A 57,671-nucleotide genomic window follows, 5' to 3' on the forward strand; every position below is an offset into this window, starting at 1 on the left:
TCTATCGCGGGGTCACGGCGACGTGCAGGGTTGGTTTACATCACATTCGGCAGGTCGGGTGCAGTGAGGCGATCTGCTGAGGTGCACAATTGAGTTCAGGTGAACGACGGGTAACCTACCCCCGGCGATTCACTGCGAGTCGCATCAACACTGCCAAGCGCCCGCGCCAAGCGAACTCACCCGCCGGTGGTTAGCTGAGAAGGACAAGGAAGTCGATCTACCCGTGCCGAACGCTGCGAAGATTGAAAAGACCGATGTAGTTCTCATCGGCGCAGGCATCATGAGTGCCACGCTGGGCGCGCTGCTGCGGCAGCTGCAGCCGGACTGGACGGTTTCGGTGTTCGAACGGCTCGACGCCGCCGCCGCCGAGAGCAGCGACCCGTGGAACAACGCGGGTACCGGTCACTCGGCGCTGTGCGAGCTCAACTACAGCCCGCAGAACGCCGACGGCTCGGTCGACGTCAGCAAGGCGATCGACATCAACGAACGCTTCCAGGTCTCGCGCCAGTTCTGGGCCTCCGCGGTCGACGCGGGCGTGCTGGGTGACCCGTCGCGCTTCATCAACCCCATCCCGCACGTCAGCTTCGTGCACGGTGCCGACAACGTCGAGTACCTGCGTAAGCGCTACGAGGCGCTGGCGCCGCACCCGCTGTTCCGCGGCATGGAGTTCATCGACAGCCCCGACGAGTTCGCCGCGCGCCTGCCGCTGATGGCCAAGGGCCGTGACTTCTCCGACCCCATCGCACTGAACTGGACCGACGGCGGCACCGATATCGACTTCGGCGCGCTCACCAAGCAGCTGCTGGCCTATGTCGGCTACTCCGGCGGCGAGATCGCCTTCGGCACCGAGGTCCGCGACCTCGACAAGCAGTCCGACGGCTCCTGGAACGTCACCGTACGTAACCTGCGCACCTACCGGTCGCGCACGATCAACGCGAAGTTCGTGTTCGTCGGCGCCGGTGGTGGCGCGCTGCCGCTGCTGCAGAAGTCGGGCATCAAGGAGGCCAAGGGCTTCGGTGGGTTCCCGATCAGCGGCCAGTTCCTGCGCTCGACCAACCCCGACCTGATCGCCGCGCACGAGGCCAAGGTGTACGGCAAGGCCGCCGTCGGCGCGCCGCCGATGTCGGTGCCGCACTTGGACACTCGCGTCATCAACGGCAAGAAGGGCCTGCTGTTCGGCCCCTACGCCGGCTGGACCCCCAAGTTCCTCAAGGACGGCTCCAACGCCGACCTGTTCAAGTCGATCAAGCCGAACAACATCGGTTCGCTCGTCGGCGTGGGTCTCACCGAGATGGGTCTCACCAAGTACCTGATCAGCGAGCTGCTGAAGTCGCAGAACGGCAAGGTGGGTGTGCTCGAGGAGTTCCTGCCGAGGGCCGACGGCCGCGACTGGGAGCTCATCACCGCCGGTCAGCGCGTGCAGGTGATCCGGCGCAAGGGTGCCGGTGGCGTGCTCGAGTTCGGCACCGCCGTCATCTCCGCCCAGGACGGCAGCATCGCCGGTCTGCTCGGTGCCTCGCCCGGCGCGTCGACCTGTGTCACCGCGATGCTCGATGTGATGCAGCGTTGCTTCCCGCGTGAGTACGCCGACTGGACCCCGCAGCTGCAGCAGATGATCCCCTCGCTCGGGCAGAAGCTGTCGGAGAACCAGGCCCTGTTCCAGGAAGTGTGGGACTGGACCAACAAGTCGCTCAAGCTCGACGAGGTCAGCGCCACCACCCAGGAAGACGCGCTCGGCTTCGCCCAGGTGCGCTGACCCGCCGTGCCGGTCGTGCTGAAACGGTCGTGGGCGGCGGACCTCGACTCCGCCGCCCTGTACCGGCTGCTGAAGTTGCGCGTCGACGTGTTCGTCGTGGAGCAGGAATGCGCCTACCCCGAACTGGACGGGCGTGACCTGCTTCCCGGCACGCGGCACCTGTGGATAGACGAGGACGGCGAGATCGTGGCGACTCTGCGCCTGCTCGAAGAGCCGGACGGATTCCGCATCGGCCGGGTGTGCGTGGCGGCGGATGCCCGCAAACGTGGCTACACCACTCGTCTGATGCAGGCCGCGCTGGCCGAAACCGGTTCGGCAACAGTGCGATTGGACGCTCAGTCCCACCTGGCCGACATGTATGCCAAGTTCGGCTTCGCCGTCGACGGGCCGGAATACGATGACGACGGCATCATGCACGTCCCGATGCGTCGCGGCTGATCCCCGGTATCCATCTCCGACCGCCTGCGTCTGCCATGCCGTCCGGTCCGTCGAGAGACGCGCGCGCCACTATGGCGGGACGCCGCTGGAGGCGATCGTCGCGGGCGGCGGACCGGGTGCCGCTCGTCGGGCAGTGATGCCCGGGGATCAGAGGTGATCGGGCCGCGCATACAGTGGGGGCGTGCCTGGTTTTGCTGATGTTGCCGCTGGTCCGCACACCGCTGCGCGGGGAGTGGGTGAAGCGGGGTTCCCGTTCTCGGCTGTGGTGGGGCAGGAGCGGTTGCAGCTGGCGTTGATCTTGTCGGCGGTGCACCCCGGGATCGGCGGGGTGCTGGTGCGCGGAGAGAAGGGCACCGCGAAGTCGACCGTGGTGCGCGCGCTCGCGCAGTTGCTGCCGCCGGTGGTCGACGAGACGGGCGCGCGACCGGCCCGGCTGGTCGAGTTGCCGGTCGGCGCCACCGAGGACCGGGTGGTCGGTTCGCTGGATCTCGAGCGGGTGCTGCGCGACGGGGAGCAGGCTTTCCGTCCCGGCCTGCTGGCCGCGGCCCATCACGGCGTGCTCTACGTCGACGAAGTGAATCTGCTGCACGACCACCTGGTCGACGTGCTGCTCGATGCCGCCGCCATGGGCCGCGTGCACGTGGAGCGCGACGGGGTGTCGCATTCGCATCCGGCGCGGTTCGTGCTCGTCGGCACCATGAATCCCGAAGAGGGAGAGCTGCGTCCGCAATTGCTCGACCGGTTCGGTCTCACCGTGGACGTGGCGGCCTCGCGTGACGTGTCGACCCGGATGGCCGTCGTGCGCCGCCGCCTCGACTACGAAGCCGACCCCGCCGCCTTCGCCGCCCGCTACGCCGGCGCGGATCGGGTTGTCGCCGAACGTATTCTGACCGCGCGCGACCGGCTGCCCGATGTCGTGCTCGACAATGCCGAGCTGCGCCGGATCGCGGCGCTGTGTGCGGCGTTCGATGTCGACGGGATGCGCGCGGATCTGGTCGTCGCCCGAACCGCGACCGCCCACGCGGCCTGGCGGGGCCGCGACCAGGTCACCGAGGATGATGTGCGGATCGCAGCCGAGCTGGCCCTGCCGCATCGGCGGCGCCGCGATCCGTTCGACGAGCCCGGGATCAGTGAGGAACAGCTCGACGAGGCGATGCGGGCGGCGGCCGAGGAAGTCGAAAATGCTTCCGAAGACGACGAATTCGATGATCCGTACGGGTCGGCCGATGACCGGGCGCTCGAGGGGGAGAATGCGGACGGTCGCAGCGGCGAGCAGGCCGACGGTGGTCGCGCGAGTGACGAGTCGATAGGTACCGATCAGGACGGGGACGGCTCCGGGGATCGGCTCGGGGGCAACAACTCGCGTGACCCGCGCGAGGGCGGTCCTGGCGACAGCGACGGGCCGGATGACGACGGCCCGGACGGTGGGCCCAGTGGCCCGAACGACAGCGGTCCGGACGGTGGGCCCGGTGGTGGCCCGAATGGCAACCGCGCGAACGATACCGGTTCGAACAGCAGTGGCTCCGACGACAAGGGCTCTCGGCCGACCGCCGAAAGGCTTTCCGGCACACCCGGTTCCACTTCCAAGCCCGCCCCCCGCTGGGAAGTCCCCGGCATCGGTGAAGGTGCCCCCGGCCGCCGCTCCCGCGCCCAGACCCGCACCGGTCGCATGGTCCGCCCCCACACCGACACCTCCACCGGTCTGCACCTGCTCGGCACCGTCTTCGCCGCCGCACCGAAACAGGTCGAGCGCGGCCGGTTCGCCGGCCCGCTCGCCTTGGCGATCGAAGACCTGCGTGGCGCGTATCGCGAAGGGCGCGAAGGCAATCTGGTGGTCTTCGCCGTCGACACCTCCGGTTCGATGGCCGCCCGCGACCGGCTCACCGCCGTCACCGGCGCCGTCGTCACCCTGCTGCGTGACGCCTACCAGCGCCGCGACAAGGTGGCGGTGATCAGCGTGCGCGGCAGCGAGGCCGAGCTGGTGCTGCCGCCGACCTCCTCGGTCGACATCGCCGTGCGCCGCCTGGCCGGTCTGCGCACCGGCGGGAAGACACCTCTCGCTGCCGGTTTGCTGAAGGCCCGCGAGGTGATCGCCCGCGAACACGTGCGCGACCCGCGTCGCCGCCCGATGCTCGTCCTGCTCACCGACGGCCGTGCCACCGGCGGCACCGACCCCCTCCCGCGCGCCCGCACCGCCGCGCGCCTCCTCGCGGGCGAAGGTCACACCACCATGGTCATCGACTGCGAGCGCGGCATGATCCGCCTCGGCCTGGCCGCCGAACTGGCCCGCGACCTGCGCGCCCGCTACCTGCGCCTCGACGAACTCACCGGCGAATCCGTCGCCGATGTGGTGCGCGCGTCCGGCTACCCGACGAACCGCGCGGCCTGAGCCTCAGCCGAGCGTGAAGAGAAGGAGATTGCTGTGCCCAAGGGTGTTCCCGAGGTCGTCCCCGCGGACGGGCTGACCACGCGGCAGCGGCGTAATCAACCCGTGCTTGCCGTGCACACCGGGCCCGGCAAGGGGAAGTCGACGGCGGCGTTCGGGATGGCGCTGCGGGCCTGGAATCAGGGATTCGACGTGGCCGTGTTCCAGTTCGTGAAGAGCGCGAAGTGGAAGGTCGGCGAGGAAGCGGCGTTTCGGACCCTCGGCACCCTGCACGAGGAAACCGGCGCGGGCGGCGCGGTGGAGTGGCACAAGATGGGGGAGGGATGGTCCTGGACCCGCAAGCACGGGACCGAGGAAGACCACGCCGCCGCCGCACTCGCGGGCTGGCAGGAGATTTCCCGGCGTCTCGCCGCCGAGCAGCACCGCTTCTACGTGCTCGACGAGTTCACCTACCCGTTGAAGTGGGGCTGGGTCGATATCGACGAGGTCGTCGAAACCCTCACCAACCGACCAGGTAACCAGCACGTTGTCATCACCGGCCGCGACGCACCACAGGCGCTCATCGACGCTGCCGACCTGGTCACCGAGATGACCAAGGTGAAGCACCCGATGGACGCGGGCCGCAAGGGTCAGCGCGGTATCGAATGGTGACTCGCTCGGCAGCCGTTATGGAACGAACGGGGAGTGGAACGGCGGTCGTGTGGGAGCGGCGACCGTGAGCGCCCCGGCGATCGTTATCGCGGCCCCGGCGTCGGGTAGCGGCAAGACGACGCTGGCCACCGGGCTCATCGGCGCGTTGCGGCGGGCTGGCCACCAGGTGGCGCCGTTCAAGGTCGGCCCGGACTACATAGACCCCGGGTATCACGGGCTCGCCGCCGGCCGCCCCGGCCGGAACCTCGATCCTGTTCTGGTAGGCGAGGATCGGGTGGTCCCGCTGTACCGGCACGGTGCGCGCGGGTGCGATATCGCGGTGGTCGAGGGCGTGATGGGCCTGTTCGACGGTCGCATCGACGAGCACCGGACGGAGGCGGTAGCTGAGGGTTCCACCGCGCAGGTGGCGAGCCTGCTCGGCGCACCCGTCGTGCTGGTCGTCGACGCGCGCGGGCATTCGCAGAGCCTGGCCGCCCTGCTCCACGGGTTCGCCACCTTCGACTCCTCGGTCCGTCTCGGTGGAGTGATCCTCAACCGCGTCGGCAGCGAACGCCACGAACAGGTCCTGCGCTCGGCATGCGACCGCGTGGGCATCCCCGTCCTCGGCGTGCTACCCCGCATGACCGAATTGGAAGTCCCCTCACGCCATCTCGGCCTCATCCCCGCCGTCGAACACGGGACCGCCGCCACCCGCGCGGTCGACGCGATGACCACCCTGGTCGCCGCCCACGTCGACCTCTCGGCGATCGTCGCCTTGGCCGGTGGATCGGTGCAGGGACCCGCCTGGGATCCGCTGACCGAACTGGCCGCAGCCGCCGATCGAGCCGTGACCGATCGAGAGCAGCCGTCCGGCGAGCTCGGCGGGTCGCCCTCTACCGCGCGAACTCCACACGACGCCGCCCCGGCGATATTGTCCGAGCGATCCCCACTGCCGACCGATCCGAACACGCAGGCCGCAGCCACTTTGTCCGGCCGAACGCTGCCCTCGTCGACCGAACCCGGAGTTACAGCAGGAATGGCCGAGTTCGCGCACGCCGCGAATCGGCCGGTCGAACCTGCGCGAACCGGGCGGACCACCACGATCACGGACGCGACTGCCGGCGACCGCCGCACCCGGATCGGGGGGCCGGTGATCGCGATGGCCGGCGGCGCTGCCTTCACCTTCGGCTACGCCGAGCACCGAGAGCTGCTCATGGCAGCGGGTGCGCAGGTCGTTGTCTTCGATCCACTGACCGACGAATTGCCCGAGAACACAGCGGGTCTGGTGCTGCCGGGTGGTTTCCCCGAGGAACACGCCGCGCAGCTCTCGGCGAATGTGCGCCTGCGCAGCGCGATCGCCGACGGCGCCACCCACGGCCTCCCGATCCACGCGGAATGCGCCGGACTGCTCTACCTCACCCGTTCCCTCGATGGGCACCCCATGGCGGGAGTGATCGATGCCGACGCCGAATTCGGCCCCCGCCTCACCCTCGGCTACCGCGACGCCGTCGCCCTGCACGATTCGGTGCTGTGGCAGGCGGGCGCCCGAGTACGCGGCCACGAATTCCACCGCACCCGCCTGATCCAGGCAGGCACGGCGGATACCGCATGGGGCTGGCGCACAACAGTATCCGTCTCCGAAGGCGCTGTGGTGGGCCAGGTCCATGCCTCCTACCTACACACCCACCCCGCGGGTAACCCTGACGCCATCCGCCGATTCGTAGACGCCGCAGGGAGATTCGACCTGACAGCCGACCGTGGGCGCCGATGATCGAGTGCGCGAGACGTCGCCGCGAACTCCCTGCCCGCGCTGAGAGACGACCCCGGTGCCTTGTCTGATTCGCTGGTGTGGGAAAGGGGTTCAGCCCCCGAGGCGCCCTCCTGCCGCTGCTGAGCGAGATGGCCGATTTCGTATGGTGGCAGGATTCGGTCGCCGCCGCCACGGGATTCAAACCTCGGTGGCGGATTGTTCATGACTGACGGTATGGGGCCGCAAGCGACTGGAGAGTTCGAGAGCGAGTCGCTGGACCGAGTCGCTGTCGGCATCGGTCTGCGCCCAGGCACCACATCGGACCGCATCGTGCGAGCCGTCGAAGAGGTTGTCGGGCAGTACCGCATCGCCTGCCTGGCGACGCTCGACACCCGAGCCGCCGAGCCGGAAGTGCGGGCGGCCGCCGCGATGCTAGGAGTCGCGCTGCTCGGATTCACCGCCGAGGAATTGTCCGCGGTAGAGGTTGCACACAGCTCGCTTCGCACCGAGGCAGCGGTCGGGACCCCCAGCGTCGCGGAGGCCGCCGCACTACTTGCGGGGAATGGCGAATCAGTATGCGGACGAACAATTGTCGATGGAATCGTCGTGGCAGTGGCGTATGCCGACCCGATTTAATTCGCTGGGCAAGACCGGCCGCGCACAGTAACGTCTGGTCCAGCAGTCGTACGGCGGGCCGGCACTGATCGGTTACCTCTGGACCAAGCGGACGCAGGTTCGAATCCTGCCCGCCACCGCGCGGTGGCGGTAGCTCAGTCTGGTAGAGCACTCGGCGCGTCCGGTCGGGACACACACGCCCGCCGTGCGATTGCGACGGAATAGGGCGGGCCGGATTCGGTCGGTTATCTGGTGACCTCGTAAGTCGAGCGGGTTCGATCCCCGCGTCGGAAAGCAATTTCCGGCTCCGGTCGAAAACACCACGCCTGCCCCATTCCGAATACATGCCCCGCCGGGTCCGGGGCCGAACAGCAACGCCCACGGGCGTATCGGAGGGGAACAATGAATATTCTGTCGCGGTTCAACCGTCGCAACACACCGCAGACCGCACCGGCCGACAATCGTCAGGTCGTGAACAATGCCGGTGGTTACGTTTTCGACATCACGCCGCAGGCACGAGTGCGTCGCTTCCTCACGCTCGGCACCGAATCGGGAACGTACTACGTGAGCCCCGCCGCGCTGACCGCCGACAACGCGGAGTTCATCGTCGAGTACGCGGCCGAGCACACCGCCGACCTGGTGCGCGAGATCGTGAAGATCTCCACCGCAGGTCGCGCGCCCCGGCAGAATCCCGCCCTGTTCGCACTCGCCGCCGCCGCGTCGGTCGGTGATGTCGACGGCCGTCGCGCCGCCTTGGCCGCGTTGCCGCAGGTCGCGCGCACCGGCACGCACCTGTTCCTGTTCGCCGGCTACATCGAGCAGTTCCGCGGCTGGGGTCGTGGGCTGCGCCGGGCGGTGGCGAACTGGTACCTGGACAAGCCGGTCGACGCGCTCGCCTTCCAGGCGGTCAAGTACCGGCAGCGTGAAGGCTGGACGCACCGCGACCTGCTTCGCCTGTCGCACCCGGCGGCCACCGACGACGAACGGCGCAGGCTGTTCGACTGGATCTGCGGCCGCGCAACGGAACTCGACGGCTTGGCCGTGATCGAGGGCTTCCAGCGTGCGCAGGCCGCCCCGGCCGATCAGGTGCCCGCACTTGTTCGCGAATACCGGCTCGGCTGGGAGATGCTGCCCGATGCCGCGTTGAACACACCCGAGGTGTGGGAGGCGCTGCTGGACAACGGAATTCCGCAGACAGCACTGCTGCGTCAGCTCCCGCGCCTCACCCGCCTCGGGATGCTGGACCCGCTCGGATCGCGGACGGCCGCGATCTGTGCCCAGCTCACCGATCCGGCGCGACTGCGCGCGGCTCGGGTGCACCCTGTCTCGGTGCTGATCGCTCTGCGTACCTACGCTTCCGGGCGTTCGGCACGCGGTTCGGGCACCTGGACGCCGTCGGCTCCGGTCGTCGACGCGCTCGATTCCGCGTTCTACGCGGCGTTCGAGCTGATCCAGCCGACCGGTCTGCGGCACCTGCTCGCGCTCGACGTGTCCGGGTCGATGACCGCGCCGATCAGCGGCCTGCCGCTGTCGGCACGCGAGGCATCGGCCGCGCTCGCCCTGGTCACCGCCCGCACCGAACCCCGGCACCGGATCGTCGGGTTCACCAGCGGCGGTAAGGGCTGGTCACAGTCGGACCGGTTGTCGGAGCTGGCGATCTCGCCGCGCCAGCGCTTGGACGATGCGGTGCGCACGGTATCGGGACTGCCGTTCGGCGGAACCGACTGCGCGCTGCCGATCCTGCACGCGCTGGACAAGGGCATCGAGGTGGACGTGTTCTCGGTTTACACCGACAACGAGACCTGGGCAGGTTCCATGCACCCGCATCAGGCGCTGGCCCGCTACCGCCGCGAGATGAACCCGCGAGCCAAGCTCGTGGTGGTCGGGATGACCGCGACGAACTTCAGCATCGCCGATCCCGACGACGCGGGCATGCTCGATGTCGCCGGTTTCGACGCCGCCGTGCCGTCGCTGCTGGCCGACTTCGCCACGGCCGCATAGAAGTTCACACAGCACAGAAAACGGAGCCGCCGCGACCTCGTTGTCGCGGCGGCACCTTTCCTCTCGCGCGGAAGTTCCTCACCCTCAGGGGGCGACCGAGGACCAATCGGCGAAACCGGTGGGGTCGTGGCGGCCCATGGAGGCGTGTTCGAACAGGCCCCAGCCCTCGGCGTCGCCGCAGCGGGCGTGGCCGATGTGGTCGATCACGCCGTAGGGGACGCGGGCTCGGATGCCGGGGTCGGTGAGGTCGTAGGTGCTCGACAGCGACCAGTTCTCGCCCATCCAGCGGCCGTGGGTCCAGTCGGGGTCGGCGCCGTATCCGCAGCCCACGTGCAGGGCGATGCCGGGGCGCGACTCGATCTCGACCTCGAGGGGCTTGCCGTCGGGGGTGGTCATGTCGAGGCGGACCGAGCGGGGGTGGCGGGTGCCCGGCTCGTAGACCCATGTCATGCGCGGCCAGCCGAGTTGTTCCTTGCGGCCGTCGTTCCAGATGCGCACCGCGTTGTTGAGAGTGCGGGTGCCGTCGGGTTCCTCCTGCACGATCACCACGATGGCGAAATCACGGAACCGCAGCGGCGCGTACAACCACCAGAAACCACCCATGCCCGTCGGCCGGCCCGCCGGGTCCGCTTCGCCGGAGGGACGGATGCCCCAGGAGCGGTCGCGGCTGCCCGTCCACACCGCCGGGTCGACGGAGTAGTCGCGCCCGTGGACCGCGAGAGTGCCCTCCCACGAACCCAATTGGGCGAAACGAGAGGCCTCGATGATCGGCCGCGTGCCGGACAGGATCAGGTGCGGTTGCTCCTGCACGGCCGGCTGCGCCCCGGTCCAGGTGAGGTCGAAACCGAGATCGTCGTGCTCGCACACCACGCGCAACTTCTGTAGCGGCTCGATCACCTCGATGCGGTAGCCACCGACGCCGGTGTCGAGATCACGAGAGGTGAGCGCGTCGGAGAACCGCACACTGTGCTGGGTGTCGCCCTGGCGTGCGCATGCGAACGCGTCGACCACACCCAGGTTCGGGTATACGCCGAACCCGGTGATGAGCATGGTGTCACCGGCGGGGTCGAAGGCGTTGAAGTAGTAGCGGTCGTAGAAGTTCCGGTCGCTGGTCGCCACCCGGGCCAGCGACAGCGGCGTCTGATGGACCGGGTATTCGTCCAGGGGGACGGGCATGATCGCGTTCATCGTCAGTCCCATTCGTAGGTGCCGTCGAGCAGCGCTTCGAGTCCGCGCCGGTGCATGATGTAGTCGTCGCGCTCGTCGGGCACGGTGTCCTCGCCGAAATGGATCATCCGCCGCTTGATCCGCGCCATCACGATGGCGTGGCGCAGCGCCGCGTACACGATGTAGAAGTCCAGGTCGGTGACGGTGTGGCCGGTGAGCTTCTCGTACTCGGCGACCACGTCGTCGCGGCGCAGGAAGTCGGCGAGGCCCGGCTGGTCGAAGTGGGTGGCGATGTCCTGGAAGAACCGGTGGATGAAGATCAGCCAGCCCAGGTCGAGCTCGCGGGGGCCGAGGGTGGCCATCTCCCAGTCCAGCACGGCGGCCGGGGTGAAGCCGTCGAACAGGATGTTGCCGGGGCGCGCGTCACCCCAGTTGAGCACCTCGGCGCCGGTCTCGGCGGGCCAGTTGGCCTCCAGCCAGTCGAAGGCACGCTCGATCAGCGGGATCTCGACACCGTCGTCGGCCAGCGCCCACCGGTACCAGGCGCGCTGAGCCTCGAAGTGCCTGCGCAGCGCGGACCCTTCGCCGCCGAGCGCCGGAAAGCGCTGTGCCGCTTCGTCGATCGCGTGCACCTGGGCGATCACCTTGACGGTCTCGGCGGTGATGCCCGCGCGCTCGGTGGGGGTGGCGTCGAACACCCAGCCGAAGAACACGTACGGCGGATTGTCGGCGACTACCTGACCATCGATTTTGTCCATGACGAAAAACGGTGTGCCGAACAGTGATTCGTCGGTCTCGAGCCAGCGCAGGGCGGGCACGGGAACCTCCGACGCCGCCGCGACACCCGACATCACCTGGTACTGCAACGGCAGGTCATAGGACTGGAACACCGGAAACGACGAGTCCTCGGGCGCCATCCGGGCGACGAACGAACCGCTCTCGGCGACCCCGTTCACCGACCATTCGGCATCGAACAGAACCGTGGTGCTCGACATACCGCCGGTGGCGGGCTTGCTGAGGTTGCCGATCGCCGGCGGTGCGTCGGCGCCGACCTTGTCCGACAGCCACCCCGAGAGCCGCTCGCCGAATGCGTCGAGATCGAGCTCGGTGACGGTCAGCGACTGCTGCGCGGTGTGGTCCGTGTCGTCGGACATACGTGGGGTCCCCTGTCGGCGTGGTGAAACGTGTTCCGTACCGGCGTACCGGAAGACCGGCCGGAATGTAAGGCGGGCGTCGGTGAGCGGGATTCAGGGTTGACACCACCAAGATCGGGGTTTCCCCCGATGCGCGTGCGAGCCGTTCTCGGTAAAGCTTGCCGGACAGCCGTTTTCGATAGGGAGGTACGTAGTGACCGCAGTCGTCGCGGAGCACGCAGTCGAGGAGCCGGTGCGTGCACCGGAGCCCAGGTGGCACCCGCTCAGCCTGATCGCGTTCCGGTTCTGCGTCGCGTACTTCGGCCTGTTCTGCCTGTGGATGGCTCAGATCACCTTCGTCTTCCTCGGCGTGATCGCGTTGAAGATGCCCGAGGACGCCGTCGCCTGGCAGCTGCTCACGCTGGCCCCGGTGAGCAGCTGGATCGGGGAGCACGTGTTCGGCGTGTACGCCGAGCTGGAGATGAACGGCAGCGGCGACCAGGCCGCCATCTGGATCCAGTGCGGCTTGGTGCTGATGGTCGCGATCCTGGTCACCGCGGTGTGGTCGATTCTCGACCGCCGCCGCCGCGCCTATCCCCGGGTGGCGAGCTGGTTCCTCACCGGCCTGCGCCTGGCTGTCGGCGGGCAGATGCTGTTCTACGGTTTCACGAAACTGGTCCCCACCCAGATGCCCGAACCGGCGCTGACCACCTTGCTCACCCGGGTAGGCGACCTGAGTCCGATGGCGATGCTGTGGACGCAGGTCGGTTCGGCACCGGCCTATGAGGTGGCGCTCGGTGCCGCCGAGGTGCTCGCGGGGCTGCTGCTGTTCTGGCCGCGCACCGCGACGCTCGGTGCCATGCTCAGCGTGATCAGCATGGCCCAGGTGTTCCTGCTGAACCTCACCTTCGACGTGCCGGTGAAGATGCTGTCCGGCCACCTGCTGCTGATGAGCCTGGTGCTGCTCGCCCCGCAGGCCCGGCGGCTACTGGATGTGCTTGTGCTGGAACGTGCATCGGGTCCGATGGTGCAGCCCGCGCTGTTCCGGTCCGCGCGGGCGAACCGGTGGGCCACCGTGGCGCAGGTCGCGGCGGCGGTGTGGATTGTGGCCGGAATGATCGTGGTGATCACGGACTCCTGGCGCGAATACGGCGGGGGCGCACCGGAACCGGAGCTGTACGGCATCTGGGAGGTGTCGGAGTTCTCGATCGAGCAGCTGCCGGTGGCGCCGCTGACCACCGATCCCGTCCGCTGGCAGCGCCTCGTCGTGGACAAGGGCACGGCGGGCTATCAGCGCATGGACGACACCATCGTTCCGGTCCAGGCCACCGTCGACCCGGCGACCTCGACGCTCACGCTCCTGGCCGCGCCGACAGCACCCGATCAGGCGCCCGCGCCGTACGCCACTCTCGCCGTGGACCGTGCGGCAGACGACCGGCTCACCCTACGCGGCGACATCGCGGGCAAGCAGGCGGTGGTCGTCCTCACTCGCGTCGATCTCGACAGTTTCCCCTTGCGGGGCACCGGCTTCCGGTGGGTACAGAACAATCCCTACCTGGGCTGAGCCGTGCACGGTGCGGCGAGGCGCGCGCGGACCGGCGTCCATCGACCCGACCGGCACCGGGCAGCGGTCTGACACCGCAACGGCCGGGTGGGTGCGGGGATCGGCAGGTCACGAACTAGGCTCGGACATTGTGCCGAACACGTCTGACACCGCATCGACCCAGCCCGCCGGGGACCCGAACTACCTGGTCGGGCTCGATCTGCGTGGACGCAGAGTCGTTGTCGTCGGCGGCGGCACTGTCGCCCAGCGCAGGCTCGGGCTGCTCGTGGCCGCGGGTGCGCAGGTGCACGTGGTCAGCCGCGCCGTGACCCCGGCCGTGGAGGGCATGGCAACAGCGGGGCAACTCACCGTGGAACTGCGCGACTACCGCGACGGCGACCTCGACGAGGCCTGGTACGCGATGGCCTGCACCGACGAACCCGAGACCAATGCCGCCGTGGTCGCCGAGGCCACCGCCAAACGGATCTTCTGCGTGCGCGCCGACATCGCCCGCGACGGCACCGCCGTCACCCCCGCGACCGCTCGCTACGACGGCCTGACTCTCGGCGTCCTCGCGGGTGGCGCGCACCGCCGCTCGGCCGCCGTCCGCAACGGGCTGCTCGAAGCACTGCAATCCGGTGTGGTGACCGATGATTCGGAACCCGTGACGCCCGGCGTCGCGCTCGTGGGTGGTGGGCCAGGCGACCCGGACCTCATCACCGTGCGCGGCCGCCGCCTGCTCGCCCGCGCCGACCTGGTCGTCGCCGACCGGCTCGCACCGCCGGAACTGCTCGCCGAACTCGGCCCGCACGTCGAGGTCATCGACGCGGCGAAGATCCCCTACGGCCGGTCCATGGCGCAGGAGGCGATCAACCTCGCCCTCGTCGAGGGCGTGAAGGCGGGCAAGTTCGTCGTCCGGCTCAAGGGCGGCGACCCGTACGTATTCGGGCGCGGGTACGAGGAGCTCGAGGCGTGCGCCGAGGCGGGCATCCCGGTGACGGTGGTACCCGGCATCACCAGTCCCATCTCGGTACCCGGTGCGGCGGGCATCCCGGTGACCCATCGCGGGGTGACCCACGAATTCGTGGTCGTGAGCGGACACGTCGCCCCGGATCACCCGGACTCGCTGGTCGACTGGTCGGCGCTGGCCAAGCTGCGCGGCACCCTCGTGCTGATGATGGCCGTGGAACGCATCGACAAGTTCGCCGCCGCCCTGCTCGACGGCGGCAAGCCCGCCGACACCCCGGCCACCGTCATCCAGGAGGGCACCCTGCGCACCCAGCGGGTGGTGCGCGCCGACCTGGCAACCGTCGCCGAGCGGGTCAAGCAGGAGGGCATCCGGCCGCCCGCGATCATCGTCATCGGGCCGACAGCGGCCTTCGGTGCCGACCCCGCCTGAGTCACGATCCCGGCAGGGGCGCCGGCCGCGTCGTTTACAGTGGTCGACTGTGCTCGAAAACCCCGCTGCCTCGAAGCAGTCCCCGGTGAAGCAGTCGGCCTTCGGGCTCGCGATCATCGTTCTCAGCGGCCTGCAGTTCATGGTCGTGCTCGACGGCACCGTCGTGATCTTCGCGCTGCCCCGCTTGCAGGACGAACTCGGTCTGTCCAGTTCGGGCGGTGCGTGGACGGTCACCGCCTACGGCCTCACCTTCGCGGGCATGATGCTGCTGGGCGGTCGCCTCGGTGACGTCTTCGGCCGCAAACGCATGCTTATCACCGGTGTCGGCCTGTTCACCGCCGCCTCGCTGGCCTGCGGCCTCGCCCAGGGCGAGCTGGCGCTGCTGATCGCGCGCGCCTTCCAGGGTGCGGGCGCGGCGATCGCGGCACCGACCGCGTTCGCGCTGGTCGCCACTACTTTCGCGCCGGGTAAGGCACGCAACCAGGCGGTGGCCGTCGTCGGATCGATGGCGGGCATCGGGTCGGTGAGCGGCCTGGTGATCGGTGGTCTGCTCACCGAGATGTCGTGGCGGATGATCTTCCTCATCAATGTGCCGATCGGTGCGCTGATCGTGGTCGGCGCGATGTACACACTCTCCGACACCGCCCACCACCGGGCGCCTCTCGATGTGAAGGGCGCGGTGCTCGGTACGCTCGCCTGCGCGCTGGTCGTGTTCGGCGCCACCGAGGGGCCGTCGTGGGGATGGGGCAGCCCGGTCATCCTGGCCTCGCTGATCGTCGGTGTCGTGCTGCTCGTGGCGTTCGTGCTCATCGAGCGCAACGAGGCCGACCCGCTGCTGCCGTGGTCGCTGTTCGACAGCCGCGACCGCAACTCGACCTTCCTGCTGATCTTCCTCGCGGGCGCGGTACTCGGCGCGATGACGTTCTTCGTCGCCCAGATGCTGCAGAACTCGCTCGGCTACAGCCCGCTGCACGCCGGTATCGCCTGCATCCCGTTCACCATCGGCATCGGCGTCGGTGGCGCGCTGGCCTCGAAGGCGGCGTTGCGGGTGCCGCCGCGCTGGCTGCTGACCGGCGCCGCGCTCGTGCTGTCGGGGGCGCTGCTGTTCGGGTCGACCCTGGACCGCCACATCGGTTACTTCACCACCCTGCTGCCGCTGCTCGTCGTGATCGGATTCGGGGTGGGTGTGGCGATGGTGCTCGCCCCGCTGTGCGTGCTGGTCGACGTGCCGCCGTCCGATATCGGTCCGCTCTCGGCAGTTGGGCAGATGTTCATGAACTTGGCGACGCCGATCGCGATCGGACTGCTCAGCCCGATCGCGGCCTCGCGCACCCTGTCGCTCGGCGGCAGCCCCGACACCAAGGTGTCGGCCATGACCGGACCCCAACTCGACGCGCTCACCAGCGGCTACACCACGGTCCTGCTCGTCTGTTCGGGTCTGGCGCTGCTGGCCGCCGTCGTGGCGCTGACACTGCGTTTCACGCCGGGTCAGCTGGCCCAGGCCCAGCACGCCCAGGAGGAAGCCCAGCAGTCCTGAGCCTCAGAGGCGGCCGGTGACCTTATACGGCGTGATCCGTACCGTCACTCGTTCGGCGTCGTCGATCGAAGCCGGGTTGAACTGGGCGTAGGGCAGACCTGTGTATTTCAGGGACAACTCGTCGGGCAGCAGACGATCGGGATCCGGGACGAGGGTGGCGGTGCCGCGGATGGCGGCGTAGACGAACGGGCGCTCGGGCGGGTTGACCATCACGGTGACGCGGGGGTCGCGGGCCAGGTTCTTGGCCTGCTGGCGGGCGACCGTGGTGGAGAAGAGCAGGTCGTCGCCGTCGCGTTTGATCCAGACGACGGTCAGATGCGGATGCCCGTCGGGGCCGAGGGTGGCGACGGTGGCATACGCCTTCTCGTTGTCGATATAGGTGGACAACTCTTCGGACAGCGCGATGGTTCGGGTCATACCGGTACGAACGCGGCGGTCATACCCGGCATTCCGGCCCGTTGTGGCAGAACGGTATTCGGGTTCTCGTGGTGAAGACGGGGTTGCCCGACAGTTGACGCGGCATGAGACTGGAGGGATGTCTGTGCTCGCGGAGAACCTGCTCGACCGGTGGATCGCCTTGGCCGGGACCGACTCCGAAGCCATCGGGATCGGCATCATCGGCCGCTACGCCGAACCACACCGTCGCTACCACACGCTCACCCACCTGGCGGTGATGCTCGCCGCCATCGACGAATTGGCCGATGCCGCAACCGATATCGATGCCGTGCGCTACGCGGCCTTCTTCCACGACGCGATCTACGCCGTCGACCGCGCCGACAACGAGGAACGCAGCGCCGACCTGGCTCGCGACGTGCTCGAATCACTCGGCGCCACACCAGAGCTGGTGAACGAGGTGGTGCGCCTGGTGATCCTCACCCGTGGTCACAACCCGGAAGCCGGCGACGCCAACGGCGCGGTGCTCTGCGACGCCGACCTGGTCGTGCTCGGTGGGACAGCGCAGGAGTACGCCACCTACGCGGCCGCGATCCGCGAGGAATACCGCCACGTCCCCGACGACCTGTTCCGTGCGGGCCGTGCCTCGGTGCTGCGCAACCTCGCCGAGCAACCGCGCCTGTTCCGCACGCCGCGGGCCTATCAGCGTTACGAGGGGCCCGCTCGTGCCAACCTCGCGGCCGAACTCATCGGCTTGTCCGGCTAGTCCTTGCGCCCGGTCAGCGCGAGCGACGCGCCGAGGCCGATCATGACCAACCCGCCGGTCCCGCCGACGGCGGCCAGGCGTCGCGGCGACCGGGCGAACCAGGTTCTGGCCGAGCCGGCCGCCAGCGCCCACAGTGAATCGAAGACGAGGCCGAAAATGGGGATGCACAGGCCGAGGATCAGCATCTGCTGCGGTACGCCGCCACGTGCGGGGTCGACGAACTGGGGGAGCAGCGCCGCGAAGAAGACGATGGTCTTCGGGTTCGCCAGGCCGACGATGAACCCGTCGCGCAATGCCGCGACCGCGTTGTCGTCGCGACCGTCGGGCCCGATCTGCATGGCATCGTGCAGTTGCGTGCGGTGCCGGAAGGCCTGAATGCCCAGGTACACAAGGTAACCCGCGCCGACGAGCTTGATCGCGGTGAACACCGTCGCCGACGCCATCACCACCGCCCCCACGCCACACGCGACGGCGACGACCTGGAGGTAGACCCCGACAGCGTTGCCGACCACGTTCAGCAACGCGGTCCGCCGACCGGCGGTGAGCGCCCGCCCGATGGTGAACAACACGCTCGGACCCGGCACGAGAACGATCAGCAACGCCAGTCCGGCGAACGACGCCAGCGCACCCCAGGAGACCATGACCGCCACGGTATCCGGGCCGCGCTCAGCGCGCGAGCGCGTTGTTCGATTCGATCGCGGTCACGATGAGGTCGGCTACGCCGCGCTGACCGGCGAGGGTCGGGTGATAGGGCAGCAGGGTGCGGTCGGCCAGGATCGGGTCGAACCAGCGCACGGACGGATCCGCGCACATCCCGAATTCGCGGGAGGCGGCGACAGTATCGACAAAGATCGCACCGTGCGCGGCGGCTTCGCCCGCGACCACCGCGTTGAGTCGTTCGAACTTGGACTGGATATTGGCGGCGTCGGTGTCGCGCAGTCCGGCCATCGCCGGGCAGCTGTGGTCGGTGAGGTAGGTCGGCCAGCCGTCGACGACGATGACGGCGTTCGGGGCGCGCCGGGTGATGTCGTCGAGTGCGGCCGCGTAGCTCGGGGCGATCGCGTCGATCTTCTCGTCCCAGCCGTGGTCCGTCCCGCAGCCGCCCAGGTGGCACCGGCCGAGGATGTACTGCGTCATATCGGCGTCGTTGGCGCCGATGTGCAGCGTGACCAGCTGTGTCGCAGGCCCGAGCGCGTCCAGCTGCGGGGCGACACCCGGTCCCTGCTGCTGGGTCAGGTGCGGGATCTTCGCCGAACTGCAGGTGCGGTCGTCCAGGGTGAGTCCGAGCCGTTGCGCCACCAGCTTCGGCGCGTTGGCCGTCGAGCGAGCACACTGCAGCGGAGCGGTGAGGTCGAGGTTCGCGGCGCCGGTGGTCGCGGCACCGGAATCGCCGAGGGCCACATAGGCAGCCCCGCTGACCGGGTCGGCGTGCGCTCCGGCCGAGAGCAGCGCGGACGCCGAAACGGTCAGCGCCGCAACGAGAGCGCGCATGCGGTTGGTCATCGAACATCCTGGGGATCGAGCGGTCGTCGGCGTCGGGTCGGTCGGCCGAGTTCAGGCTAGGCGGCGGTGCACCCCGTTGTCTTTGTGCTGCGTCACGGTATCTGTTGGACGATGCGATTGACAGGCAAGTCGCTGCTTGCCTATGGTGGTTTCGGAAGAGACAAGGAGTGCTCGCCGTGAGCGATATCTTCACCGCCTTGGCGGATTCGACACGACGCGTGCTGCTCGACGAACTGGCCGATCGGGACGGTCAGACCCTGTTCGAACTGTGCGGCAGGCTCGTGACAAAGCACGGCATCAGTTCCTCGCGGCAGGCGATCACCCAGCATCTGGGTGTGCTCGAGGCGGCGGGCCTGGTCCGCACGAGCCGTGTCGGCCGCTACAAATTCCACTACCGCGACTTCACCCCGCTGCGCGAGCTGACGGCGCGGTGGCCCATTCCTCAGGAGGACACATGATCCGCATCGGCGTCACCAGCGTCTTCGTCGACGACCAGGACAAGGCCGAGAAGTTCTACACCGAGGTGCTCGGTTTCCAGGTGAAACACAAAGTGCCCCTTGGTGAATACTCGTGGCTCACCGTCGTGTCGCCCGCCGACCCCGACGGCATCGAACTGCTCCTCGAACCCGATCAGCACCCCGCCGCCAAGGCCTACAAGACGGCACTGAGCGCCGACGGTATTCCGATGATGATCTTCACCGTCGACGACATCGACGCCGAGTACCGCCGCCTGATCGACCTGGGTGTCTTCTTCACCCAACCGCCCCAGCCCATGGGCCAGGTGACCTCCGCCGTCTTCGACGACACCTGCGGCAATCTCATCTCCCTGAACTCACCTGTCGGCGAATAGCGCACCGGGCGCCGCCGAGATCACCGGGAACAATCGTGGCACCCCATCGGTTGACCCGGCACATGACGACACTCGGATTGATCGGTAGCGGATTCATCGGCTCCACCCTGGCCCGGCTCGCGGTCGACGCGGGTCACGACGTGGTCCTCAGCAATTCGCGTGGCCCGGAAACCCTGGCGGACCTGGTGGCCGAACTCGGCCCACGCGCTCGCGCGGCCACCCCCGCCGAAGCGGCCGAGGCGGGTGACTATGTGGTGGTCACCGTCCCGTTGAAGGCCTACCGCGAGATCCCCGTCGCGCCGCTGGCGGGCAAGGTGGTGTTCGACACCAACAACTACTACCCCGAGCGCGACGGCGCGTTCCCCGAACTCGACGCCGACGAGACCACCACCAGCGAACTCCTGCAGCGCCACCTCCCCGAGTCGAAGGTGGTCAAGGCGTTCAACAACATCGCCTACGCCAACCTGGCCGAACTCGCCCGCCCCGCGGGCGCTGCCGACCGTTCCGCGCTGCCGATCTTCGGTGACGACGCCGACGCCAAGAAGCTGGCCGCCGAGTTCATCGACAGTCTCGGCTACGACGTGGTCGACGGCGGCTCACTCGCCGAAAGCCGCCGCTCGCAGCGGGATACGCCGGTCTACGTGCGCCCGTACGCCGCCGACAGCAACTGGCCGCCCGCGTCGAAGCCCGCGAGTGCCGACGAAGTGCGCGCGGCCCTCGCGGCGGCGCAGATCTAACCCGTTCCCCACCTCCCCGCGGCCCGCAACCTGGCCAGCGTCGCCTGATCGGGGTGATGCTCGACCAGGAAGCGCGGCGGGAACAGGCCGGGCACGGCCCGCAGGCCGACTTCGCGATCCAGCACCTCCCAGGGAACACCGAACAGGGACGCGGTCGTCGGGTCGACCATGCTGACGACATGCGCGCGCGGAAGCAGCGTGGGCACGGTGTCGGTCCACGCGGCCACCGTTTCCTCGATGCCGTTCTCGGCCCGTACGTGCAGCAGTTCTGCGACGAACAGATCCAGGCGGCCGGCTTCGGTATCGGCTTGCATGCCCTGATACTGGGCGGCATGGACCGGTGCGGCGAGCGCGGCCTCGGCGGAACGGATCGCGGCCCACGCGGGGTGGTCGATGGGCACCGTGAACGGCACGAGCCGACCCTGTTCGTCGACCGTGTAGGGAGCCGGTGAGACGGGTCGCACGGCATTGTCGAACATTTCCCGGGCGGCGGCGACCAGTTCGCAGACCCGCTCCGGTGAACTGGCCACCCCGGCCAGGACGCCGAAACTACCCGGCACGAAGAACAGGGGCTGTGCGCCTGCTTTGTTGCCGAGCCCGGCCAGCCAGCCGTCGACCAGCGGCAGCGACCCCGCGTAGAGATCACCGTCGTCGTCCGGGAGGAACAGCACACCGTCCTCGGTGTCGAACAGCGACACAGTCTCCACCGCGAAGTCGATCATGTTGGCGCGGGCGGTGGCGAAGACGGTATCGGCATCCACACCCCACTCGACCAGATCGTCCGGGGACACCGTGCGCATCGAGGTCGGCAGGTCGATCACCACGCGCTCGGTGAGGCAGGGCAGCAGCGGCCGCCACAGCATGTGGTCGCCGATCCGCTTCCCCTGGAACTCGAGGGTGAGGTCACCGGCCGGTCGCAGCACCGAGCGCAACGTCGGCGCCGCCGACATCCAGCCCGCTACAGGTTCGGTCATCACCGTTCGCGACGTCACCGCACGGCGCAAGTACTCGGCGAGCAGCTGCACCGCTTCCTCGCCGTCGAGGCCCACGGCCAGCCGGTACGGCGTCTGCAGGCCGTACTGCTGAATCGCGCCGTCGGCGTAGACGACATCGACGTGGAACTCGGACGCATCGAACTCCGCCGAGACGACCTCGGGAAACGCCCGCAGGATGTCGACCGCCCACTTGCCGAAAATCGCGTCACGCGAAGCAGATTCGCGACGCCGGAACAAACCCCTACCGAAACCCATTGAGCACTCTCTCGATCACGCATGCCCGGCCGGACGCGACCGAACCGCGGAACGTTACCGGTAACCGACCCGGCGCGCACCTCGAGTTCAGGTGATGATGAGAAGTTCTGTGGGCGAGGCGATTTCGGTGCGCAGACCGGCTTTGGTCGCGACTCGGGCCACACCGCGAATGTCGGTGGGATCGGCGCGGGTGAGGACGAGGGCGCGGGCGAGCAGCCCCTTGTGGTGTTTGTTGAAATGGCTCACCACGGTGCGGGAACCGTCGGGGTGCTCGGTGAGGACGTTGGCGGTGATCGCGTCGGGGACGCGGCCGAGCTGCTGGTAGGTGCCAGAACGCAGGTCGATGACGAGCTCGCCCGCGGCCTCGGCGTAGAGGGCGTCGGGCAGGACGTCGCGCCACAGGGCCGACAGAGTGGGCAGGCCGGGGAGCTTCGTGCCGCCGGAAAGGCGGTAGGCGGGGATCGGGTCGCCGGCGCGGACGGCACCGAACAGGGCCGAACCGATGCCGAGCCGGGCGTAGGCCTTGGCCCGCTGCACTTTGGTGAACGATTTCGCGTCCAGCGCGTCGTAGAGCACGCCGGTGTAGCGCTCGAGTGCGGGCCGGGTGGGGGAGGTGCGCAGGGTCGCGTTGCGGGCGATCTCGGTGTCGGCGCCCTTGCCGAGCCCGAGCACGGCTGCCGAGGTTGCTGGGTCGGCCGCCAACTGGACCACCTCGGTGATCAACTTGTCGCGCACCGCGCTCAGCTGCGGCATCGCCAGATCGTCGAGGTTCAGGGGCGCGCCCGAACCGCCGTCGGACTTGGTCTCGGAGGGAGGCAGCAGCACCAGCACGAGCGTCAACGGTAATCGCCGCGTTGATCGCCGCAGCGTCCCACCCCGCCGCTCCCGGCAAAGCCGCGTCTTCGTGCTCGCCGACTACGGAATCCCCAGTCCCGGGGTGCTCAGCGCACCGCTTCCAAGAACTTGCGCGTCCGCTCGTTGGTCGGCGCTTCGAAGATCTGTTCCGGCGGACCCTGCTCGATGATGCGCCCGGCATCGAACATCAGCACCCGATCCGACACCTCGCGGGCGAAACGCATCTCGTGGGTGACGATCAGCATGGTGATGTCGGTGGTCTCGGCGATGGTGCGCAGCACGTCGAGCACGTCACCGACCAGTTCCGGGTCGAGCGCGGAGGTCACCTCGTCGAGCAGCATCACCTTCGGGTCCATCGCGCAGCACCGCGCGATCGCCACCCGCTGCTGCTGACCACCCGAGAGCTGGGAGGGGTGCGCGTTCTCCTTGTCGGCCAGGCCGACCACATCCAGCAGGTGCCGTGCCCGCTCGCGCGCGTCGTCTTTCGACTTGCCGAGCACGTGGATCGGTGCCTCGGTGATGTTCTCGAGCACCGTCATGTTCGGGAACAGATTGAACTGCTGGAACACCATGCCGATCTTGGTGCGCACCGCCCGCAGGTGCTTCTCCTTGGCGGGTACCAGTTTTCCGTTGCGTGCGGTGTGGGTGAGGGGTTCGCCGTCGACCCAGATGACGCCCTCGCTCACGGTTTCCAGCGTCATCAACAGGCGGAGGATCGTGGTCTTGCCCGACCCCGACGGGCCGATCAACGTGACCTTCTCCCCACGCCCGACCGTGAAATCGAGGTGGTCGAGCACGGTGAGGGCGCCGAAGCGTTTGACCACCTGATCGAATCGAATCATCTCGTCAGTAGTAGGCAAGTCGCTTCTCCAGTCTTCTGATCAGCACGGAGGTCGGGTAGCTGGCGACGAGAAAGAACACGCCCGCCAGGGTGATCGCCTCCAGGTAGGCGAAGTTGCGTGCCCCGAATTGCTGTGCGGCGGTAACCAGTTCGACCACCGAGATGGCGAACAGGAACGGGGTGTCCTTGAACATCGACACCGCGTTGGTGCCGAGTGCGGGCAACGACGCCCGGATAGCCTGTGGCAGCACCACCGCCCGCCAGGTGCGTGTCGGCGGCAGCGACAACGCGCGCGCCGCCTCCCACTGCCCCTTCGGTACCGCCTCGATCCCGGCCCGGTACACCTCGGCGAGATAACTCGAGTAATGAATACCGAGCACGGTGATGCCGATCTGCAAAGCCGAGAACTGGGTGAGCAGGGTGTAGGCGAACAGCAACTGCACGACCAGCGGGGTGAGCCGCACGAACTCGCTCACCGCGTGGACGGGTGCGGCGATCCAGCGCGGCATCGACTGGCGGATGATCGCGATCACCAGCCCGAGCACGGCGGCGAGCGCGAAGCCGAGCACGGTGGCGAGCAGGGTGATCTGGAAGCCGTCCCACAGCACCGGCAGGGCGTCGCGGGCGCGCTCCCAGCTCCATTGGGCGTTCATGCGGTCACCTTCGCGTCGTCAGGGGCGAGCCGCAGCACTTCCTTCAGCGACGCACCTCGGCCGAGCTTGGTCTTGGCGCGGGTTTCCAGGAGGTTCATGCCGAGGGTCAGTAGATAGGCGAGGACGAAATAGATCACCAGGCCCACCCCGAACGAGAACAGGGTGTCGCTGGTGGTCTTGCGCAGCTGGCCGATCTCGTAGGTCAGATCGTGCAGGGTGATGTACGAGGCCAGCGCGGTGCCCTTGAGCAGGTGCACGAGCAGATTGGTCAGCGAGGGCAGCATGAGCGCCCATGCCTGCGGGAACAGCACCCGCCGCATTCGTTGCCATGGACTGAAGTTCAGCGCGACCGCCGCCTCGAACTGGGCGCGCGGCACCGCGTTCAGCGCGCCGCGGACCACCTCGGCCCCGTAGGCGCCGTAGTTGAGGCCGAGCGCGAGGATGCCGCAGAACACCGGGTCGAGCTTGTAGCCGAGCAGCGGCAGCACATAGAACAGCCAGAAGATCTGCACCAACAGCGAAGTACCACGGAAGAATTCGATCAGAACCCGCGCACTGCCACGCACCGCGAGCGAGCGGAAGCGCGCGGCCGTACCGAGCGCCAGGGCGAGGACGAAGGCGAGCAGCGCGCCGCCGATGGTCAGTTCCAGCGTGACGACGATGCCGTCCCACAGCGCGGGGAGGGCATCGCGTACCGCGTCGAGCTTGCTCACGAGCCGGTCAGATCTCACCCTTGCAGAGTTTGGCCGTCGTGTACTTCGGGTCGGGCAGTTCGCGTTCGGTGAAGCCGAACTTGCCGACGATGGACAAGTACTTGTCCTTGTCGCCGGTGATCTTGGCGAGTTCGGCGTTGTAGGCGGCGAGCAGGTCCGGATCGGTGGTGCGGAAGACCGTGCCGCCCGCACCGACCTGCGGCTTGCCGTCGATGACCGCCACGAACGACGGCGTCACATCGACCGGCGCGTCGGGAGTGTGGCTCTTCAGCCAGTTCAGCGAGATCGCGGTGAGCGCGAACACGTCGGCGCGGCCCGAAGTGACCGCGTCCATGCCGTCCTGCGGGGTGGCCACCTGGGCGGCGTCGATGCCGAGCGACGCGGCGTAATCGGATTCGATGGCACCTGTCATCGCGGCCATCTTCGCCCCGCTGGATTTGATCGACTGCATATCGCTGAGGTTCATCGGATTTCCCTTTTTCACCATCAGCGCGGTGGTGTACATGAATTCCGGTTCGCTGAATGCGGCCTGTTCGCACCGTTTGGGCAAGATCGACATTCCGGCGCTCACCGCGTCGAATCGGTTGGCCTGCAGGCCTGGGATGAGGGCGCCGAACTCGGTCTGCACACCGTCGACGGTCTTGATGCCGAGGTTGGCGAAGATCTCCTTGTGCAGGGCCACGGTCGCGCCGGTGAGCTGGCCGCCCTCCTCGAACGAATACGGCGCCTCACCCGCGAAACCCACGGTGATGGTGCCCTTGTCCTTCAGCGACTGCAGGAGTTGGCCGCTCTCGGTGGTCTCGGTCTTCGTGCACCCGGCGAGCACCGCCGCCGCGAGCGCGGCACCGGCGAACACTGCTGTACAGCGCTTAGGCAGGGAAATCGTGTCCGGCATGGTCGGCCTCTCGCAGGGGTAGCGCCGCAGAATGTGCAGGTTACCGAATCTTCTTTTGTCGTCGGGAAATTCGTGTCTGTGAAAAATCTAATGCTTCGATATTTGCCGAACCCGGTTCCGTTATCGCTTTGTTATCTGCTGGTTGGCGGGCCACTTCGATGGGTAACCTGATACGCGATTTCCGCGGCGGACCGGCGAGGGGCCGCCCGCGCGGGTCCAGGTGGTAATCGGCTGTCGGCCCCGCCGGACCAGGGACTACCCTGTGCATCCGTGATCACCCGCCTCTCCCGCCTGTTCCTGCGCACCCTGCGAGACGATCCCGCCGACGCCGAGGTGCCGAGCCACAAACTGCTGGTGCGTGCCGGCTACGTCCGCCGCGTCGCCCCGGGCGTGTACTCGTGGTTGCCGCTGGGTCTGCGCACGCTGCGCAAGATCGAGGACGTCGTGCGCCAGGAGATGGACGCCACCGGCGCCCAGGAGATCTCCCTGCCCGCGCTGCTGCCGCGCGAGCCCTACGAGACCACCAAACGGTGGACCGAATACGGTGACGCCCTGTTCCGCCTGCAGGACCGCAAGGGCGGTGACTACCTGCTCGGCCCCACCCACGAAGAGCTGTTCGCGCTCACCGTGAAGGGTGAGTACAACTCCTACAAGGACCTGCCGGTCACGCTGTACCAGATCCAGGCCAAGTACCGCGACGAGGAACGTCCCCGCGCGGGCATTCTGCGTGGCCGCGAGTTCATCATGAAGGACTCCTACTCCTTCGACCTCGACGACGACGGTCTGGCCGCCAGCTACGCCACCCACCGCGCCGCCTACCAGCGCATCTTCGACCGCCTCGGCGTGAAGTACGTGATCGTGGCCGCCACCTCCGGTGCCATGGGCGGTAGCGCGTCGGAGGAATTCCTCGCCGAGAGCCCCGTGGGCGAGGACACCTACGTGCGCTGCGTGGAATCCGGATACGCCGCCAACGTGGAAGCCGTGGTCACCCCCGCGCCCGCGCCGCTGCCGATCGACGGCCTGCCCGCCGCCGTCGAACACGAGACCCCGAACACGCCGACCATCGCGACCCTGGTCGACTGGGCCAACGAGGCGAAGGTGCTCGACCGAGTCGTCACCGCCGCCGACACGTTGAAGAACGTGATGGTGAAACTGCGCCACCCCGACGGCAAGACCGAGATCGTCGGCATCGGCATCCCCGGCGACCGCGAGGTCGACGACAAGCGTCTCGAGGCCGCTGTCGAACCCGCGACGGTGGAACTGCTCACCGAGGCGGACTTCACCGCCAACCCGTTCCTGGTGAAGGGCTACATCGGCCCGAAGGGTCTGCAGGCCAACGGTGTTCGCTACCTCGTCGACCCCCGCGTAGTCGACGGCACCTCCTGGATCACCGGCGCCGACCAGCAGGGCAAGCACGTCGTCGGCCTGGTCGCCGGACGTGACTTCACCCCCGACGGCACCATCGAGGCCGCCGAGGTCCGCGACGGCGACCCTTCGCCCGACGGCGCAGGTCCGCTGGTGTCGGCCCGTGGCATCGAGATCGGCCACATCTTCCAGCTCGGCCGCAAGTACACCGACGCCTTCGATGTGGACGTGCTCGGCGAGAACGGCAAGCCCGTGCGCCTCACCATGGGTTCCTACGGCATCGGCATCTCCCGCATGGTCGCGGTAATCGCCGAACAGCAGCACGACGAGAAGGGCCTGCGCTGGCCCGCCGAAGTCGCCCCCTTCGACGTGCACGTGGTGATCGCAAACAAGGACGCCGCCGCCCGCGACGGCGCCGAACACGTGGTCGCCGGGTTGAACGCCGAAGGCCTCGAGGTCCTCTTCGACGACCGCACCGCCTCTCCCGGCGTGAAGTTCAAGGACGCCGAACTCCTCGGCATGCCCTGGATCCTGGTCATCGGCCGGGGCTGGGCCGAAGGCAAGGTCGAACTCCGCAACCGGCTGACCGGCGAAGCGGAGGAGATCCCGGCCGAAGACGCCGTCAGCGCGGTCACCGCGCGCGTGCGCGGCTGATCGGTTCGCCTCGATCGCGCTGTCCCGCCGACCGGTGGGGCAGCGCGATCGTCGTATCCGCCGAACTTACGCTTACGTAGGGGAAACCTGCAGGTAGACGGCGTAGTCGGGGGTGGGGCGCTGATAAGTTGACGGGTATGACGAGTTCGCCCAGCCTGTTGTTCAACCCCGCCACCTACGACCCGCAGCACTTCGATGCGGAGACGCGGCGGCTGCTGAAAGCCACCATCGAGTGGTTCGAGTCCAAGGGCAAGGCGCAGTTGCTGGCCGACGACCGGGACGCGCTGTGGGTGCAGGACTTCCTGGACTTCGTGGCGAAGGAGAAGCTGTTCGCCACCTTCCTGACCCCGGCCGCCTACGCCGACGGTGACCCGAACAAGCGCTGGGACGCCGCGCGCAATGCGGCGCTGTCGGAGATCTTCGGCTTCTACGGGCTGGCCTACTGGTACGCCGAGCAGGTGACGATTCTCGGCCTCGGCCCGATCTGGCAGAGCGACAACGAGATCGCCAAGCGCAAGGCTGCCGCCGACCTCGCCGACGGTCAGGTCATGGCATTCGCGCTATCGGAGCGTGACCACGGCGCCGACATCTACAACACCGACCTCGTCCTGACCCCCACCGAGCCGGGCAGCGCCGATGCCGAAGCGGGAATCCTGTTCCGCGCCAACGGCGAGAAGTACTACATCGGCAACGGCAACGTCGCCTCGATGGTCTCGGTGTTCTCCCGCCGCGCCGACATCGAGGGCGCCGACGGCTACGTCTGGTTCGCCGCCGACTCACGCCACGAGAACTACCACCTGATCGAGAGCGTCATCCACGGTCAGATGTATGTGAGCCACTTCCGGCTGGAGAACTACCCGGTGACCGCCGCCGATGTGCTGCACGAAGGCCCCGAAGGGTTCTCGGCCGCGCTCAACACCGTCAACGTCGGCAAGTTCAACCTGTGCCACGGCAGCATCGGCATGGTGGAGCACTCGTTCTTCGAGGCCATCACCCACTCCAACAACCGCATCCTCTACGGCAAGCCGGTCACCGACTTCGCCCACGTGCGCGGCAATTTCGTCGACGCCTACGCCCGCCTGATCGCGATGAAGCTGTTCAGCGACCGGGCCGTCGACTACTTCCGCAGCGCCTCCCTCGAGGACCGCCGCTACCTGTTGTTCAACCCGATGACCAAGTCCAAGGTCACCTCCGAGGGCGAGGTCGCCATGACCCTGCTGCTCGATGTGCTGGCGGCCAAGGGTTTCGAGAAGAACACCTACTTCCACGAGGCCTCGCGCTACATCAACCACCTGCCCCGGCTCGAGGGCACGGTGCACGTGAACGTGGGCCAGATCCTCAAGTTCATGCCGAACTACCTGCTCAACCCGGCCGAATACCCGGCCGTCCCCACCCGGCTCGAGGCGGGCGACGAGGAGTTCTTCTGGAAGCAGGGCCCGGCGCGCGGCGCGGGCAAGGTGCGCTTCGCCGACTGGACCCCGGCCTACGAGGCGGCCGCCGACGTGCCGAACGTGGGCCGCTTCTACGAGCAGGCCAAAGCGCTGCGTGAGCTGCTGCTCACCGCCGCACCGGACGAGGCGCAGCAGAAGGACCTGGACTTCATGCTCACCATCGGCCATCTGTTCTCCACGGTGGTCTACGGTCAGCTGATCCTCGAGCAGGCCGAACTCACCGGCCTCGACCGCGACGTACTCGACCAGATCTTCGACTTCCAGATCCGCGACTTCAACACCCAGGCCACCGCGCTGCTCGGCAAGCCGTCGGTCACCGACGCACAGCGGAACTGGGCCATCGCCGCCCTGCGCACGCCGATCGCCGACGCCGAACGGTTCGACCGGGTGTGGCAGCAGGTGGAGTCCTACGACGGCGCGTACGCGATGCGTCCGTAGTCGACAGCGACGGTCCGGCCTGTTCAGCGGGCCGGACCGTCGCTGTGTCACACGGGGCGGCCATCGATGCTCCCTCGATGGCTCGTCGCCCGGCAGCACTGCCAACGGGAGGGCATGGCGTTGCCGGGCGGGCGGAACCGCTTCCGTCCGCGACGGGCTGATGTGCGCGGGCGGTATTCCAGTACGGAAGCCCGCGTGACCCGGTGGGCCTTCGGGCTATGTCCGTCCCGGGAAGCTGACGGTGACCGGGTTCGTGCCGAGGATCGCCTGCCATCGGGCTCGGCGCACCGCTGCTTCGGTGAGCGCTTCGACGGCGCTCGCACGGACGGCGGGATCGGTCGCCTGTTCGACCACGGCGTACCACGCTGCGGCGCAGTCGGATTCGACCGCTACGGCGAGGTGCGCGGCCGGGATCGGGTCGTCGACGGGGAACGGCGGGTTGTAGGCGGCGTCGGATGCCTCGGGTGCGGAGCCACCGGCTTCGAGCAGCTCGATCGTCGCGTCCCGGCGGGCGCGGTGCGCGGCGCTGAACTCCGCGACCAGGCGCGACCGATCGCTGTTGGCGTAGGCGGCGATCAGGCCGTAGGAGTACACCGCCGCGTACTCGGTGTCGAGGGCGCGTTGCAGCGCTTCACGTTGACCGGTCATGACAGCAGGACTCCCGCCTCGGTGGCACAGGCCGCGCTGATCGAGGCCAGCAGCCCTGCGCGGTAACCGGATTCGGTGCGGGCCAGGTTCGCTGCGGCCTGTTGGGAATGCTGCAAGCGGGCACGCAACTGTTCGACGCTGATCGGCTGCTGCGCCGCCGAGACCAGATCCGCGGCGGGCACCGGTGCGCCGTCGGAACCCGGCACAGTGACGACGCCGGTGCGGTGCACAGGAGTGGTTCCGTCGCCGTAGACCCCGATCACCCGGTCGATCTCGGCGCGTAAGGCATCGGCGTGGGCGGTGCGTTCGGTGGCGACGGTCGTCAGCGCGGCCTGCGCCTGCGGTGCCAGCGCGATCGCGGCCGTCGCGGCGGCGGCATCGGTGCGAGCCAGAACCTCGTGTGCGGCAAGGGGGTCCGGTGCGTGCACAGAATCGTCCTCGGCGCACGACGTCAGGACGGCGACTGCGGGCACCGCGACAGCGCCTGCGCCCGCCAGCCGCAATATCGTCCGCCGCCGCCAGGCGCGCACGACGGTCGGTACGGGCGAGGACTCCGTCGATTCCAGCCGCCCGGCCGCCGATACAGCAGCGCACTCCGGCGACTTCGGGTGCGGCACGGCGATGTTGGTGGCCGGCGACTGCAGGTGCTGGGCAGCGTGCTGTGCCGACTTCGCGTGCGGCACGACGTCGGTGGTCGGCGATGGGAGATGCCGGGGAGTCCGAACGGCGGCGGGGGTGCTCAGCGCGACGGCGGATTCGGCAGTCGTCGCGAAGGCCGACCGCACGACTTCACGCGCGAAGCCGCTGGTCGGCGGGTGGGAATCGCGGTGGTCGGGGCGCATGCCGGAAGGTCGCCCGGCACTCGGCGGGACGGTATGGCGGTGATGCACGTGGACCATCGTGCCAGATCCCGCGGCGACGGTTCCCCACGCGGCGATCGCGCCGGGCACGCCGACACGGACCGGTGCGCACCGCCCGGTGGCTGGTCCTTTACACTCTCGTGGCGCGTTACGCTAGACCTTCGGCGTAGAAATTTCCGATCGCGTCACAACTGAACCAGGAGCCGCCCATATGCCGATGCCCACCGAGGAAAGGGTGAGCCAGCTCGTCGCTGAGCTCGTCGCACGCCGGGGTTTCGACCTCGAGGGCGTCGCGATCGCGGCCGCGGGCAAGGACGAACTGGCTCCGGTTCGGGTGAAGGTCACCGTGGACAGCGACGGTCCCGCCGACCTCGACGCCATCGCCGAGCTGAGCCGCGAGATGTCCGAGTCGCTCGACGCGGCAGGTGATTTCGGCGAATCCGCCTACCTGCTCGAAGTGACGACCCCCGGCGTCGACCGGCCGTTGACCACCGACCGGCACTGGCGCCGCGCCCAGGGCCGCAAGGTGAAGATCGCCCTTGTCGCCGGCGCCGAACCCGTCGAGGGCAAGAAGACTTTCGAGGCCCGCGTCGGTCAGCTCGCCGACGACGGCACCATCGCGCTCGTGCTCGGCGGCAGGAACAAGCCGCACCGGGTGCATGTGCCCCTCGCCGACATCGCCACCGCGGTCGTCCAGGTCGAATTCAACGCACCCGGCGCCGCCGAACTCGAACTCGCCGGTGGAATCGCCGCGGGCCGCCCCGTCCCGGGCGACGAACCCGCCGACCTCGCCGCAGCAGGCCAACACAGTGACACTCCCACCGAAGGGGTTGCGGAATGAACATCGAAATCGAAGCCTTGCGCGCGATCGTCGCCGACAAGGGCATCCCGATCGAGACCGTGATCTCGGCGATCGAGTCGGCGCTGCTCACCGCCTACCGGCACACCGAGGGGCACCAGCCCAACGCCTACATCGACATCAACCAGAAGACCGGCGTGGTCCGGGTGATGGCGCGCGAACTCGACGCCGACGGCAACCTCGTCTCCGAATGGGACGACACCCCTGAGGGGTTCGGCCGCATCGCCGCGACCACCGCCCGCCAGGTGGTGCTGCAGCGGCTGCGTGACGCCGAGAATGAGAAGTCCTTCGGCGAGTTCTCCACCCACGAGGGCGACATCGTCGGCGGCGTCGTCCAGCGCGACGCCAGGGCCAACGCACGCGGCATCGTCGTGGTGCGCATCGGCAGCGAGGCCAACGGCGCCGAGGGCCTGATCCCGCCCGCCGAGCAGGTGCCCGGTGAGACCTACGAGCACGGCGACCGCATCAAGTGCTACGTCTACGGTGTGTCGCGCGGAGCGCGTGGTCCGCAGATCCAGCTCTCGCGCACCCACCCCAACCTGGTGCGGCGGCTGTTCTCGCTGGAGGTGCCCGAGATCGCCGACGGTTCCGTCGAGATCGTCGCGGTGGCCCGTGAGTCGGGACACCGCTCCAAGATCGCGGTTCGTTCGACCGTGCCCGGCGTGAACGCCAAGGGCGCCTGTATCGGCCCGATGGGGCAGCGCGTGCGCAACGTGATGAGCGAGCTGGCGGGCGAGAAGATCGACATCATCGATTACGCCGAGGATCCGGCGACCTTCGTCGGTAATGCGCTGTCGCCGTCGAAAGTGGTTTCGGTCACTGTCGTCGATCCCGAGGCGCGCGCCGCGCGGGTGATCGTGCCCGATTTCCAGCTCTCCCTCGCCATCGGCAAGGAGGGGCAGAATGCCCGCCTGGCTGCCCGCCTGACGGGCTGGCGCATCGATATCCGCAGCGACGCCGCGCCGGAGACCGACGACTCGGCACGGCCGCAGGCGCACCGTAGTTGACGCGGACACGTCGGAATATCGGCCATCGGATGACAGGTTTATAACTTCGGAAGGGGAGGGGTTCGTCGTTATGACCGGGTCACCGGTAGAGTGGGTGAAGGACCGGCCCGCGCAATCCGTTCGAACCTGTATCGGATGCCGTCAGCGCGAGCCGTCTGCCGACCTGTTGCGGATCGTGACGCAGCCAAGGGAGGCGGGCAGTGCTACTGCCGCCGCCCCCGTGGTCATCGTTCCCGACCCGCGGCGCAGACTTCCCGGACGGGGTGCCTGGTTGCACCCCGTCTCAGCTTGTCTGCGTTCCGCAGAGCGGCGCCGAGCATTCGGCAGAGCCCTACGAGTGTCCGGAAATCTGGATATCTCAGCCCTGGAGCAGTACCTCGAGAACAGGCACGAGCACTCATGAGCACACCGTGAAGCACCAACGATGAACGTCCATCGGAGATAACCCGAGGTCGTGCGGGCCCGCCTTACCTAGGCGGCGTCACTGCTCGACCTCTCAGTGAGGAGAGCAGTGGCAGGCAAGGCCCGCGTGCACGAGTTGGCTAAGGAACTCGGTGTCACAAGCAAGGAACTACTCGCGAAGCTCAAGGAGCAAGGCGAGTTCGTGAAGTCGGCGTCCTCGACGGTGGAAGCACCCGTCGCACGTCGTCTGCGCGAATCACTCGCGTCGAAGTCCGCTCCGGCGGCCGACGCGAAGCCGGCGGCCCGTCCGGGTCCGTCGTCGGCGGCCCGTCCGGCCGCCAAGCCCACCCCCGGTGGTCCCCGTCCGGGCCCGCGTCCGGCTCCGGCGCCCGCCGCCGCCGCGACTCCCGCACCCGCTCCGGCTCCGGCGCCCGAGGTGAAGCCGGCTCCGGCCGCCAAGCCGACGCCCGCCGCCGCGCAGAGCGCACCGGCCAAGCCGGCCAACGCACCGGCACCCGGCCCGCGTCCGACCCCCGGCGCCCCGCGTCCGGCTCAGGCCGGTCAGGCGCCGCAGCAGCCGCGTCCCGGTACCCCCGCACCGGGTGCTCAGGCCCCGCGTCCGGCCGGTCCCGGCCCGAAGCCCGGCCCGAAGACCCCGCGGGTCGGCAACAACCCGTTCAGCTCCGCTCCCGATCGTGAGCGTCCGGCGCCGCGTCCCGCCCCGCAGGGCGGTCCTCGCCCGACGCCGGGTCAGGGCGGTCCCCGTCCGGCTCCCGGTCAGGGTGGCCCGCGTCCGGCTCCCGGTCAGGGCGGTCCCCGCCCCGGTCAGGGCCAGGGTGGTCCGCGTCCGGCCGCCGCGCAGGGCGGTGCCCCGCGTCCCGGTGGTCCGCGCCCCAACCCGGGCTCGATGCCGCCGCGTCCGAACCCCGGCGCCATGCCCGCTCGTTCGGCACGTCCCGGCCCCGCGGCCGGTGGCCGTCCGGGTCGTCCCGGCGGCGCCCCCGGTGGCGGCGCAGGCCGTCCCGGTGGTGGCGGCGGTGGCGGCTACCGCGGTGGCGGTGGCGGTGCCCCCGGCGCTCCCGGTGCCGGTGCACCTGCGGCCGGTGGTTTCCGCGGTCGCCCCGGTGGCGGCGGCGGTCGTCCCGGTGGTCCCGGTGGCCGTGGTGGTGCGGCAGGTGCCTTCGGTCGTCCCGGTGGCGCGGTTCGCCGTGGCCGTAAGTCGAAGCGGGCGAAGCGCGCCGAGTACGAGAACATGCAGGCTCCCGCCGTCGGCGGCGTGCGTCTGCCCCGTGGCAACGGCGAGATCATCCGTCTCGCCCGTGGCGCCTCGCTGTCGGACTTCGCCGAGAAGATCGACGCGAACCCGGCCGCTCTCGTGCAGGCCCTGTTCAACCTCGGCGAGATGGTCACCGCTACCCAGTCGGTGAACGACGAGACCCTCGAGCTGCTCGGCAGCGAGATGAACTACGTCGTCCACGTGGTCAGCCCCGAGGACGAGGACCGCGAGCTCCTCTCCTCGTTCGACCTCACCTACGGCGAGGACGCAGGCACCGAGGAAGACCTCGAGCAGCGTCCGCCGGTGGTGACCGTGATGGGTCACGTCGACCACGGTAAGACCCGACTGCTGGACACGATCCGTAAGGCCAACGTCCGTGAGGGCGAGGCCGGTGGCATCACCCAGCACATCGGTGCCTACCAGGTGCTGACGAACCTGAACGAAGAAGAGCGCCTGATCACCTTCATCGACACCCCGGGTCACGAGGCGTTCACCGCCATGCGTGCCCGTGGTGCGAAGGCCACCGACATCGCGATCCTGGTGGTCGCGGCCGACGACGGCGTCATGCCGCAGACGGTGGAAGCGATCAATCACGCCCAGGCGGCCGACGTGCCGATCGTCGTGGCGGTCAACAAGATCGACAAGGAAGGCGCGAACCCGGACAAGATCCGGCAGCAGCTGACCGAATACGGCCTGGTGACCGAGGAATACGGTGGCGACACCATGTTCGTCGACATCTCGGCCAAGCAGGGCACCAACATCGACGCACTGCTCGAAGCGGTGCTGCTGACCGCGGATGCCTCGCTCGACCTGCGGGCCAACCCGGACATGGACGCCCAGGGTGTCGCCATCGAGGCGCACCTCGACCGCGGCCGTGGCCCGGTGGCCACCGTGCTCATCCAGCGCGGCACCCTGCGTGTCGGCGACTCGATCGTGGCGGGCGACGCCTACGGTCGCGTGCGCCGCATGGTCGACGAGCACGGCGAGGACGTCCACGCGGCGCTCCCGTCGCGCCCGGTGCAGGTCATCGGTTTCACCTCGGTGCCCGGCGCCGGTGACAACCTGATCGTGGTCGAGGAAGACCGCATCGCCCGCCAGATCGCCGACCGCCGCAACGCACGCAAGCGCAACGCGCTCGCCGCACGCAGCCGCAAGCGGATCAGCCTGGAAGATCTGGATGCCGCACTGAAGGAGACTTCGGAGCTCAACCTGATCCTCAAGGGCGACAACTCCGGTACCGTCGAGGCCCTCGAAGAGGCCCTGCTCGGTATCGAGATCGACGACGAGGTGCGTCTGCGCGTCATCGACCGCGGTGTCGGTGGCGTCACCGAGACCAACGTCAACCTGGCGTCGGCCTCGAACGCGATCATCATCGGCTTCAACGTCCGTGCGGAGGGCAAGGCCACCGAGCTGGCCAACCGCGAGGGCGTCGACATCCGGTACTACTCGGTGATCTACCAGGCGATCGACGAGATCGAGAAGGCCCTCAAGGGCATGCTCAAGCCGATCTACGAAGAGGTCGAGCTCGGCCGGGCGGAGATCCGCGCGATCTTCCGTTCGTCCAAGATCGGCAACATCGCCGGTTGCATGGTCACCAGTGGTTCGGTCAAGCGCAACGCCAAGGCGCGCCTGATCCGCGACGGCCGGGTGATCGCCGAGACGATGACCATCTCCTCGCTCAAGCGGGAGAAGGACGACGCCACCGAGGTGCGCGAAGGTTTCGAGTGCGGTATGACCGTGACCTACAGCGACATCAAGGACGGCGACATCATCGAGGCGTACGAGCTGCGCGAGAAGCCGCGCGACTGATAACGCACACCGTTCCACACGCCGCATCCGAGCTTTCGGGTGCGGCGTGTGGTCATGCGCGCGAACCATCTACCAGGAGGTGAGCACCGCTGTACATCGGTGCGCTCGAATTCGATCTACTGCTCGGTGACGTGCATTCGCTCAAGGAGAAGCGGTCGGTGATCCGGCCGATCCTCGCCGAGCTGCAAAAACGCTTCGGCGTGAATGCCGCCGAGGCCGGTGATCAGGACCTGCACCGCCGTGCGCTGCTCGGGGTGGCCATGGTCAGTGCGGAAACGGGACATCTCAACGAGGTGCTCGACAAATGTGAGCGGCACGTTGCCGCGCGTCCGGAGATAGAGTTGCTGGCAGTACGCCGCCGGATCTTCGGACCCGAAGACTGACAGGCGCGGCCCGGGTGTCACAGCCCGGTGCCTGCCTATGAGAGGAGTGTCCCCATGGTGGATCAAGCCAGGGCTCGCCGACTCGCCAAGCGGATTTCCGCGATCGTGGCCACCGCGATCGAGTACGAGATCAAGGATCCGCGGCTGCGGTTCGTCACCGTCACCGACGCCAAGGTGACCGGCGACCTGCGCGAGGCGACGATTTACTACACGGTGATGGGCGAGACGCTCGACGCCGAACCCGACTACGCCGCGGCCGCGGCCGGTCTCGACGCGGCCAAGGGTGTACTGCGGTCCAAGGTCGGCGCGGGCACGGGCGTGAAGTTCACCCCGATCCTGTCGTTCAGCCTGGACAAGGTGCCCGACGCGGCGCGTGAGATGGAAGAGCTGCTGGCCAGGGCTCGCGCCATCGACGACGAGGTGGCCAAGGTGGCCGCCAACGCCAAGCACGCCGGTGACGCCGATCCGTACAAGTCCGAACGCGACGACGAGGACGAGTAGGACACCCGCGTGACCAGTGTCCGGGACGGGACCGAACTGGGTGCCGCCGTCGCGTTGCTGGCGGCTGCCCGTTCGGTGACCGTCCTGTGCCATGTGCAGCCCGATGCCGACACGGTCGGTAGCGGGCTGGCCTTGGCGCTGGCTCTCGACCGCCGCGGCGTACCCGTGTGCGTGTCGTTCGCCGAACCGGCCGAACTGCCCGCCTCGCTGCGTACCCTGCCTGGCGGGCAGCATCTCGTCTCGCCCGCGCAGGTTCCGCAGGAGGTGGACCTGCTGGTGGTCGTCGACTGCGGCGCCCGCAGCAGACTCGGCGCACTCGCCGACCGATTATCCGGTGCGGCAACGACTCTGGTGATCGACCATCACCGCGCCAACGACGGTTTCGGCACGGTGGATCTGATCGACGAGACCGCGGCCTCGACCACCGAGTTGGTCACCCGCCTGCTCGACGCGTGGGGTGTGCCGATCGATGCCGCCATCGCGCACTGTCTGTTCGCGGGGCTGGTCACCGATACCGGCTCGTTCCGCTGGGCTCGGCCCGGCAGTCACGCCCTGGCCGAGCGGCTGCTCGCCACGGGCATCGACGGTTCCGAAATCACCCGTTCGCTGCTCGATACGCACCCCTTTACGTGGTTGCCGATGCTGTCGAAGGTGCTGTCCTCGGCGGTGGTCGTGCCCGGTGCGGCGGGCGTCGGCCTGGTGTACGCACTGGTCCGGGCCGCCGACACCCATGAAGTGGGGCCGGAGGAGGTCGAAAGCGTCATCGACGTCATCCGCACCACCGCCGAGGCGGGTATCGCGGCGGTTTTCAAGGAGGCCCGCGGGCAGAACGACCGCTGGACGGTGTCGTTGCGTTCGCGCGACTCGGCTCCCGGGGTGTCCGATGGCGTCGACGTGGCGGCGATCGCGAGCCGTTTCGGTGGCGGCGGGCATCGGTTCGCGGCCGGGTACACGACCTATGGGAGCGCCGAGTCGGTGGTGCGCGCGCTGGTGGACGAGCTCTCCTGACGCACTGGTGTCGTGATCGATGCGCTCGACTTTGTGATGTGGATCAGACGGCCACGTGCGCTGAGATACGGCTATATGCGCTGGCGAGTGGCTACTCGCGCTGACCTCGGCCATGCGCGCCGATGGGCGGTCCGGTGCGCAGATGGGCGGTACGGCACTGCCTGCGCGTCGAGGGCTGTACCTCATCGGATTCGGTGATCTCGCCGATCAGCTGCGCGGCGATCTTGTCGGTGCCTTGTGCCAGTATCTGCGGAACAGTTGCGGGTGGTGGGAGGTTGGTGTGGGGTCGACGGTGTCCAACGACGACGCGATGATCGAAGACGCCGGGCCCCGGCGGATTCTCGGTATCGCGGTGCCGACGCTCGGTGTGCTCGTGGCCGAGCCGCTGTATCTGCTGTTCGATATCGCCGTAGTCGGGCGGCTCGGGGCGCTGGCCTTGGCCGGGCTCGCCGTCGGCGGGGTGATTCTGGGGACGATGAGCACGCAGCTGACGTTCCTGTCCTACGGGACGACGGCGCGGGCGGCTCGGCGCAACGGTGCGGGCGACCGCGCGGGCGCGGTCGAGGAGGGTGTGCAGGCCAGTTGGGTCGGCCTCGGGATCGGCATCGTGATCCTCGCGGTGATCCAACTGTTCGCGGGCCCACTGTGTTCGGTGCTCGCCGGTGGTGGGGAGATCGCCGACGAAGCGCTCGCCTGGGTGCGGATCGCGCTCTTCGGAGTGCCGTTGATCCTGCTGTCCATGGCGGGCAACGGGTGGATGCGTGGGGTGCAGGACGTTCGTCGTCCACTGCTGTATGTCGTTGCCGGGCTGGCTCTTTCGGCGGTGCTGTGCCCGGTGCTGGTGTACGGGTTACTCGGCGCGCCACGGATGGAGCTGGCCGGATCGGCGGTGGCCAACCTCGTCGGCCAAACGGTGTCGGGGGTGCTGTTCGGCTACGCCCTGCTGCGGGAGCGGGTTTCGTTGCGACCACGCCCGTCGGTGATGCGCGCTCAACTGGTCCTCGGGCGCGACCTCATCGTGCGCAGTCTGTCGTTCCAGGTGTGTTTCGTCTCGGCCGCCGCCGTCGCGGCCCGCTTCGGCGCAGCCTCGGTCGCCGCCCATCAACTGGTGCTGCAACTGTGGAATTTCCTCGCACTCACGCTGGATTCGCTGGCCATCGCCGCCCAGACCCTGGTCGGTGCGGCGCTCGGCGCGGGCAACGCACGGGGAGCGAAGGGCATCGCCCGGCGCGTCACCACCTGGTCGGGGATATTCGGACTGGTCCTCGCCGGAATCTTCGCCGCCGGTGCCGGCGTGCTGCCACTGTTGTTCACCGACGACGCGGCAGTGCTCGATCGCACCCATGTGATCTGGTGGTTCTTCGTCGCCATGATCCCGGTCGCGGGCGTCGTCTTCGGCCTCGATGGTGTACTCCTCGGTGCCGGCGACGCGGCCTTCCTGCGCACCGCCACCCTGGCGGCGGCACTCGGCGGATTCCTGCCCCTGATCTGGTTGTCGCTGGTCTTCGACTGGGGCATCGCAGGAATCTGGACCGGCTTGGTCGTCTTCATGCTTGCCCGCCTCCTCGCAGTGGTGGCCCGTGCCCGGTCCGGACGCTGGGCCAAGGTCGGCGCCGAACTCCCACGCGAAGCCGCCTAGCCGTCCGATCAGTCGAGCTGGGCCGCGACGTTTCGAGCCGAATCCGGTTCGTCGGCGGAAATGCGGGTAGTGCCGGTTCGTCGCCGATGGCCTACCGTCGGGTGGACGACTTCGAGCAGACATGGGAGGCGAAACCGGAGTGCACGAGTGGATTTCGAAGGCCGGGCGGGTGATCCTCGCTGGGGTCTTCGTACTGGTCGCGGTGGTCGTCGGGCTGCCCGCGACGGCACAGGCGGCACCCGAGACACCGGGTCGGCTGGTGGCGCACACCGCTCAGCCCGCCGGGTGGGGCGGATGGTCGCGGGCCTCGATCGTCGAATACAGCACCGAGGCGGTCACCGGCGGCACCACGAATTCGGCAGGGCTGCTGTTGCTTCCGGACACACCTGCCCCGGAAGGCGGATATCCGGTCGTCGCCTGGGATCACGGCACCAGTGGCCTCGCGCCGCACTGCGGGCTCACCACGTCCAAGGCGGCGCACGAGCATTCGCTGCTGCAGTCGTTCCTCGACCGCGGCTGGGCCGTGGTCGCTCCGGACTATCTGGGACTTTCGGCCGGCGCGGACACCGTTCACCCCTACCTGCACACTCGCACCGAGGCGACCGCGACCATCGACCTGGTGCGCGCCGCCCAGGCGGCTGAGCCCGATGTGTCGCGCAGCTGGGCTGTGGTCGGTGGTTCCCAGGGCGGGCACGCCGCGCTGGCCACCGGCAATCTCGCCGCCGATTACGCCCCCGAACTCGACTTCCGGGGGACCGTTGCCTTGGCACCGGAATCTCATTTCGAGGAGATCCTGTCCCGGCTGCGCCCCGGCGTCCCGAATCTTCCGGTCGTCGACCGGCTGGTCGGCCCGTTCGCGGGGATGCTCGCCGGGCTGCGCGCCGCCCGTCCGGACCTCGACGTGAACGGCGCGCTCACCGAGCGCGGCCGCCGAGTGGTCGATGCGATCTCGACGAGCTGTGTGCGCGAGTTCGACCGTGCGGCGGGCACCGCCTCGCTCGGGTCGCTGCTGGCCCGGCCGATCACCGAGGGCGGCATCGGCGCGGCCCTGCGCGACTACATGGTGGTGCCGACCGTCGGCTACCGGCAGCCGATCCTCATCGCACACGGTGCCACCGACACGGTCGTCCCGCTGCCGATGACCCTCGCACTGCTGTCGCGCATGCGGGCGGCGGGTACCGACGTGGAGTTCGCCCAGTACCCGGGCGGCCACGAGGAGATCGTCGTGGAATCGCGTGATCGTGTGCTCGACTTCGTCGACGAATTACTGGCCTGACCGGTCCAGCCGGGTGAACCGGCGGGCCGCGAGAGCTAGTCGGGGTCTTTCATCAGTGAGCCCACGGCGATGGCGCCCCCGACCAGCGCGAGCGGGACCAAGCAGAGGAAGCCGAATATGTCGCCTCGCTCGTTGATGTCTTCCTGCTCGTCGCGGTTGTGGCGGGCCGAGTTGTCGGTGACGCAGATGTCATCGGCGTCCATGACCTCGGTGCCGCAGCGGACCCCGGAATCGTCCTCGCTCAGACCCATGAAGGCGATACCGCCGAAGAACACCATGATCGCGATACCGATGACGAAACCCATCACCCGCATCGCCGGAGTCGACCTCTCGGCGGCGGCCGATGTACGAGCGGTCGGGACGGGCGGCATCGGTGGCATCGGCTCGGCCGGCGGCGCCGGTGTCAACGGTTGCGCCTGGGACACCGGCGGCAGCTCGAGTCCTATGTCGCGCGCGAGACCGGTGATCCCGTCGGCATAGCCGTCACCGAGGTGACGAAGTTTCCACCGGCCCTGATGACGGTAGAGCTCCACCGTCCTGACCAGCGTCTCGGCTGTGAAGCCGCTGCTCACCGCGACGAACTCCTCGCCGTCGCCGCGCACGACGCTGCGCACCTCGGTGCCCGCGAACCCTTGCCTGCCCGTGGCCGCGGCCACGACGACCCGCGCGATACCGGGATCGACCAGGGCGGGATCGATGCGCACCGATTCCTCCGTGACTTCGACGGCACCGTCAGCAGACGGGTCCGCGCCGGAAACCACCAGGTCGCGACCGTCGCGCAGGCGACCGTTGACGTCGAGACCTACCGCGAGCACGCGCGGCGGTGGGCCGTCGACCACACCGACCCGGACCTCGACACGCCCGCCGGACAGCACACAGTTGCCCCCTTTTGCCAACAACACCAGATCCCCCGAAGCTCTTGTGGCACAACGCCATGTGCGAAAAGCCTAACCGCTGCGCGCGGCCCCGGCAGGCTGTCTTCCGCAGAACCCGGGCGCCTGTGACCGACGGGGATGGGCAGGTCGAGGGCCGATGTGTCACTGTGGACAGGTGAATCCGAAGTTGTGGGCGGTCAGCGATGTGCACGTGGGGCATCAGGGCAACAAGCCGATCGTCGAGCAGATCCGGCCCGAGTCGCCGGAGGACTGGCTGATCGTCGCCGGTGACGTGGGGGAGAAGGCCGAGGAGGTGCGGTGGGCGCTCGAGTTGCTGCGTGCCCGCTTCGCCAAGGTGATCTGGGTGCCGGGCAACCACGAACTGTGGACCACGCCCAAGGACCCGGTGCAGATGCACGGCGCCGCCCGCTACGACTACCTGGTGGCGATGTGCCGTGACCTCGATGTCCTCACCCCGGAGGATCTGTTCCCGGTGTGGAACGGGCCGGGCGCGGAGAAGTTCGGTGGCAGCGTCACGCTCGCCCCGATGTTCCTGCTCTACGACTACTCGTGGCGGCCCGCCGGCACCGACACCAAGGCCGAGGCGCTCGCGGTGGCCCGGGAACGCAATGTGGTCGCCACCGACGAATTCCTGCTCCACCCGGAGCCGTACCTCACCCGCGACGCCTGGTGCCACGCCCGCGTGCAGTACACCCAGCGCCGCCTCGACGCCCTCGCGCCGGACACCCCGCTGGTGATGATCAACCACTTCCCCCTGGTCCGCCAGCCCACCGACATCCTCTTCTACCCCGAGTTCTCCCTGTGGTGCGGCACCGACCTCACCGCCGACTGGCACACCAGCTACAACGTGGTCTGCTCGGTCTACGGCCACCTCCACATCCCCCGCACCACCCATTACGACGGTGTCCGCTTCGAAGAGGTATCCCTCGGCTACCCGCGCGAATGGAAGCGTCGCGGCATGCCGGACCCGTTGCTGCGCCAGATCCTGCCCGAACCGGTCTACGCCGAGGGCGACCTTAACGCGTGGGGCGGCCATTTCACCGTCACCCCGGAAATGGAAGCCGCAGCCGAAGAGATGCGTGCGAAGGCGGATCGGCGCCGAGGCATCTGAACCGCGGAGTTCGGATTTGCGTAGAACGTCGACCACTGATTTGGTGATGCACATGGGTAACTCATCGGGTACGGGCGAACTTGCCGCTTCCGTCCCGCCAGCCGCCGAACTCGCCGGACAACCACCCAGGTCTGGCCTCGAGTCCCGGGGAGGCGGGTGTGCTTGAGAACATACTGCCGTCCGGTGTCGCTACCTCGGAACTGCTGGCGTATCCGGAGGACCTGAAGGCGCATCCCGCCGAAGAGCACCTCATCGCGAAGTCGGTGGAGAAGCGCCGTCGCGACTTCATCGGTGCCCGGCACTGCGCGCGGCTGGCGCTCGAGGAACTCGGTGAGCCGCCGGTGGCGATCGGCAAAGGGGAGCGCGGTATGCCCCTGTTCCCGCGCGGTGTCGTCGGCAGCCTCACCCATTGCGACGGGTACCGTGCCGCCGCGCTGGCGCATGCGCTGCGGTTCCGTTCGGTCGGTATCGACGCCGAGCCGCACGGTCCGCTGCCCGAGGGGGTGCTCGACTCGGTGAGCCTGCCCGCCGAACGCGAGTGGCTCGCCGGCACACCCGGCGACGGTCTGCACCTGGACCGGCTGCTGTTCTGCGCCAAGGAGGCGACCTACAAGGCCTGGTTCCCGCTGACCCTGCGCTGGCTCGGTTTCGAGGACGCCCACATCACCTTCGAAGTCGATTCCCGCACAGCCGATTCCGCCACCGGGACGTTCCACACCAAGCTGCTCGTCCCCGGTCTCACCACCGACGGCGGAATCCCGCTGACCACGTTCGACGGACGTTGGCTGATCGCCGACGGGCTGATCCTGACCGCGATCGCGCACGGCTGATGGCGGCGCGTACTCCGGCCGTCGATCCGCTCGGCGGGTTGGTGATCGTGGACAAGGACGGCGGCTGGACCAGTCACGACGTGGTGGCCCGCAGCCGGAAGCTGTTGCGCACCAAGAAGGTCGGCCATGCGGGCACCCTCGACCCGATGGCGACCGGGGTGCTGGTGCTCGGCGTCGAACGGGCGACGAAACTGCTCGGCCAGCTGATCCTCACCTCCAAGGCGTACACGGCGACGATCCGCCTCGGTCAGTCGACGATCACCGACGACGCCGAAGGCGAGGTGGTCGCGACGACGCCCGCCACGCACGTCACCGACGCCGACATCGCCGCCGGGGTCGCCGCGCTCACCGGCGACATCCAGCAGGTGCCCGCGACCGTCAGCGCCATCAAGATCGACGGCGAACGCGCCTACGCCCGCGCCCGTGCCGGCGAGGACGTGCAACTGGCCGCCCGCCCGGTGACCGTCTCCCGGTTCGACGTCCTCGCCCGCCGCGAAGCCGGCGACTTCGTCGACCTCGACGTGGAGGTCGACTGCTCCTCGGGCACCTACATCCGCGCCCTCGCCCGCGACCTCGGCGCCGCCCTCGGCGTCGGCGGCCACCTCACCGCATTGCGCCGCACCAGGGTCGGCCCCTTCACCCTCGAACATGCCCGCACCCTGGACGAACTGGCCGCCGCGGCCGAAGCCGAGCAACCGCTGCTCAGCCTCGATATCGACACCGCCGTCCGCACCGCATTCCCGCACCGCGACATCGACGAAGCCCAGGCGAACGACCTGCGCAACGGCCGCTGGCTCGAACCTGTCGGCATCAAGGGCGTCTACGCGGCCATCGACCCCACCGGCCGGGCCATCGCCCTCCTCGAGGAGAGCGGCAAACGCGCCGCCTCGGTCATGGTCGTCCGCCCCCAGGGCATCGGCGACTGATCTCGCCGCAGATGCGTCAGCGGGCGGTCTCGCCGGTGGGGTCCAGGTCGATCCGGATGGTGAGCAGATTCGTACCGAGCAGGCGAACCATCGCACTGTTGACCCGGGGCAACTGCCGCAGCCGGGCGCGCGCGTCGTCGTCGGGGAGCGGTCGAGCCGTTCCCGTGTGCCAGCGGGAACGTAGTTGGAGGCGCACGCGGGGGTCGGCATCGATATTGCGGACGTAGGCCGAGTCGCGTCCGTGATCACTGACCATCCAGAACGTCGAGCCGACGAGACGTCCACCGATCGGCGTGCGCCTGGCCAGTCCTGAGCGTCGGCCGGTTGTCTCCAGTAGTGCGTTGCCCGGAATGCGGCCGACCAGTGGTTTCGCCAACGGATTGGCGAGATAGCGGTGAACCCATGTGACGATGCGTCGCTTGACCTGCGGATACGTCATATTTGCCTACTTTGTCGAGACGGAATGTCTAGACAAGAGTGTTGTCGAGACTGCGCGTTCCGTCAACGGTAGAATCCTCGATGTGGTCTCGAAACCGTGTCGCGTGCACACCGGTCGCAAGCGCAACGACGCGGCGAGACAGGCGATTCTGGATGCTGTGCCTGCCCTGCTGGCCGCCGCCGACGGCACCGACATCACCATGACCGAGATCGCCGCCGCGGCCGGTGTCGGCAAGCAGACGATCTACCGATGGTGGCCCTCTCGCGGCGTGCTACTGCTCGACGCACTGAGCGCGTGGGCGGGCGCCGAAGTTGCCGAACCGTCCGGCGAAACCCTGCTGGAGGACCTCGACACGTTCCTGCGAGCGACCTTCCTCGCCGCGTCGACGCCGCCCGCTCACCATCTGCTGTGCGCGATTCTTGCCGACGCACAACGTGATCCGGAGACGTCCCGACTGCTCGCGGGCTTCGCCGAGACCCGCCGCGCCGCCTTGCGCCGCATCTTCGACCGGGCCCGCGTTCGCGGCGAACTCGCCGACGGTACCGATGTGGAACTGCTGATCGATCAGGCGTTCGGGGTGCTCTGGTACCGGTTGGGTGTGCGCCGTGCACCGCTGACCGCTGAACTGGCAGCCCAGCTCGCTGCCACCTTGGCCGAATGCGCCGCTGATTAGTCACGGGTGTGCGGGATCGCACGGTCGTTCGACGCCCCCGACTGGGTCATGGTCTTGCGCCTCAGGGCATCGGCGACTGATTTCGGCTGTGTCATGTCCTCTGGACGAGGGCTAACGGGGCCGGGACCTCGCTCGATAGCTTCGGTATATAGCCGACGGCGCAGAGGTGGACCATGGGTGCGGTACGGAAAGCCTGGATCGGCGTGATCGCCGGGGCGATGCTCCTGGTTGCCGGATGCGCGTCCGATGAGCCTCGGGTGGTGAACCCTTCGCGCGTGCCGACCACGCCGGCCCAGCCGCCGGTGGCGACGCCGCCTGATGCGGCGATCACTGTGGGGCCGGTCGAGGCGACGACGGGGATGTCCGCCACGCGTACCACCGCCGCGCGGCCGAGTCCGCGGCCGACACCGGCGACGGGAACCATCGTGCTGCGCACCGAAACGGTGTCGGGAATTGCGGTTCCCGATGTGCCGGTGCACCTTTCGCGTCAGGAACCATGCGACCCGGCAGGCCACGACATCCCGGTGGGCGAGACGAGCGAGACCCAGCGGCTCGACGCCGTGACCGACGGCGACGGCCGCGCCGTCTTCACCGTGCCCGTCGGCTGCTACTACTTCGGCATGACCGCCCCCGCCGGCACGAATCCTGTTCCGGAGGGCATGCATTCGGCCTTCCTCAGCACCGCCGGATCAACCGTCGACGGCCTGCTGCGCTTCCAGGACACCGCGGGCCCCTGCCACCCCGACGGCATCTCCGCCGACCTCGGCATGCTCGACAACGCCGCCGTCGTCGACTGCGACGGAACCTGGGCCGTCATCCGCTTCGCCACCCCCGGCGACAACCAGCGCATCATCCGTCGCGTCGACGGCACCTGGACCACCTACGTCCTGTTCCCCCACGAAACCTGCTGGGCCACCGCCGAATCCGACGGCGTCCCGGCCCGGCTCCGCCCCTACTTCACCTGCTGATCAGGCGGTCAGCCAGATGGCTTCGGCCGCGAGGGTGCCCAGTTCGGTGGGGGCGTCGGCGGTGGCGATGCGGACGGCGATGGTGCCGGCGAAGTCGCGGCGTTCGGCTACCTCGATGGGGGTGTCGAGGGCGATGCCGACGGAGTCGAAGTAGCGCAGCATCTCGGGGTCGGAGTCGGAGATGCGGGCGACGCGGCCGGATTCGCCTGCGGCGAAGTCGCTGAGACGGCGGGCCGGGGGAGTGGGGACGGCGCCGTCGACCGAGGGGATGGGGTCGCCGTGCGGATCACGGTCGGGGTGGCCGAGTTTCGCGTCGATGCGCGACACCAGCAGTTCCGACACCGCGTGCTCGAGAACCTCGGCCTCGTCGTGCACTTCGTCCCAGCCGTAGCCGAGTTCGTTCACCAGGAAGGTCTCGATGAGGCGGTGGCGGCGCACCATAGCCACGGCGGCGCGACGGCCGTGGTCGGTCAACGTGATCGCGCCGTAGCGGGCGTGCTCGACCAGGCCCTGGTCGGCGAGTTTGCGCACCGCCTCCGACACGGTCGAGGCCGACACGCCGATGCGCTCGGCGAGCAGCTTGGTCGACACCTTCTCCTGCGACCACTCCTGCGCGGTCCAGATGACCTTGAGATAGTCCTGTGCCACCGCCGACAGCTCGGGCGCGATCGTAGCGGTGACCTCGAGTCCGGCCTCACGTTTACCTGGCACGTTGTCAATGTTAGGCATCCCTGGCCCGAATCACACATCGGCGAACCGGCCACGATCGCATCACACCGGAATTCTGTTCGCGCACCGCTTTGCGTAGGCTTCGCTCTGTGCAGAGATGGCGAAGTCTCGACGACGTGCCCGCGGACTGGGGACGTTGCGTCCTCACGATCGGCGTGTTCGACGGGGTACATCGTGGACACGCGCAGCTCATCAGCCGTGCGGTGGCCGCGGCGAAAAAGCGTGGCGTGCCCGCGGTCCTGATGACGTTCGACCCGCACCCGATGGAAGTGGTGCGCCCCGGTTCGCATCCGGCCCAGCTCACCACCCTCACCCGGCGGGCGGAACTGGCCGAGGAACTCGGCATCGACGTGTTCTGCGTGATGCCGTTCACCCAGGAATTCATGAAGCTCACCCCCGCCGGTTACGTGCACGACCTGCTCGTGGAGCGGTTGCACGTCACCGAGGTCGTGGTGGGCGACAACTTCACCTTCGGCAAGAAGGCCGCGGGCACCGTCGACACCATGCGTGAGCTCGGTGCGCGTTTCGGTTTCGAGGTCGACGGGGTGACCCTGCTCGGTGAGCACGCCGTCACCTTCTCCTCCACCTACATCCGTGCCTGCGTCGACGCGGGCGATATGGCCGCGGCCGCCGAGGCGCTCGGCCGCCCGCACCGCGTGGAGGGCGTGGTCGTGCACGGCGACGGTCGTGGACGTGGACTCGGTTTCCCGACCGCCAACGTCGCCCCGCCGATGCACGCCGCGATCCCCGCCGACGGCGTGTACGCGGGCTGGTTCACCGTGCTCGGCGCCGGTCCGACGATCGGCACGGTCGAGGCGGGCGAGCGGGCGATGGCCGCGATCTCGGTGGGCACCAACCCCACCTTCTCCGGACGCTCGCGCACGGTCGAGGCCTATGTCCTCGACGGTGAGGCCGATCTGTACGGCCAGCATGTGGCGGTCGACTTCGTCGAACAGCTGCGCGGAATGCGCAAATTCGAGTCCATCGACGAGCTGGTCGAGGCCATGGGCCGCGACGTCGAAAATGCCCGCAAGGTACTCACCGCCTCCGAGGTCTGAGGCGGATCCAACCTCCCCCCACCAGTGGGGTAAGGTGGCTCCTCGGGTTTGCTGCGGTCCGCGGTGGCGCCCATCCCGGGTAACCGGACATTCGAGCGCGGAACTGAAAAATAGGAGTCGAGCCACATGGCGCTGACCACTGAGCAGAAGTCGGCCATCCTGGCCGAGTACGGCCTGCACGAGAAGGACACCGGTTCGCCGGAGGCGCAGATCGCGCTGCTGTCGAAGCGGATCTCGGACCTGACCGAGCACCTCAAGCAGCACAAGCACGATCACCACACCCGCCACGGCCTGCTGGCCCTGATCGGTCGTCGTCGTCGCCTGTCGAAGTACCTGCAGGCCAAGGACATCAACCGCTACCGTTCGCTCATCGAGCGTCTCGGCCTGCGCCGCTGATCTGCTACGACACGCCTCCACGCTGAGGCGGTCGGCGAGTAGCCAACAGGAAGAAGTACACTTCTTTCTGTTGGCTATTCGTGTATTCGGAGACCATGGGGTTTCCGGGTGCACTACAACATGTGACAGCCGTGTGCATCCGTCCACGTGGCGTCGGTCTTCGGTAGTGGCCTTTCGGCAGGCGATGTTCTACCGCCGTCGGGCTTCGATCGATGACCGCCACCGCGTCGCCGCTTCCAAGGGGATACGGCCGGGTGCTGCGCGTGACAGCCAGGAGGGTTGTCGCGTGTCCGTGTCCGGTACGGCTGACGAAAAGCTGGTTCGCGCCCATCAGGCGAGTACGCCTGGCATCGGCCGCGCGAATCGGCGAGACGAGAGGTCGAGAGAGAAATATGACGCAGACAACTGAACGTGCATCGACTGCGGTCGAGGTCGAACCCGGTGTTTTCGAATCGGTCGCGCTGATCGACAACGGTAGCTTCGGCACCCGCACCATCCGCTTCGAAACCGGCCGTCTGGCCAAGCAGGCCGCCGGCTCCGTCGTCGCCTACCTGGACGACGAGACCATGCTGCTGTCGGCGACCACCGCCGGTAAGCACCCCAAGGACCAGTTCGACTTCTTCCCGCTGACGGTCGACGTCGAAGAGCGCATGTACGCCGCGGGCCGCATCCCCGGCTCGTTCTTCCGTCGCGAGGGTCGTCCCTCCACCGACGCGATCCTGACCTGCCGCCTGATCGACCGTCCGCTGCGCCCGACCTTCATCGACGGTCTGCGCAACGAGATCCAGGTCGTGGTCACCGTGCTGAGCCTTGACCCCCAGGACCTCTACGACGTGCTGGCCATCAACGGCGCCTCGGCATCCACCCAGCTGTCGGGCATCCCGTTCTCGGGTCCGATCGGTGGCGTGCGCGTGGCCCTGATCAGCGGCCAGTGGGTGGCGTTCCCGACCGTCGAGCAGCTCGAGGGCGCTGTCTTCGACATGGTCGTCGCGGGCCGCGTCACCGACACCGGTGATGTCGCCATCATGATGGTCGAGGCCGAGGCCACCGACAAGGTGATCGCGCTGATCGAGGATGGTGCCCAGGCGCCGACCGAGGCCGTGGTCGCCGAGGGTCTGGAAGCCGCCAAGCCGTTCATCGCGCGCCTGGTCCGCGCCCAGGCCGACCTGGCCGCGCTGGCCGCCAAGCCCACCCAGGAGTTCCCGCTCTTCCCGCCGTACGGCCCCGACGTGTTCGAGGCTGTCGAGGGCACCTCGAAGGTCGAGCTGAACCAGGCGCTGAGCATCGCCGACAAGCAGGCCCGCGAAGCCAAGATCGATGAGATCAAGGTCGAGGTGCTGTCGCGTCTCGGTGAGGACTTCGCCGGTCGTGAGAAGGAGCTGGGTGCCGCGTTCCGCTCGGTCACCAAGAAGCTGGTCCGCCAGCGCATCCTGACCGACGGCTTCCGCATCGACGGTCGCGGCCTTGCCGACATCCGTGAGCTGTCCGCCGAGGTCGACGTGATCCCGCGCGCCCACGGTTCGGCGCTGTTCGAGCGTGGCGAGACCCAGATCATGGGCGTCACCACCCTCGACATGGTGAAGATGGCTCAGCAGGTCGACTCGCTCGGCCCGGAGACCTCCAAGCGCTACATGCACCACTACAACTTCCCGCCGTTCTCCACCGGTGAGACCGGTCGCGTCGGTTCGCCGAAGCGTCGCGAGATCGGCCACGGCGCCCTGGCCGAGCGCGCGCTGATGCCGGTGCTGCCCTCGCAGGAGGAGTTCCCCTACGCCATCCGTCAGGTCTCGGAGGCGCTCGGCTCCAACGGCTCCACCTCGATGGGTTCGGTGTGCGCCTCGACCCTGTCGCTGCTCAACGCCGGTGTGCCGCTGAAGGCGCCGGTCGCGGGTATCGCCATGGGCCTGGTTTCCGACACCATCACCAACGACCAGGGTGTCGACGAGGTCCGCTACGTGGCCCTCACCGACATCCTCGGTGCCGAGGATGCCTTCGGCGACATGGACTTCAAGGTTGCCGGTACCCGTGACTTCGTCACCGCCCTGCAGCTCGACACCAAGCTCGACGGCATCCCCTCGCAGGTGCTGGCCGGTGCGCTGAACCAGGCGCACGACGCCCGCACCACCATCCTGGACGTGATGGCCGAGGCCATCGCCACCCCGGACGAGATGAGCCCGTACGCCCCGCGCGTCACCGCGATCAAGATCCCGGTCGACAAGATCGGTGAGGTCATCGGCCCCAAGGGCAAGATGATCAACCAGATCACCGAGGAAACCGGCGCCAACATCTCCATCGAGGATGACGGCACCGTGTTCGTCGGTGCGACCGACGGGCCGTCGGCCCAGGCCGCGATCGACATGATCAACGCCATCGCCAACCCGCAGCTGCCCAAGGTCGGCGAGCGCTTCCTCGGCACGGTCGTCAAGACCACCGCCTTCGGTGCGTTCGTCTCGCTGCTGCCGGGCCGCGACGGTCTGGTGCACATCTCCAAGCTGGGCAACGGCAAGCGCGTGGCCAAGGTCGAGGACGTGGTCAACGTCGGCGACAAGCTGCGCGTGGAGATCGCCGATATCGACAACCGCGGCAAGATCTCGCTGGTCCCGGTCGAGGACGAGGCCGCCGCGCCCGCCGAGTCGGCCGACACCGAGGACGCCTCCGCCGAGTAACTCTCAGGCACCGTAAGCCCCCCGCCGAGCACGATGGCGGGGGGCTTCGTCGTGTTCGGGGTGTAGTGGCGTGCATCACTCGGATGCAACGGTGATGCAACGTTGGCTCGCCTAGTGTGTCCTGACACAGTACGAATCTGTGGCGGCAGCAGTGACGTAGCCCGTGGGTGCACCGGGCGGGCGGCTGCCGGTTCGGCGTGTGCGGCCGGGTTGCCCGGCGCCGTCGGATTCTGGTGAATTACTCCCGAGTACGAGATTTTGACGGAATCTGGTCCGGTTTATTATCGAAACGAATACGCTTCAGTCGTCTACGGGCGCGTGTGTCGGGTGTCGGGGTTGACGATGGAGGTCGGGAGATAACCGAGTCATTGCTGGTTGTGTGGCGACGAGCTGGAATGTCGCGATCGTGTCATAGCCGATCGCACTGAATTCCGGTGTGAGCGGGCGGATTTCGGGCAGGGTGCCCGGGGTTGGCCGTCCGTGCGCCGATCCCCGACCCGGTGCGAGCCGGGGGAGTTCCGAGAGTTTTTCGCGGCTGCGTGGCGTTACCCGCGGCCGGTAGATGGAAGGCAGTGTTGCAATGACCAACCCCACTCCGGCGTGCGCGCAGATCGATCAGCTGGCGGCGCTGGTGGCGACGGTCGCGGCGATGGAACCGGCACGGACCGCCGTCGGATTCGACGGCACCTCGGTGTCCTACGCGGAGCTGGATGCCCAGCTCACACTGATGGCGGAGCTCACCGGCGGCGCGCTCGACCCCGAGACGCTCGTCCAGGTCGTGCTCGCCGAGCTGTTTCCGGGGGTTGTCGATGCGGCCGAGGGCACCTTCGGGCGCTTGCTGAACACACTGGCCGCCGACGCGATGACCGTGCTCGGGATCGAGGCGCCTGCCGCCGGGGCGACGCTGGTCGACCGATTCGCCGAGCAGCTGGCGCGCACTCCGGATAGGGTGGCGGTGCAGTTCGGTGACCAGACGCTGACCTATGCCGAATTCGATGCCAGGGTCCGGGTGCTGGCCGATCGGCTGGCCGGGCTCGGTGTCGGCCCGGAGTCGCTGGTCGGGTTGGCGATGCGGCGCAGTGTCGAGTTGATCGTCGCCGTGCACGCGATCGTGCGGGCGGGCGGGGCGTATGTGCCGCTGGACCCGGATCATCCGGTGGACCGGTTGCACTACGTGCTCGAGGTGGCACGGCCCGTCGTGGTGGTGACGCGGGCGTGCGACGAACCGGATCTGGGTGGCGCGGCGGTGTTGCGCACCGACGACGTCGACTGGTCCGCGGTACCGGCGGAGATCATGGTGGGAGCGCAGGCTGGGAACACGGCCTATGTCATCTTCACCTCCGGTTCGACCGGTCGGCCCAAGGGTGTCGCGGTGACCCACAGTGCGATCGTGGCGAACCTGGACTGGCGTCAGCGCAGCTATGCGATGACCGAAGACGACGTGGTGCTGCAGAAGACCCCGTACACCTTCGACGTGTCGGTGTGGGAACTGTTCTGGCCCTTGCAGATCGGTGCCCGGCTGGTGATCGCCGAGCCGGGCCGTCACGGTGATCCGGCCTACCTGGCCGACCTGATCGCCCGGCACCGCGTGACGGTGACCCACTTCGTGCCGTCCATGCTGGCCGCCTTCGTCGGTGAGCTGGCCGAGGCCGCGACGGTCGGGGATCTGTCGTCGTTGCGGATGGTGTTCGCCTCCGGTGAGGCATTGCCCGCCGCGACCGCCGCGCGCCTGCGCAAACTGTCGGCGACGGCGCTGCACAACCTGTACGGGCCGACCGAGGCGGCGGTCGACGTCACCGCACACGAGGTGACCGAGGCCGACGAGGTGTCGGTGCCGATCGGTGGGCCCGCCGACGACACCGGGTTGCTCGTGCTCGACGAGAACCTCGACCAGGTGCCCGCCGGAGTGGTCGGCGAGCTGTATCTGTCGGGTGTGCAGTTGGCGCGGGGCTATGTGGCGCGGCCCGGGCTGACCGCCGACCGGTTCGTCGCCAACCCCTACGGCGAGCCCGGTGAACGCATGTATCGCACGGGTGATCTCGTGCGCCAGCTGCCCGGCGGTGCCGAGCTGGAATACCTGGGGCGCACCGACTTCCAGGTGAAGCTGCGTGGGTTGCGGATCGAACTCGGCGAGATCGAGGCCGTGCTCGCGGCGCACCCGCGCGTCGGCAACGCCGCGGTGGTGCTGCACCGGCACGCGGCCGGTGAGGCGCTGGTCGGGTATGTGGTGAGTGTCGACGGGGAGCCTGTCGACGAGGCCGAGCTGGTGGCGCATGCGAAGGCATCGATGCCGGAATACATGGTGCCCTCGCTGCTGGTCCAGTTGCCCGCGATGCCGATCAATGCGAGCGGCAAGCTGGACCGGAAAGCATTGCCCGAACCCGACTTCCGTGTGGCCGCGGCCGAGTTCCGTGCACCGGTGACCGCGACCGAGCAGGCGGTGGCGGCGCTGTTCGCCGAACTGCTCGACGTCGAGACCGTCGGCCTGGACGACGACTTCTTCCGGCTCGGCGGCAACTCGCTGATCGCCACCCGGGCCATCGCTCGCCTGCACGCGAACTTCGGTGTGCGCGTGGATGTTCGGGACTTCTTCGACAGTCCCACCGTCGCGGTTCTCGCGTCGTTGATCGATGCTTGCGATACCGACGAGAGGCCGGCTCTCGTCGCAGGCCCCCGCCCCTCCGTTCTGCCGCTGTCGCCCGCTCAACAACGCATGTGGTTCCTGAATCGCTTCGACCCGACCACCGGCGCCTACAACATCCCGATCGCGGTTCGCCTCTCCGGTGTGCTCGATCATGCGGCCTTGCGTGCGGCCGTCCGCGATCTGATCGCCCGCCACGAAGTGCTACGGACCGTCTACCCCGAGGTGGACGGGGTCGGGACGCAGGTTGTGCTCGACCCCGCCGAGGCTTACGAGCTGCTCGTCGCCGAGGCGGCGGGCTGTGCACATGCCGGGGCATCGGCCCCCGGCGGCGGTAGCCACGGTGTCGTGGAACCGGCGCTCGGCGCCGCGGCTGCGGGTTGCGGTGCTGTCGGTGGCGAAGGCGTTGGTGCGGCGCTGTTGGATCCGATTGTTGTTGCGGCGGAGGAGCTGCGGGAGGTAGTCGCCGGGGAGATCCTGCGCGGTTTCGATGTGGCGGTGGCGCCGCCGGTGCGGGTGCGGTTGTTCGAGGTCGACGGGGATCACGTGCTGGTGCTCGTGGTGCACCATATCGCCGCCGACGGGTGGTCGGCGGGACCGCTGGTGCGCGACACGATGGCCGCCTATCAGGCACGGACCGGTGGGGCGGCGCCCGCGTGGGAACCGCTGGCGGTGCAGTACGCGGACTACACGCTGTGGCAGCGGGCCGTGCTCGGTGAAGAGGACGATCCGGCTTCGCAGGCGGGGCGGGAGATCGCGTTCTGGCGGGCGGCGCTGGCCGGTCTGCCGGACGAGTCGGGGTTGCCGACGGATCGGCCGCGCCCAGCGATCGCCTCGATGCGTGGGCAGCGGGTCGAGTTCGGCCTTGACGCCGAGTTGGTCACGGCGCTGAATGCTGTTGCCGCCGAACGCGGCGCGACGCTGTTCATGGTGTTGCACGCGGCTTTGTCGGTGCTCATCGCCCGTCTGTCGGGCAATGTGGATGTGGCGATCGGCAGCCCTGTCGCCGGGCGCGGTGCCGCCGAACTCGACGATGTGATCGGCATGTTCGTCAACACCGCGGTGCTGCGCACCCAGGTGCGCGCCGGGGAACCGTTCGCCGAGCTGCTCGGCCGCGTCCGGGCCGACGACCTGGCCGCCTTCGAGCACACCACCCTGCCCTTCGAGCGGCTCGTCGAAGTGCTGGCGCCTGCTCGTTCGGCCGGTCGGCACCCCCTGTTCCAGGTGGCGTTGTCGCTACAGAACCTGCCCGTGACCACCTTCGAACTGCCCGGCCTGCGGGCAAGCGCGGTCGACCTGCCCTACGACATCGAGAAGTTCGACCTGTCGGTGACATTGCGCGACGCTGCGGCCGACGGTCTGTCCGGCGAATTCTCCTACGCCACAGACCTGTTCGACGTGTCGACGGTTACCACGATGGTGCGCCGCTTCACCGGTCTGCTCTCCGCGATCGCCGCCGCACCGCATACTCCGGTAGCCGATCTGCCGTTGCTGATCGACACCGAACTCACCGAACTCACCACCCGCGGCGGTGTCGCCGAGCCCGCACCCCTGCTGCCCGAAGTGCTGGCCCGTGCCGCCGCCGACCCGGCCGCTATCGCCATTCGCGACGGCGGACAGACCCTCACCTACGGCGAACTCGAAGCCGCCGCCACCAGCTTGGCCGCCCGGTTGGCCGACCACGGCGTGGGCCCGGGAGATGTTGTCGCTGTGAGCATTCCGCGCTCGGCAGCGTCGGTGACCGCCGTGTGGGCCGTCATCAAGTCGGGCGCAGGCTTCCTCCCGGTCGATCCGAACTACCCGGCCGACCGCATCACCCACATGCTCGCCGACTCCGGCGCCGCCGCGGGCATCACCACCGACGAGGTCCGCGCCGACCTACCCGCCGCCGTGGACTGGCTGGTCGTCGACCTCGACGCGGTGCACACGGACACGCACGCCGATGTCGTCGCGCCGAGGCTTGCTGAGGGCGATGGTGGCCGGATCGGCCTCGGACACGGCCCGTCCTACCGACCGCTGTCAGGTGCGAAACCAGATGTGGGTGAAGGTGATTCGTCCGCAGGTGACCGAGTAGATGTCGCGGCCGCGACCGTCGTGCCCGATGTCGTGGGGAACGGTGATACTACGGACCCGCATTCGGCCGAAGCCGGGAAATCGGCCGGTGGATTCGGCGCCGCGGACATCGCCATCGACGGGTTCGGAGCGTCGGGTGATGCTCGTAGGCCGCATCCGCTCGACCCGGCCTATGTCATCTACACCTCCGGCACCACTGGTCTGCCCAAGGGTGTGGTGATTCCGCACGCGGCTGTCGCCGCCTACCTGCCGGTGCAGGCGGGACGGTATCGGGCTGCGGCGGACGCGCGGGTCCTGCATGTGGCGTCGCCGTCGTTCGACATTTCGGTGGCCGAGCTGCTGCTCACCGTCAGCGCGGGAGCGACCATGGTCGTCGCGCCGAACGGGGTGTTCGGTGGGGCGGAGCTGGGTGAACTGTTGCGGGTCGAACGGGTGACCCATGTGGTCATCACGCCGTCGGCGCTCGCGACGGTCGATCCGGTGGGCCTCGTCGATCTGCGGGTCGTCGTGGTGGGTGGTGAGGCGTGTCCGGCGGAGCTGGTGGCACGGTGGACGGCGGCGATTCCGGGGCTGGTGTTCCGCAACGGGTACGGGCCGACCGAAACCACGATCGTCACCAATATCAGCGAACCACTCGGCGCCACAACGCCGATCACCCTCGGTGGTCCCGTGGAGGGGACCACCGAATTGGTGCTCGACGAGCGGCTGCGCCCGGTGCCCGCCGGTGTCGTCGGTGAGCTCTACATCGCGGGCGCGCAGTTGGCGCGCGGCTACCATCGTCGGCCCGCGTTGACGGCGAGCCGGTTCGTCACCAACCCGTACGGCGCGCCGGGTGAGCGGATGTACCGCACCGGTGACACCGTCCGCTGGGTGCGCCG

Annotated in this window: 50 protein-coding genes (1 of these 50 cut by a window edge); 34 read left to right on the forward strand and 16 right to left on the reverse strand. The window is 68.5% G+C overall.

Annotated features, from left to right (window positions below; all coding sequences use genetic code 11):
• Positions 1 to 223 precede the first annotated feature (223 nt).
• The 7 genes from mqo to LDL21_RS13895 all read left to right on the forward strand — a co-directional run bounded on the left by mqo (position 224) and on the right by LDL21_RS13895 (position 9,576).
• A complete protein-coding gene (mqo, locus tag LDL21_RS13865) occupies positions 224 to 1,756 on the forward strand; it encodes a malate dehydrogenase (quinone) (RefSeq protein ID WP_181696862.1) in 1,533 nt (510 codons plus the stop codon).
• Between the two features lie 6 nt (positions 1,757 to 1,762).
• A complete protein-coding gene (locus LDL21_RS13870; RefSeq protein ID WP_225280404.1) occupies positions 1,763 to 2,194 on the forward strand; it encodes a GNAT family N-acetyltransferase in 432 nt (143 codons plus the stop codon).
• Between the two features lie 181 nt (positions 2,195 to 2,375).
• Positions 2,376 to 4,583, forward strand: a complete 2,208-nt coding sequence (locus LDL21_RS13875) for a VWA domain-containing protein (protein WP_372462180.1) — start codon at positions 2,376 to 2,378, stop codon at positions 4,581 to 4,583.
• 33 nt (positions 4,584 to 4,616) lie between these two features.
• Positions 4,617 to 5,231, forward strand: coding sequence for a cob(I)yrinic acid a,c-diamide adenosyltransferase (cobO, locus tag LDL21_RS13880; protein WP_181696864.1), 615 nt, complete (start codon positions 4,617 to 4,619; stop codon positions 5,229 to 5,231).
• Positions 5,232 to 5,295: 64 nt separating this feature from the next.
• Positions 5,296 to 6,981 (forward strand): cobyrinic acid a,c-diamide synthase CobB, encoded by a 1,686-nt coding sequence (locus tag LDL21_RS13885; protein ID WP_225280405.1) that lies wholly within the window; start codon positions 5,296 to 5,298, stop codon positions 6,979 to 6,981.
• A 201-nt stretch (positions 6,982 to 7,182) separates the two neighbouring features.
• Complete coding sequence (locus LDL21_RS13890; RefSeq protein ID WP_225280406.1) at positions 7,183 to 7,596, forward strand: cobalamin biosynthesis protein; 414 nt, start codon at positions 7,183 to 7,185, stop codon at positions 7,594 to 7,596.
• A gap of 381 nt (positions 7,597 to 7,977) precedes the next feature.
• Entirely contained in the window at positions 7,978 to 9,576 is a 1,599-nt protein-coding gene (locus tag LDL21_RS13895; protein WP_225280407.1) for a TROVE domain-containing protein, read from the forward strand.
• 84 nt (positions 9,577 to 9,660) lie between these two features.
• Here LDL21_RS13895 and LDL21_RS13900 read toward each other — a convergent pair whose 3' ends face one another.
• Positions 9,661 to 10,764: an Rv3169 family protein gene (locus tag LDL21_RS13900; RefSeq protein WP_225280408.1), complete on the reverse strand. Its 1,104-nt coding sequence runs from the start codon at positions 10,762 to 10,764 to the stop codon at positions 9,661 to 9,663.
• Positions 10,765 to 10,766: 2 nt separating this feature from the next.
• Positions 10,767 to 11,897: a phosphotransferase family protein gene (locus LDL21_RS13905; RefSeq protein ID WP_225280409.1), complete on the reverse strand. Its 1,131-nt coding sequence runs from the start codon at positions 11,895 to 11,897 to the stop codon at positions 10,767 to 10,769.
• A gap of 193 nt (positions 11,898 to 12,090) precedes the next feature.
• On the opposite strand from LDL21_RS13905, the gene LDL21_RS13910 reads away from it, so the two are divergent.
• The 3 genes from LDL21_RS13910 to LDL21_RS13920 all read left to right on the forward strand — a co-directional run bounded on the left by LDL21_RS13910 (position 12,091) and on the right by LDL21_RS13920 (position 16,355).
• Positions 12,091 to 13,440: a DoxX family protein gene (locus LDL21_RS13910; protein WP_225280410.1), complete on the forward strand. Its 1,350-nt coding sequence runs from the start codon at positions 12,091 to 12,093 to the stop codon at positions 13,438 to 13,440.
• 130 nt (positions 13,441 to 13,570) lie between these two features.
• Entirely contained in the window at positions 13,571 to 14,818 is a 1,248-nt protein-coding gene (gene cobA, locus LDL21_RS13915; protein ID WP_225280411.1) for a uroporphyrinogen-III C-methyltransferase, read from the forward strand.
• Between the two features lie 49 nt (positions 14,819 to 14,867).
• On the forward strand, positions 14,868 to 16,355 hold the full coding sequence (locus tag LDL21_RS13920) for an MFS transporter (RefSeq protein ID WP_225280412.1): 1,488 nt from the start codon (positions 14,868 to 14,870) through the stop codon (positions 16,353 to 16,355).
• Between the two features lie 3 nt (positions 16,356 to 16,358).
• On the opposite strand, the gene LDL21_RS13925 is transcribed toward LDL21_RS13920, so the two are convergent.
• Entirely contained in the window at positions 16,359 to 16,772 is a 414-nt protein-coding gene (locus tag LDL21_RS13925; RefSeq protein ID WP_225280413.1) for a PPOX class F420-dependent oxidoreductase, read from the reverse strand.
• 118 nt (positions 16,773 to 16,890) lie between these two features.
• On the opposite strand from LDL21_RS13925, the gene LDL21_RS13930 reads away from it, so the two are divergent.
• Positions 16,891 to 17,514, forward strand: coding sequence for an HD domain-containing protein (locus tag LDL21_RS13930; protein WP_225280414.1), 624 nt, complete (start codon positions 16,891 to 16,893; stop codon positions 17,512 to 17,514).
• Here the strand turns inward: LDL21_RS13930 and LDL21_RS13935 are convergent.
• Together LDL21_RS13935 and LDL21_RS13940 are read right to left on the reverse strand one after the other, a co-directional pair.
• Positions 17,511 to 18,155 (reverse strand): LysE family translocator, encoded by a 645-nt coding sequence (locus LDL21_RS13935; RefSeq protein WP_225280415.1) that lies wholly within the window; start codon positions 18,153 to 18,155, stop codon positions 17,511 to 17,513. The two genes, LDL21_RS13930 and LDL21_RS13935, sit on opposite strands and share 4 nt — an antisense overlap.
• Positions 18,156 to 18,180: 25 nt before the next feature.
• Complete coding sequence (locus LDL21_RS13940; RefSeq protein ID WP_225280416.1) at positions 18,181 to 19,017, reverse strand: SGNH/GDSL hydrolase family protein; 837 nt, start codon at positions 19,015 to 19,017, stop codon at positions 18,181 to 18,183.
• A 176-nt stretch (positions 19,018 to 19,193) separates the two neighbouring features.
• Here LDL21_RS13940 and LDL21_RS13945 point away from each other — a divergent pair, with 176 nt between their 5' ends.
• The 3 genes from LDL21_RS13945 (at position 19,194) to LDL21_RS13955 (ending at position 20,604) form a co-directional block, all read left to right on the forward strand.
• Positions 19,194 to 19,475, forward strand: coding sequence for an ArsR/SmtB family transcription factor (locus LDL21_RS13945; RefSeq protein ID WP_181696874.1), 282 nt, complete (start codon positions 19,194 to 19,196; stop codon positions 19,473 to 19,475).
• A complete protein-coding gene (locus LDL21_RS13950) occupies positions 19,475 to 19,867 on the forward strand; it encodes a VOC family protein (protein ID WP_225280803.1) in 393 nt (130 codons plus the stop codon). The genes LDL21_RS13945 and LDL21_RS13950 overlap by 1 nt, the downstream gene beginning before the upstream one ends.
• A gap of 62 nt (positions 19,868 to 19,929) precedes the next feature.
• The gene (locus tag LDL21_RS13955; protein WP_181696875.1) at positions 19,930 to 20,604 is read left to right on the forward strand and encodes an NADPH-dependent F420 reductase; all 675 of its coding nucleotides are present in this window, start codon (positions 19,930 to 19,932) and stop codon (positions 20,602 to 20,604) included.
• Here LDL21_RS13955 and LDL21_RS13960 read toward each other — a convergent pair.
• The 6 genes from LDL21_RS13960 to ehuB all read right to left on the reverse strand — a co-directional run bounded on the left by LDL21_RS13960 (position 20,601) and on the right by ehuB (position 25,811).
• Positions 20,601 to 21,854, reverse strand: a complete 1,254-nt coding sequence (locus tag LDL21_RS13960) for a DUF1444 domain-containing protein (protein ID WP_225280417.1) — start codon at positions 21,852 to 21,854, stop codon at positions 20,601 to 20,603. The two genes, LDL21_RS13955 and LDL21_RS13960, sit on opposite strands and share 4 nt — an antisense overlap.
• Positions 21,855 to 21,941: 87 nt before the next feature.
• On the reverse strand, positions 21,942 to 22,685 hold the full coding sequence (yaaA, locus tag LDL21_RS13965; protein ID WP_225280418.1) for a peroxide stress protein YaaA: 744 nt from the start codon (positions 22,683 to 22,685) through the stop codon (positions 21,942 to 21,944).
• Positions 22,686 to 22,795: 110 nt separating this feature from the next.
• Positions 22,796 to 23,551: an ectoine/hydroxyectoine ABC transporter ATP-binding protein EhuA gene (ehuA, locus tag LDL21_RS13970; protein WP_225280419.1), complete on the reverse strand. Its 756-nt coding sequence runs from the start codon at positions 23,549 to 23,551 to the stop codon at positions 22,796 to 22,798.
• 4 nt (positions 23,552 to 23,555) lie between these two features.
• Positions 23,556 to 24,203 carry an ectoine/hydroxyectoine ABC transporter permease subunit EhuD gene (gene ehuD / locus LDL21_RS13975; protein ID WP_181696879.1) on the reverse strand — a complete coding sequence of 216 codons (648 nt, stop codon included), beginning with the start codon at positions 24,201 to 24,203 and terminating at the stop codon, positions 23,556 to 23,558.
• Positions 24,200 to 24,934 (reverse strand): ectoine/hydroxyectoine ABC transporter permease subunit EhuC, encoded by a 735-nt coding sequence (gene ehuC / locus LDL21_RS13980; protein WP_225280420.1) that lies wholly within the window; start codon positions 24,932 to 24,934, stop codon positions 24,200 to 24,202. The genes ehuD and ehuC overlap by 4 nt, the downstream gene beginning before the upstream one ends.
• Positions 24,924 to 25,811, reverse strand: a complete 888-nt coding sequence (gene ehuB / locus LDL21_RS13985) for an ectoine/hydroxyectoine ABC transporter substrate-binding protein EhuB (protein WP_225280421.1) — start codon at positions 25,809 to 25,811, stop codon at positions 24,924 to 24,926. The genes ehuC and ehuB overlap by 11 nt, the downstream gene beginning before the upstream one ends.
• Before the next feature lie 270 nt (positions 25,812 to 26,081).
• Between ehuB and LDL21_RS13990 the strand changes: the two genes are divergently transcribed.
• A complete protein-coding gene (locus tag LDL21_RS13990; protein WP_225280422.1) occupies positions 26,082 to 27,830 on the forward strand; it encodes a proline--tRNA ligase in 1,749 nt (582 codons plus the stop codon).
• A 137-nt stretch (positions 27,831 to 27,967) separates the two neighbouring features.
• A complete protein-coding gene (locus LDL21_RS13995) occupies positions 27,968 to 29,719 on the forward strand; it encodes an acyl-CoA dehydrogenase family protein (protein ID WP_225280423.1) in 1,752 nt (583 codons plus the stop codon).
• 216 nt (positions 29,720 to 29,935) lie between these two features.
• On the opposite strand, the gene LDL21_RS14000 is transcribed toward LDL21_RS13995, so the two are convergent.
• The gene (locus tag LDL21_RS14000; protein ID WP_225280424.1) at positions 29,936 to 30,367 is read right to left on the reverse strand and encodes a ferritin-like domain-containing protein; all 432 of its coding nucleotides are present in this window, start codon (positions 30,365 to 30,367) and stop codon (positions 29,936 to 29,938) included.
• On the reverse strand, positions 30,364 to 31,266 hold the full coding sequence (locus LDL21_RS30050) for a hypothetical protein (protein ID WP_308017132.1): 903 nt from the start codon (positions 31,264 to 31,266) through the stop codon (positions 30,364 to 30,366). Before LDL21_RS30050 ends, LDL21_RS14000 begins: the two co-directional genes overlap by 4 nt.
• A gap of 172 nt (positions 31,267 to 31,438) precedes the next feature.
• Here LDL21_RS30050 and rimP point away from each other — a divergent pair, with 172 nt between their 5' ends.
• From rimP to LDL21_RS14050, 9 genes are all read left to right on the forward strand, one after another.
• A complete protein-coding gene (rimP, locus tag LDL21_RS14010) occupies positions 31,439 to 32,068 on the forward strand; it encodes a ribosome maturation factor RimP (protein WP_225280425.1) in 630 nt (209 codons plus the stop codon).
• On the forward strand, positions 32,065 to 33,093 hold the full coding sequence (gene nusA / locus LDL21_RS14015) for a transcription termination factor NusA (protein ID WP_181696886.1): 1,029 nt from the start codon (positions 32,065 to 32,067) through the stop codon (positions 33,091 to 33,093). The genes rimP and nusA overlap by 4 nt, the downstream gene beginning before the upstream one ends.
• Before the next feature lie 70 nt (positions 33,094 to 33,163).
• A complete protein-coding gene (locus LDL21_RS14020) occupies positions 33,164 to 33,496 on the forward strand; it encodes a YlxR family protein (RefSeq protein WP_084456574.1) in 333 nt (110 codons plus the stop codon).
• A 108-nt stretch (positions 33,497 to 33,604) separates the two neighbouring features.
• Positions 33,605 to 36,580, forward strand: coding sequence for a translation initiation factor IF-2 (gene infB / locus LDL21_RS14025; protein ID WP_181696887.1), 2,976 nt, complete (start codon positions 33,605 to 33,607; stop codon positions 36,578 to 36,580).
• Between the two features lie 89 nt (positions 36,581 to 36,669).
• Positions 36,670 to 36,963: a DUF503 domain-containing protein gene (locus tag LDL21_RS14030; protein WP_071929201.1), complete on the forward strand. Its 294-nt coding sequence runs from the start codon at positions 36,670 to 36,672 to the stop codon at positions 36,961 to 36,963.
• Positions 36,964 to 37,017: 54 nt separating this feature from the next.
• Positions 37,018 to 37,464 carry a 30S ribosome-binding factor RbfA gene (gene rbfA, locus LDL21_RS14035; protein WP_067492603.1) on the forward strand — a complete coding sequence of 149 codons (447 nt, stop codon included), beginning with the start codon at positions 37,018 to 37,020 and terminating at the stop codon, positions 37,462 to 37,464.
• A 9-nt stretch (positions 37,465 to 37,473) separates the two neighbouring features.
• Positions 37,474 to 38,472, forward strand: coding sequence for a DHH family phosphoesterase (locus LDL21_RS14040; RefSeq protein WP_225280426.1), 999 nt, complete (start codon positions 37,474 to 37,476; stop codon positions 38,470 to 38,472).
• A 310-nt stretch (positions 38,473 to 38,782) separates the two neighbouring features.
• Positions 38,783 to 40,111 carry an MATE family efflux transporter gene (locus LDL21_RS14045; protein WP_225280805.1) on the forward strand — a complete coding sequence of 443 codons (1,329 nt, stop codon included), beginning with the start codon at positions 38,783 to 38,785 and terminating at the stop codon, positions 40,109 to 40,111.
• A gap of 139 nt (positions 40,112 to 40,250) precedes the next feature.
• The gene (locus tag LDL21_RS14050) at positions 40,251 to 41,387 is read left to right on the forward strand and encodes an alpha/beta hydrolase family protein (protein ID WP_225280427.1); all 1,137 of its coding nucleotides are present in this window, start codon (positions 40,251 to 40,253) and stop codon (positions 41,385 to 41,387) included.
• A gap of 35 nt (positions 41,388 to 41,422) precedes the next feature.
• Here LDL21_RS14050 and LDL21_RS14055 read toward each other — a convergent pair whose 3' ends face one another.
• Positions 41,423 to 42,286 (reverse strand): TerD family protein, encoded by an 864-nt coding sequence (locus LDL21_RS14055; protein WP_225280428.1) that lies wholly within the window; start codon positions 42,284 to 42,286, stop codon positions 41,423 to 41,425.
• 151 nt (positions 42,287 to 42,437) lie between these two features.
• Here LDL21_RS14055 and LDL21_RS14060 point away from each other — a divergent pair, with 151 nt between their 5' ends.
• The 3 genes from LDL21_RS14060 to truB all read left to right on the forward strand — a co-directional run bounded on the left by LDL21_RS14060 (position 42,438) and on the right by truB (position 45,150).
• A complete protein-coding gene (locus LDL21_RS14060; protein WP_225280429.1) occupies positions 42,438 to 43,394 on the forward strand; it encodes a metallophosphoesterase family protein in 957 nt (318 codons plus the stop codon).
• A 158-nt stretch (positions 43,395 to 43,552) separates the two neighbouring features.
• Positions 43,553 to 44,224, forward strand: coding sequence for a 4'-phosphopantetheinyl transferase Npt (gene npt / locus LDL21_RS14065; RefSeq protein WP_181696893.1), 672 nt, complete (start codon positions 43,553 to 43,555; stop codon positions 44,222 to 44,224).
• Complete coding sequence (gene truB, locus LDL21_RS14070; RefSeq protein WP_225280430.1) at positions 44,224 to 45,150, forward strand: tRNA pseudouridine(55) synthase TruB; 927 nt, start codon at positions 44,224 to 44,226, stop codon at positions 45,148 to 45,150. Before npt ends, truB begins: the two co-directional genes overlap by 1 nt.
• Before the next feature lie 16 nt (positions 45,151 to 45,166).
• Here the strand turns inward: truB and LDL21_RS14075 are convergent, their stop codons facing one another.
• Positions 45,167 to 45,589, reverse strand: a complete 423-nt coding sequence (locus LDL21_RS14075) for a nitroreductase/quinone reductase family protein (RefSeq protein ID WP_225280431.1) — start codon at positions 45,587 to 45,589, stop codon at positions 45,167 to 45,169.
• Positions 45,590 to 45,671: 82 nt separating this feature from the next.
• On the opposite strand from LDL21_RS14075, the gene LDL21_RS14080 reads away from it, so the two are divergent.
• Complete coding sequence (locus tag LDL21_RS14080; RefSeq protein WP_225280432.1) at positions 45,672 to 46,262, forward strand: TetR/AcrR family transcriptional regulator; 591 nt, start codon at positions 45,672 to 45,674, stop codon at positions 46,260 to 46,262.
• 173 nt (positions 46,263 to 46,435) lie between these two features.
• Positions 46,436 to 47,230: a hypothetical protein gene (locus tag LDL21_RS14085; RefSeq protein WP_225280433.1), complete on the forward strand. Its 795-nt coding sequence runs from the start codon at positions 46,436 to 46,438 to the stop codon at positions 47,228 to 47,230.
• Here LDL21_RS14085 and LDL21_RS14090 read toward each other — a convergent pair whose 3' ends face one another.
• Complete coding sequence (locus tag LDL21_RS14090; RefSeq protein WP_225280434.1) at positions 47,231 to 47,959, reverse strand: metal-dependent transcriptional regulator; 729 nt, start codon at positions 47,957 to 47,959, stop codon at positions 47,231 to 47,233.
• Between the two features lie 89 nt (positions 47,960 to 48,048).
• On the opposite strand from LDL21_RS14090, the gene LDL21_RS14095 reads away from it, so the two are divergent.
• The 4 genes from LDL21_RS14095 to LDL21_RS14110 form a co-directional block, all read left to right on the forward strand.
• A complete protein-coding gene (locus LDL21_RS14095) occupies positions 48,049 to 49,017 on the forward strand; it encodes a bifunctional riboflavin kinase/FAD synthetase (RefSeq protein WP_225280435.1) in 969 nt (322 codons plus the stop codon).
• Positions 49,018 to 49,143: 126 nt separating this feature from the next.
• The gene (rpsO, locus tag LDL21_RS14100) at positions 49,144 to 49,413 is read left to right on the forward strand and encodes a 30S ribosomal protein S15 (RefSeq protein ID WP_067492627.1); all 270 of its coding nucleotides are present in this window, start codon (positions 49,144 to 49,146) and stop codon (positions 49,411 to 49,413) included.
• Positions 49,414 to 49,805: 392 nt separating this feature from the next.
• Complete coding sequence (locus LDL21_RS14105; protein WP_181696899.1) at positions 49,806 to 52,079, forward strand: polyribonucleotide nucleotidyltransferase; 2,274 nt, start codon at positions 49,806 to 49,808, stop codon at positions 52,077 to 52,079.
• A 580-nt stretch (positions 52,080 to 52,659) separates the two neighbouring features.
• On the forward strand, positions 52,660 to 57,671 hold the 5' portion of the coding sequence (locus LDL21_RS14110) for a non-ribosomal peptide synthetase (protein WP_225280436.1). 18,877 nt of this gene lie beyond the right edge of the window; 5,012 of the gene's 23,889 nt are visible here — the first part of the coding sequence; the start codon lies at positions 52,660 to 52,662; its stop codon lies beyond the right edge, outside the window.

It is taken from the genome of Nocardia rosealba (assembly GCF_020216065.1).
GTDB classification, from domain to species: Bacteria; Actinomycetota; Actinomycetes; order Mycobacteriales; family Mycobacteriaceae; genus Nocardia; species Nocardia rosealba.

What these genes read in the sequence shown, in the direction of transcription:
- LDL21_RS13890 (WP_225280406.1), top strand. Translation starts at nt 7,183, where the DNA reads ATGACTGACGGTATGGGGCCGCAAGCGACTGGAGAGTTCGAGAGCGAG.
- LDL21_RS13895 (WP_225280407.1), top strand. Translation starts at nt 7,978, where the DNA reads ATGAATATTCTGTCGCGGTTCAACCGTCGCAACACACCGCAGACCGCA.
- LDL21_RS13900 (WP_225280408.1), bottom strand. Translation starts at nt 10,764, where the DNA reads ATGAACGCGATCATGCCCGTCCCCCTGGACGAATACCCGGTCCATCAG.
- LDL21_RS13905 (WP_225280409.1), bottom strand. Translation starts at nt 11,897, where the DNA reads ATGTCCGACGACACGGACCACACCGCGCAGCAGTCGCTGACCGTCACC.
- LDL21_RS13925 (WP_225280413.1), bottom strand. Translation starts at nt 16,772, where the DNA reads ATGACCCGAACCATCGCGCTGTCCGAAGAGTTGTCCACCTATATCGAC.
- LDL21_RS13930 (WP_225280414.1), top strand. Translation starts at nt 16,891, where the DNA reads ATGTCTGTGCTCGCGGAGAACCTGCTCGACCGGTGGATCGCCTTGGCC.
- LDL21_RS13935 (WP_225280415.1), bottom strand. Translation starts at nt 18,155, where the DNA reads ATGGTCTCCTGGGGTGCGCTGGCGTCGTTCGCCGGACTGGCGTTGCTG.
- LDL21_RS13940 (WP_225280416.1), bottom strand. Translation starts at nt 19,017, where the DNA reads ATGACCAACCGCATGCGCGCTCTCGTTGCGGCGCTGACCGTTTCGGCG.
- LDL21_RS13955 (WP_181696875.1), top strand. Translation starts at nt 19,930, where the DNA reads ATGACGACACTCGGATTGATCGGTAGCGGATTCATCGGCTCCACCCTG.
- LDL21_RS13960 (WP_225280417.1), bottom strand. Translation starts at nt 21,854, where the DNA reads ATGGGTTTCGGTAGGGGTTTGTTCCGGCGTCGCGAATCTGCTTCGCGT.
- ehuA (WP_225280419.1), bottom strand. Translation starts at nt 23,551, where the DNA reads ATGATTCGATTCGATCAGGTGGTCAAACGCTTCGGCGCCCTCACCGTG.
- ehuD (WP_181696879.1), bottom strand. Translation starts at nt 24,203, where the DNA reads ATGAACGCCCAATGGAGCTGGGAGCGCGCCCGCGACGCCCTGCCGGTG.
- ehuB (WP_225280421.1), bottom strand. Translation starts at nt 25,811, where the DNA reads ATGCCGGACACGATTTCCCTGCCTAAGCGCTGTACAGCAGTGTTCGCC.
- LDL21_RS13995 (WP_225280423.1), top strand. Translation starts at nt 27,968, where the DNA reads ATGACGAGTTCGCCCAGCCTGTTGTTCAACCCCGCCACCTACGACCCG.
- LDL21_RS14000 (WP_225280424.1), bottom strand. Translation starts at nt 30,367, where the DNA reads ATGACCGGTCAACGTGAAGCGCTGCAACGCGCCCTCGACACCGAGTAC.
- LDL21_RS30050 (WP_308017132.1), bottom strand. Translation starts at nt 31,266, where the DNA reads ATGGTCCACGTGCATCACCGCCATACCGTCCCGCCGAGTGCCGGGCGA.
- rimP (WP_225280425.1), top strand. Translation starts at nt 31,439, where the DNA reads ATGCCGATGCCCACCGAGGAAAGGGTGAGCCAGCTCGTCGCTGAGCTC.
- nusA (WP_181696886.1), top strand. Translation starts at nt 32,065, where the DNA reads ATGAACATCGAAATCGAAGCCTTGCGCGCGATCGTCGCCGACAAGGGC.
- LDL21_RS14020 (WP_084456574.1), top strand. Translation starts at nt 33,164, where the DNA reads ATGACCGGGTCACCGGTAGAGTGGGTGAAGGACCGGCCCGCGCAATCC.
- rbfA (WP_067492603.1), top strand. Translation starts at nt 37,018, where the DNA reads ATGGTGGATCAAGCCAGGGCTCGCCGACTCGCCAAGCGGATTTCCGCG.
- LDL21_RS14045 (WP_225280805.1), top strand. Translation starts at nt 38,783, where the DNA reads ATGATCGAAGACGCCGGGCCCCGGCGGATTCTCGGTATCGCGGTGCCG.
- truB (WP_225280430.1), top strand. Translation starts at nt 44,224, where the DNA reads ATGGCGGCGCGTACTCCGGCCGTCGATCCGCTCGGCGGGTTGGTGATC.
- LDL21_RS14075 (WP_225280431.1), bottom strand. Translation starts at nt 45,589, where the DNA reads ATGACGTATCCGCAGGTCAAGCGACGCATCGTCACATGGGTTCACCGC.
- LDL21_RS14085 (WP_225280433.1), top strand. Translation starts at nt 46,436, where the DNA reads ATGGGTGCGGTACGGAAAGCCTGGATCGGCGTGATCGCCGGGGCGATG.
- LDL21_RS14090 (WP_225280434.1), bottom strand. Translation starts at nt 47,959, where the DNA reads ATGCCTAACATTGACAACGTGCCAGGTAAACGTGAGGCCGGACTCGAG.
- rpsO (WP_067492627.1), top strand. Translation starts at nt 49,144, where the DNA reads ATGGCGCTGACCACTGAGCAGAAGTCGGCCATCCTGGCCGAGTACGGC.
- LDL21_RS14105 (WP_181696899.1), top strand. Translation starts at nt 49,806, where the DNA reads ATGACGCAGACAACTGAACGTGCATCGACTGCGGTCGAGGTCGAACCC.